At 64.1% G+C, this 55579-nt stretch carries 56 protein-coding genes, 1 tRNA gene and 2 pseudogenes (1 of these 59 cut by a window edge); 31 read left to right on the forward strand and 28 right to left on the reverse strand.

What is annotated here, in order from left to right; translation table 11 throughout:
• The 11 genes from sdhC to ABIC03_RS34465 all read left to right on the forward strand — a co-directional run.
• A protein-coding gene (gene sdhC / locus ABIC03_RS34415) for a succinate dehydrogenase, cytochrome b556 subunit (RefSeq protein WP_354064757.1) crosses the window boundary here: on the forward strand, nucleotides 1-42 show its 3' end. It extends 357 nt beyond the left edge of the window; only the last 42 of its 399 coding nucleotides appear in the window; its start codon lies beyond the left edge, outside the window; its stop codon occupies nucleotides 40-42.
• Complete coding sequence (gene sdhD / locus ABIC03_RS34420) at nucleotides 39-455, forward strand: succinate dehydrogenase, hydrophobic membrane anchor protein (RefSeq protein WP_275174734.1); 417 nt, start codon at nucleotides 39-41, stop codon at nucleotides 453-455. The genes sdhC and sdhD overlap by 4 nt, the downstream gene beginning before the upstream one ends.
• A 3-nt stretch (nucleotides 456-458) precedes the next feature.
• Entirely contained in the window at nucleotides 459-2294 is a 1836-nt protein-coding gene (gene sdhA, locus ABIC03_RS34425) for a succinate dehydrogenase flavoprotein subunit (RefSeq protein ID WP_354064760.1), read from the forward strand.
• 27 nt (nucleotides 2295-2321) lie between these two features.
• Nucleotides 2322-3104, forward strand: a complete 783-nt coding sequence (locus tag ABIC03_RS34430) for a succinate dehydrogenase iron-sulfur subunit (RefSeq protein WP_354064762.1) — start codon at nucleotides 2322-2324, stop codon at nucleotides 3102-3104.
• A 190-nt stretch (nucleotides 3105-3294) separates the two neighbouring features.
• A complete protein-coding gene (locus ABIC03_RS34435; RefSeq protein WP_354064764.1) occupies nucleotides 3295-5469 on the forward strand; it encodes a hybrid sensor histidine kinase/response regulator family protein in 2175 nt (724 codons plus the stop codon).
• Between the two features lie 52 nt (nucleotides 5470-5521).
• A complete protein-coding gene (locus tag ABIC03_RS34440; RefSeq protein ID WP_354064766.1) occupies nucleotides 5522-7477 on the forward strand; it encodes an ABC transporter ATP-binding protein/permease in 1956 nt (651 codons plus the stop codon).
• Nucleotides 7478-7639: 162 nt separating this feature from the next.
• A complete protein-coding gene (locus tag ABIC03_RS34445; protein WP_354064768.1) occupies nucleotides 7640-8464 on the forward strand; it encodes an FkbM family methyltransferase in 825 nt (274 codons plus the stop codon).
• Nucleotides 8465-8485: 21 nt separating this feature from the next.
• Nucleotides 8486-8872: a VOC family protein gene (locus ABIC03_RS34450; protein ID WP_354064770.1), complete on the forward strand. Its 387-nt coding sequence runs from the start codon at nucleotides 8486-8488 to the stop codon at nucleotides 8870-8872.
• 72 nt (nucleotides 8873-8944) lie between these two features.
• Nucleotides 8945-9430 carry a pyridoxamine 5'-phosphate oxidase family protein gene (locus ABIC03_RS34455; RefSeq protein ID WP_275174740.1) on the forward strand — a complete coding sequence of 162 codons (486 nt, stop codon included), beginning with the start codon at nucleotides 8945-8947 and terminating at the stop codon, nucleotides 9428-9430.
• Nucleotides 9430-9672, forward strand: coding sequence for a hypothetical protein (locus ABIC03_RS34460; RefSeq protein ID WP_007604217.1), 243 nt, complete (start codon nucleotides 9430-9432; stop codon nucleotides 9670-9672). The genes ABIC03_RS34455 and ABIC03_RS34460 overlap by 1 nt, the downstream gene beginning before the upstream one ends.
• A 186-nt stretch (nucleotides 9673-9858) precedes the next feature.
• Nucleotides 9859-12090: an OmpA family protein gene (locus tag ABIC03_RS34465; RefSeq protein WP_354064773.1), complete on the forward strand. Its 2232-nt coding sequence runs from the start codon at nucleotides 9859-9861 to the stop codon at nucleotides 12088-12090.
• 168 nt (nucleotides 12091-12258) lie between these two features.
• On the opposite strand, the gene argG is transcribed toward ABIC03_RS34465, so the two are convergent.
• The 6 genes from argG to ABIC03_RS34495 all read right to left on the reverse strand — a co-directional run bounded on the left by argG (nucleotide 12259) and on the right by ABIC03_RS34495 (nucleotide 18238).
• Nucleotides 12259-13596 carry an argininosuccinate synthase gene (gene argG, locus ABIC03_RS34470; RefSeq protein ID WP_354064775.1) on the reverse strand — a complete coding sequence of 446 codons (1338 nt, stop codon included), beginning with the start codon at nucleotides 13594-13596 and terminating at the stop codon, nucleotides 12259-12261.
• 93 nt (nucleotides 13597-13689) lie between these two features.
• A complete protein-coding gene (locus ABIC03_RS34475) occupies nucleotides 13690-14466 on the reverse strand; it encodes a phosphatase PAP2 family protein (protein WP_275169131.1) in 777 nt (258 codons plus the stop codon).
• 157 nt (nucleotides 14467-14623) lie between these two features.
• Nucleotides 14624-15118, reverse strand: a complete 495-nt coding sequence (locus ABIC03_RS34480; protein WP_275169157.1) for a hypothetical protein — start codon at nucleotides 15116-15118, stop codon at nucleotides 14624-14626.
• A 123-nt stretch (nucleotides 15119-15241) separates the two neighbouring features.
• Complete coding sequence (gene rlmN / locus ABIC03_RS34485) at nucleotides 15242-16435, reverse strand: dual-specificity RNA methyltransferase RlmN (protein ID WP_354064777.1); 1194 nt, start codon at nucleotides 16433-16435, stop codon at nucleotides 15242-15244.
• A 183-nt stretch (nucleotides 16436-16618) separates the two neighbouring features.
• A complete protein-coding gene (locus tag ABIC03_RS34490) occupies nucleotides 16619-17281 on the reverse strand; it encodes an invasion associated locus B family protein (protein WP_275169127.1) in 663 nt (220 codons plus the stop codon).
• Between the two features lie 117 nt (nucleotides 17282-17398).
• On the reverse strand, nucleotides 17399-18238 hold the full coding sequence (locus ABIC03_RS34495) for an SDR family oxidoreductase (protein WP_354064780.1): 840 nt from the start codon (nucleotides 18236-18238) through the stop codon (nucleotides 17399-17401).
• A gap of 233 nt (nucleotides 18239-18471) precedes the next feature.
• Here ABIC03_RS34495 and ABIC03_RS34500 point away from each other — a divergent pair, with 233 nt between their 5' ends.
• Nucleotides 18472-19446, forward strand: a complete 975-nt coding sequence (locus tag ABIC03_RS34500) for an NADPH:quinone oxidoreductase family protein (protein ID WP_275169124.1) — start codon at nucleotides 18472-18474, stop codon at nucleotides 19444-19446.
• A gap of 157 nt (nucleotides 19447-19603) precedes the next feature.
• On the opposite strand, the gene ABIC03_RS34505 is transcribed toward ABIC03_RS34500, so the two are convergent.
• The gene (locus ABIC03_RS34505; RefSeq protein WP_354064782.1) at nucleotides 19604-19993 is read right to left on the reverse strand and encodes a YkvA family protein; all 390 of its coding nucleotides are present in this window, start codon (nucleotides 19991-19993) and stop codon (nucleotides 19604-19606) included.
• Nucleotides 19994-20085: 92 nt separating this feature from the next.
• Nucleotides 20086-20388: a 4a-hydroxytetrahydrobiopterin dehydratase gene (locus ABIC03_RS34510; protein ID WP_354064784.1), complete on the reverse strand. Its 303-nt coding sequence runs from the start codon at nucleotides 20386-20388 to the stop codon at nucleotides 20086-20088.
• Nucleotides 20389-20540: 152 nt separating this feature from the next.
• Between ABIC03_RS34510 and ABIC03_RS34515 the strand changes: the two genes are divergently transcribed.
• Together ABIC03_RS34515 and ABIC03_RS34520 are read left to right on the forward strand one after the other, a co-directional pair.
• The gene (locus ABIC03_RS34515) at nucleotides 20541-21986 is read left to right on the forward strand and encodes a TAXI family TRAP transporter solute-binding subunit (RefSeq protein ID WP_354064786.1); all 1446 of its coding nucleotides are present in this window, start codon (nucleotides 20541-20543) and stop codon (nucleotides 21984-21986) included.
• 87 nt (nucleotides 21987-22073) lie between these two features.
• On the forward strand, nucleotides 22074-23615 hold the full coding sequence (locus tag ABIC03_RS34520; protein WP_354064788.1) for an alkaline phosphatase D family protein: 1542 nt from the start codon (nucleotides 22074-22076) through the stop codon (nucleotides 23613-23615).
• A 10-nt stretch (nucleotides 23616-23625) separates the two neighbouring features.
• Here the strand turns inward: ABIC03_RS34520 and ABIC03_RS34525 are convergent, their stop codons facing one another.
• A complete protein-coding gene (locus tag ABIC03_RS34525) occupies nucleotides 23626-24027 on the reverse strand; it encodes a response regulator (protein ID WP_275169116.1) in 402 nt (133 codons plus the stop codon).
• Nucleotides 24028-24183: 156 nt separating this feature from the next.
• Here ABIC03_RS34525 and ABIC03_RS34530 point away from each other — a divergent pair, with 156 nt between their 5' ends.
• The 6 genes from ABIC03_RS34530 (at nucleotide 24184) to ABIC03_RS34555 (ending at nucleotide 30926) form a co-directional block, all read left to right on the forward strand.
• Nucleotides 24184-24948 carry a Crp/Fnr family transcriptional regulator gene (locus ABIC03_RS34530; RefSeq protein WP_275169114.1) on the forward strand — a complete coding sequence of 255 codons (765 nt, stop codon included), beginning with the start codon at nucleotides 24184-24186 and terminating at the stop codon, nucleotides 24946-24948.
• A gap of 79 nt (nucleotides 24949-25027) precedes the next feature.
• Entirely contained in the window at nucleotides 25028-25744 is a 717-nt protein-coding gene (locus ABIC03_RS34535; protein ID WP_275169112.1) for a prolipoprotein diacylglyceryl transferase family protein, read from the forward strand.
• A complete protein-coding gene (locus tag ABIC03_RS34540) occupies nucleotides 25725-27155 on the forward strand; it encodes a radical SAM protein (RefSeq protein WP_354064792.1) in 1431 nt (476 codons plus the stop codon). Before ABIC03_RS34535 ends, ABIC03_RS34540 begins: the two co-directional genes overlap by 20 nt.
• A complete protein-coding gene (locus ABIC03_RS34545) occupies nucleotides 27152-27421 on the forward strand; it encodes a hypothetical protein (RefSeq protein ID WP_275169109.1) in 270 nt (89 codons plus the stop codon). The genes ABIC03_RS34540 and ABIC03_RS34545 overlap by 4 nt, the downstream gene beginning before the upstream one ends.
• Before the next feature lie 256 nt (nucleotides 27422-27677).
• Complete coding sequence (gene typA, locus ABIC03_RS34550) at nucleotides 27678-29504, forward strand: translational GTPase TypA (RefSeq protein WP_275169108.1); 1827 nt, start codon at nucleotides 27678-27680, stop codon at nucleotides 29502-29504.
• 174 nt (nucleotides 29505-29678) lie between these two features.
• Nucleotides 29679-30926, forward strand: coding sequence for a flavin monoamine oxidase family protein (locus ABIC03_RS34555; protein WP_354064795.1), 1248 nt, complete (start codon nucleotides 29679-29681; stop codon nucleotides 30924-30926).
• Nucleotides 30927-31018: 92 nt separating this feature from the next.
• Here the strand turns inward: ABIC03_RS34555 and ABIC03_RS34560 are convergent, their stop codons facing one another.
• Genes ABIC03_RS34560 through ABIC03_RS34575 form a run of 4 tightly spaced genes read right to left on the reverse strand, consistent with a single transcriptional unit; the run spans nucleotide 31019 to nucleotide 34117 of the window.
• Nucleotides 31019-31426: a thiol-disulfide oxidoreductase DCC family protein gene (locus ABIC03_RS34560; RefSeq protein WP_354064797.1), complete on the reverse strand. Its 408-nt coding sequence runs from the start codon at nucleotides 31424-31426 to the stop codon at nucleotides 31019-31021.
• A complete protein-coding gene (locus ABIC03_RS34565) occupies nucleotides 31426-32745 on the reverse strand; it encodes an SDR family oxidoreductase (RefSeq protein ID WP_354064799.1) in 1320 nt (439 codons plus the stop codon). The genes ABIC03_RS34560 and ABIC03_RS34565 overlap by 1 nt, the downstream gene beginning before the upstream one ends.
• Before the next feature lie 8 nt (nucleotides 32746-32753).
• Entirely contained in the window at nucleotides 32754-33221 is a 468-nt protein-coding gene (locus tag ABIC03_RS34570) for a DUF2269 family protein (protein WP_354064801.1), read from the reverse strand.
• Entirely contained in the window at nucleotides 33218-34117 is a 900-nt protein-coding gene (locus ABIC03_RS34575) for an alpha/beta hydrolase family protein (RefSeq protein WP_354064803.1), read from the reverse strand. The genes ABIC03_RS34570 and ABIC03_RS34575 overlap by 4 nt, the downstream gene beginning before the upstream one ends.
• Before the next feature lie 262 nt (nucleotides 34118-34379).
• On the opposite strand from ABIC03_RS34575, the gene ABIC03_RS34580 reads away from it, so the two are divergent.
• Both ABIC03_RS34580 and ppa read left to right on the forward strand, forming a co-directional pair.
• On the forward strand, nucleotides 34380-34889 hold the full coding sequence (locus ABIC03_RS34580; RefSeq protein ID WP_007598725.1) for a GNAT family N-acetyltransferase: 510 nt from the start codon (nucleotides 34380-34382) through the stop codon (nucleotides 34887-34889).
• A 178-nt stretch (nucleotides 34890-35067) separates the two neighbouring features.
• The gene (ppa, locus tag ABIC03_RS34585) at nucleotides 35068-35604 is read left to right on the forward strand and encodes an inorganic diphosphatase (RefSeq protein WP_275169098.1); all 537 of its coding nucleotides are present in this window, start codon (nucleotides 35068-35070) and stop codon (nucleotides 35602-35604) included.
• 36 nt (nucleotides 35605-35640) lie between these two features.
• On the opposite strand, the gene folD is transcribed toward ppa, so the two are convergent.
• Genes folD through ABIC03_RS34600 form a run of 3 tightly spaced genes read right to left on the reverse strand, consistent with a single transcriptional unit; the run spans nucleotide 35641 to nucleotide 37191 of the window.
• Nucleotides 35641-36525 (reverse strand): bifunctional methylenetetrahydrofolate dehydrogenase/methenyltetrahydrofolate cyclohydrolase FolD, encoded by an 885-nt coding sequence (folD, locus tag ABIC03_RS34590; protein ID WP_354064806.1) that lies wholly within the window; start codon nucleotides 36523-36525, stop codon nucleotides 35641-35643.
• Nucleotides 36526-36535: 10 nt separating this feature from the next.
• Nucleotides 36536-36880: a DUF167 domain-containing protein gene (locus tag ABIC03_RS34595; protein ID WP_354064808.1), complete on the reverse strand. Its 345-nt coding sequence runs from the start codon at nucleotides 36878-36880 to the stop codon at nucleotides 36536-36538.
• Between the two features lie 20 nt (nucleotides 36881-36900).
• Nucleotides 36901-37191: a YggT family protein gene (locus ABIC03_RS34600; protein ID WP_007598721.1), complete on the reverse strand. Its 291-nt coding sequence runs from the start codon at nucleotides 37189-37191 to the stop codon at nucleotides 36901-36903.
• A gap of 188 nt (nucleotides 37192-37379) precedes the next feature.
• On the opposite strand from ABIC03_RS34600, the gene ABIC03_RS34605 reads away from it, so the two are divergent.
• Nucleotides 37380-37455, forward strand: a tRNA-Ala gene (locus ABIC03_RS34605).
• A 111-nt stretch (nucleotides 37456-37566) separates the two neighbouring features.
• Here ABIC03_RS34605 and ABIC03_RS34610 read toward each other — a convergent pair.
• The 7 genes and pseudogenes from ABIC03_RS34610 to ABIC03_RS34640 all read right to left on the reverse strand — a co-directional run bounded on the left by ABIC03_RS34610 (nucleotide 37567) and on the right by ABIC03_RS34640 (nucleotide 45442).
• On the reverse strand, nucleotides 37567-38379 hold the full coding sequence (locus tag ABIC03_RS34610; protein WP_354064811.1) for an enoyl-CoA hydratase: 813 nt from the start codon (nucleotides 38377-38379) through the stop codon (nucleotides 37567-37569).
• A gap of 110 nt (nucleotides 38380-38489) precedes the next feature.
• Complete coding sequence (locus ABIC03_RS34615) at nucleotides 38490-39284, reverse strand: glutamine amidotransferase (protein ID WP_354064813.1); 795 nt, start codon at nucleotides 39282-39284, stop codon at nucleotides 38490-38492.
• Between the two features lie 127 nt (nucleotides 39285-39411).
• The gene (locus tag ABIC03_RS34620) at nucleotides 39412-40191 is read right to left on the reverse strand and encodes an SDR family NAD(P)-dependent oxidoreductase (protein ID WP_354064815.1); all 780 of its coding nucleotides are present in this window, start codon (nucleotides 40189-40191) and stop codon (nucleotides 39412-39414) included.
• A 228-nt stretch (nucleotides 40192-40419) separates the two neighbouring features.
• Nucleotides 40420-40907, reverse strand: a pseudogene (locus tag ABIC03_RS34625) (tellurite resistance TerB family protein).
• Between the two features lie 305 nt (nucleotides 40908-41212).
• Entirely contained in the window at nucleotides 41213-42622 is a 1410-nt protein-coding gene (locus ABIC03_RS34630; protein ID WP_354064817.1) for an adenylate/guanylate cyclase domain-containing protein, read from the reverse strand.
• Nucleotides 42623-42672: 50 nt separating this feature from the next.
• Nucleotides 42673-44040, reverse strand: a complete 1368-nt coding sequence (locus ABIC03_RS34635) for a cytochrome P450 (protein WP_354064819.1) — start codon at nucleotides 44038-44040, stop codon at nucleotides 42673-42675.
• Nucleotides 44041-44074: 34 nt separating this feature from the next.
• Entirely contained in the window at nucleotides 44075-45442 is a 1368-nt protein-coding gene (locus ABIC03_RS34640) for a hydrolase (protein WP_354064821.1), read from the reverse strand.
• A gap of 161 nt (nucleotides 45443-45603) precedes the next feature.
• Here ABIC03_RS34640 and ABIC03_RS34645 point away from each other — a divergent pair, with 161 nt between their 5' ends.
• On the forward strand, nucleotides 45604-47292 hold the full coding sequence (locus ABIC03_RS34645; RefSeq protein WP_354064823.1) for an MFS transporter: 1689 nt from the start codon (nucleotides 45604-45606) through the stop codon (nucleotides 47290-47292).
• A gap of 109 nt (nucleotides 47293-47401) precedes the next feature.
• Here ABIC03_RS34645 and ABIC03_RS34650 read toward each other — a convergent pair whose 3' ends face one another.
• Both ABIC03_RS34650 and ABIC03_RS34655 read right to left on the reverse strand, forming a co-directional pair.
• Nucleotides 47402-47614 carry a hypothetical protein gene (locus ABIC03_RS34650; protein WP_275169082.1) on the reverse strand — a complete coding sequence of 71 codons (213 nt, stop codon included), beginning with the start codon at nucleotides 47612-47614 and terminating at the stop codon, nucleotides 47402-47404.
• A gap of 196 nt (nucleotides 47615-47810) precedes the next feature.
• Nucleotides 47811-48122, reverse strand: a complete 312-nt coding sequence (locus ABIC03_RS34655; protein WP_275169081.1) for a hypothetical protein — start codon at nucleotides 48120-48122, stop codon at nucleotides 47811-47813.
• 253 nt (nucleotides 48123-48375) lie between these two features.
• Between ABIC03_RS34655 and ABIC03_RS34660 the strand changes: the two genes are divergently transcribed.
• A complete protein-coding gene (locus tag ABIC03_RS34660; protein WP_354064826.1) occupies nucleotides 48376-49422 on the forward strand; it encodes a polysaccharide deacetylase family protein in 1047 nt (348 codons plus the stop codon).
• Nucleotides 49423-49498: 76 nt separating this feature from the next.
• On the opposite strand, the gene ABIC03_RS34665 is transcribed toward ABIC03_RS34660, so the two are convergent.
• Entirely contained in the window at nucleotides 49499-49894 is a 396-nt protein-coding gene (locus ABIC03_RS34665) for a hypothetical protein (protein WP_354064828.1), read from the reverse strand.
• Nucleotides 49895-50327: 433 nt separating this feature from the next.
• On the opposite strand from ABIC03_RS34665, the gene ABIC03_RS34670 reads away from it, so the two are divergent.
• From ABIC03_RS34670 to ABIC03_RS34695, 6 genes and pseudogenes are all read left to right on the forward strand, one after another.
• The gene (locus tag ABIC03_RS34670; protein ID WP_354064830.1) at nucleotides 50328-51572 is read left to right on the forward strand and encodes a tyrosine-type recombinase/integrase; all 1245 of its coding nucleotides are present in this window, start codon (nucleotides 50328-50330) and stop codon (nucleotides 51570-51572) included.
• A gap of 241 nt (nucleotides 51573-51813) precedes the next feature.
• Nucleotides 51814-52005 (forward strand): helix-turn-helix transcriptional regulator, encoded by a 192-nt coding sequence (locus ABIC03_RS34675; RefSeq protein ID WP_354064832.1) that lies wholly within the window; start codon nucleotides 51814-51816, stop codon nucleotides 52003-52005.
• On the forward strand, nucleotides 52002-52262 hold the full coding sequence (locus ABIC03_RS34680) for a hypothetical protein (RefSeq protein WP_354064834.1): 261 nt from the start codon (nucleotides 52002-52004) through the stop codon (nucleotides 52260-52262). Before ABIC03_RS34675 ends, ABIC03_RS34680 begins: the two co-directional genes overlap by 4 nt.
• On the forward strand, nucleotides 52259-52531 hold the full coding sequence (locus ABIC03_RS34685; protein ID WP_354064836.1) for an HAD family hydrolase: 273 nt from the start codon (nucleotides 52259-52261) through the stop codon (nucleotides 52529-52531). The genes ABIC03_RS34680 and ABIC03_RS34685 overlap by 4 nt, the downstream gene beginning before the upstream one ends.
• 300 nt (nucleotides 52532-52831) lie before the next feature.
• Nucleotides 52832-53953 (forward strand): hypothetical protein, encoded by a 1122-nt coding sequence (locus ABIC03_RS34690; RefSeq protein WP_354064838.1) that lies wholly within the window; start codon nucleotides 52832-52834, stop codon nucleotides 53951-53953.
• Between the two features lie 275 nt (nucleotides 53954-54228).
• A pseudogene (locus tag ABIC03_RS34695) lies at nucleotides 54229-54354 on the forward strand (IS1595 family transposase); the annotation flags it as partial.
• Between the two features lie 278 nt (nucleotides 54355-54632).
• Here ABIC03_RS34695 and ABIC03_RS34700 read toward each other — a convergent pair.
• Nucleotides 54633-55328, reverse strand: coding sequence for a Fic family protein (locus ABIC03_RS34700; RefSeq protein ID WP_354064840.1), 696 nt, complete (start codon nucleotides 55326-55328; stop codon nucleotides 54633-54635).
• Nucleotides 55328-55522 carry a hypothetical protein gene (locus tag ABIC03_RS34705; RefSeq protein WP_354064842.1) on the reverse strand — a complete coding sequence of 65 codons (195 nt, stop codon included), beginning with the start codon at nucleotides 55520-55522 and terminating at the stop codon, nucleotides 55328-55330. The genes ABIC03_RS34700 and ABIC03_RS34705 overlap by 1 nt, the downstream gene beginning before the upstream one ends.
• Nucleotides 55523-55579: the final 57 nt, after the last annotated feature.

Genomic DNA, 55579 nt, shown 5'->3' on the forward strand with positions numbered 1-55579 from the left:
CTCGTCTGGATCATCGCCTACGCGATCGGAGGCGGACGATGAGTTTCGACGAATCCCACGGCTCTCCGAAGGGCTCCTCCATGCGCACCCCGCTCGGCCGCGTCCGCAATCTCGGCGCGGCACATTCGGGCACGTCCGATTTCTGGCGCCAGCGCATCACCGGCGTCGCCATGACGCTGCTGATGATCCCTGTGATCGTGATTGTGATGATGCTGCTCGGTCGCAACCAGGCCGGCGCCGCACAGATCCTCGGCTCGCTGCCGATCGCGGTGATCCTGCTGCTCTTCATCTTCGCCAGCGCCTGGCACATGAAGATCGGCATGCAGGTCGTGATCGAGGACTACATCCATAACGAGAAGCTGAAGCTCATCTCGATCATGCTCAACAACTTCTTCTCGTTCGCCGTGGCGCTGGCCTCGACCTACGCGATCCTGAAACTTTCCTCCGGAGTGTAAGCCATGGCCACAGACACCAATGGCAAGGCCAACGGCGCTCCCGCCACCAACGGCAAAGCCTATCCGATCGAAGACCACACCTATGACGTCGTCGTGGTCGGCGCCGGCGGCGCGGGCCTGCGCGCCGTGGTCGGCTGCAGCGAAGCCGGTCTTCGGACCGCCTGCATCACAAAGGTGTTTCCGACCCGCTCGCACACGGTCGCGGCGCAGGGCGGCATCTCGGCGTCCCTCGGCAACATGCACAAGGACGATTGGCGCTGGCACATGTACGACACCGTGAAGGGGTCGGACTGGCTGGGCGACCAGGACGCGATCGAATACATGGTGCGTAACGCGCCCGAGGCTGTCTACGAGCTCGAGCATTGGGGCGTGCCGTTCTCGCGCACCGAAGACGGCAAGATCTACCAGCGCCCGTTCGGCGGCATGACGCTGGACTACGGCAAGGGCCAGGCGCAGCGCACCTGCGCCGCCGCCGACCGCACCGGCCACGCCATGCTGCACACGATGTACGGCCAGTCGCTGCGCCACGCGGCCGAGTTCTTCATCGAGTTCTTTGCCATCGACCTGATCATGGACGACCAGGGCACCTGCCGCGGCGTCATCGCGCTCAAGCTCGACGACGGCACGCTGCACCGCTTCCGCGCCCAGACCGTGATTCTGGCGACCGGCGGCTATGGCCGCGCCTATGCGTCCTGCACCTCGGCGCACACCTGCACCGGCGATGGCGGCGGCATGGTGCTGCGCGCCGGCCTGCCGATGCAGGACATGGAGTTCGTGCAGTTCCACCCGACCGGCATCTACGGCTCGGGTTGTCTCGTCACCGAAGGCGCGCGCGGCGAAGGCGGCTATCTCGTCAACTCCGAGGGCGAGCGCTTCATGGAGCGCTATGCGCCCTCCGCGAAGGATCTGGCCTCGCGTGACGTCGTCTCGCGCGCGATGACCATCGAGATCCGGGAGGGGCGCGGCGTCGGCAAGAAGAAAGACCACATCTTCCTTCATCTCGACCATCTCGATCCCGCCGTGCTGGCCGAGCGCCTGCCGGGCATCTCGGAATCCGCAAAGATCTTCGCCAATGTCGACGTGACGCGCGAGCCGATCCCGATCGTGCCGACCGTGCACTACAACATGGGCGGCATCCCCACGAACTATCACGGCGAAGTCCTGACCAAGAAGGACGGCGACGACAACGCCATCATCCCCGGCCTGATGGCGATCGGCGAAGCCGCCTGCGTCTCCGTGCACGGCGCCAACCGCCTCGGCTCCAACTCGCTGATCGACCTCGTCGTGTTCGGCCGCGCCGCGGCGTTGCGCCTCGCCGAGAAGCTCACGCCGAACGCCAGCCAGCCGGAGTTGCCGGCGAACTCGTCCGATCTGGCGCTCGGCCGGCTCGACCACTACCGCTACGCCTCCGGCGGCACGCCGACAGCCAAGCTGCGCGAAGGCATGCAGCACGTGATGCAGAATAATTGCGCGGTGTTCCGCACCGGCGACATCCTGAGCGAAGGCCAGAACCTGATCGAGAAGGTCCACAGCGGCATCAGCGACATCGCGGTGTCCGACCGCTCGCTGGTGTGGAATTCCGACCTGATCGAGACGCTCGAATTCGACAATCTGATCTCGCAGGCGGTGGTGACGATGAACTCGGCCGCCAACCGCACCGAGAGCCGTGGTGCGCATGCCCGCGAGGACTTCTCTGACCGCGACGACAAGAACTGGATGAAGCACACGCTGGCCTGGCTGGAAGATTCCGGCAAGGTCAAGATCGAGTACCGCCCGGTTCACGACTACACCATGACCAACGACGTCCAGTACATCCCGCCCAAAGCACGCGTGTACTGATCGAACAGCAGCGAAGGCTCTATCGAAATGGTTGAATTCGCACTTCCGAAGAACTCCAAGATTTCAGGCGGCAAGACCTGGCCGAAGCCCGCGGGCGCGACCGAAACCCGCGAATTCCGCGTCTATCGCTGGAATCCGGACGACGGGAAGAATCCGAGCGTCGACACCTATCACGTCGACACCCATGATTGCGGTCCGATGGTGCTGGACGGCCTGATCTGGATCAAGAACAACATCGATCCGTCGCTGACCTTCCGCCGCTCCTGCCGCGAAGGCGTCTGCGGCTCCTGCGCCATGAACATCGACGGCCAGAACACGCTCGCCTGCACCCGCTCGATGCACGACGTGAAGGACGGCGCGGTGAAGATCAATCCGCTGCCGCACCAGCCTGTCGTCAAGGACCTCATCCCCGATCTCACCAATTTCTATGCGCAGTACGCCTCGATCGAGCCGTGGCTGAAGACGACCTCGCCGACGCCGCAAAAGGAATGGAAGCAAAGCCACGAGGACCGCGAGAAGCTCGACGGCCTCTACGAGTGCATCCTCTGCGCCTGCTGCTCGACCTCGTGCCCGAGCTATTGGTGGAACAGCGAGCGCTATCTCGGACCTGCCGCGCTGCTCCAGGCCAACCGCTGGGTGTCTGATTCGCGGGATGAGGCCACCGGCGAGCGGCTCGACGATCTCGAGGATCCGTTCCGCCTCTACCGCTGCCACACCATCATGAACTGCGCGAAAGCCTGCCCGAAGGGCCTCAACCCGGCGGAAGCCATCGCCGAGCTCAAGCTCAAGATGGTCGAGCGCCAGATCTAGGCGTCATTTATGCTGCAATCCCCGGCCGCAACGGCCGGGGCATGCTACGACGGGCCCGTGTTCGAGTAGATTTCATCTCCGCTCCCTGCGCGCGCGAATCGGCGGATTGCAACCACCGGTTCCCGCCACAAGCTGCTTCCTTCCTGGCGGGAAATTCAAGTAAGCTCTCCGGCGTGGGACCGGAGCGACCGTGCAGGGCGCGCAACGCAATTCGCTGAAACTGTTGCAGTGGATGATGGGCGCATCCCTGGCGCTCCCGATTGCGCTGTTCGCGATTGCCTCCTCGATCTCCTACACCTCGACACACGACATCGGCGACCGCGAGATCGAGCGCACCCTCGATGTCGCGCATGAGCACGCACTCAAGGTGTTCGAGACGATCGACCGCAGCCTCGCCGAGCTCAACGAGGTGGTGCGCGGCCTTGCCGACGATACCATCCGCTCGCGCGAGCCGGCCCTGCACCGCCGCCTGAAGCGGCTGACCGATTCGCTGCCGCAGCTCAAATCGGCGTGGATCTTCGATGCGGACGGAAAGTCACTGGTCAACAGCCTTGCCTCGCCGCCGCCGGAGCAGAGCTTTGCGGATCGCGACTATTTCTATGCCCATGTCGACCAGACCATCGGCACGTTCATCGGCGCCTCGCTGACGCCGCGCGCGCCCTATCAGGGTGCGCGCTTCTTCGGGGTCAGCCGCCGCCGCGACTCCGACGACGGCGGCTTCATCGGCGTGATCCAGGCCTCCGTCCTGCCGGAATATTTCGAGAGCTTCTATGCCAGGATCGGCACCGATCCCGGCAGCTTCTTCGCGATGGGACGCACCGACGGGGTGCTGCTGGCGCATCTGCCGCGGCTCGATCGCGACCTTCGGCTCGAACCCACCGGGCCGGTCCGCCAGAACATCGCAGCCCACCCGGAGCATGGCCTCATCACCGTCGCGTGGCCGTCGGACGGGATCGAGCGCCGCATCGGTTACCGACGCGTCGCCGAATATCCGATCTATGTCAGCGCGGGGCTCGAGACCTCGGCGATCCGCGCGCGCTGGTTCGCCACCATGGGCCAGCATCTGGTGTTCGGCATTCCCGCCACCGCGCTCCTCTTCCTGCTGCTGGCACTGGCGATCCGGCGCACCCAGCATCTGCAGGCCGAGGCCGCGGCGCGGCGCGAAGCCGAGGAGGCGCTCAAGCACAGCCAGCGCCTGGAGGCGCTTGGGCAGCTCACCGGCGGCGTCGCGCACGACTTCAACAACCTCCTGACCGTGATTCGTGCCTCCGTCGACCTGTTGAACCGGCCGCAACTGAGCGAGGAGCGGCGCCAGCGCTACATCACCGCCATCGCGGACGCGGTCGCACGCGCGGCCAAGCTGACATCGCAGCTGCTCGCCTTTGCGCGGCGCCAGACCTTGAAGCCGGAGGTGTTCGACGTCGGCGCGCGGATGCAATCGCTGCACGACATGCTCGCGACGCTGCTCGGACCCGCGATCGAAATCGCGATGCGGCTGCCGGCCGAGCCCTGCCTCGTCAATGCCGATGCGAGCCAGTTCGAGACAGCGTTGATCAACATGGCGACCAATGCGCGCGATGCCATGCACGGCAAGGGCAAGATCGTTCTCAACGTCGCGGCCGCGACGACGATTGCGGACACGCGGGCTGCCGCCGCGGGCAGTCATGACCTTGCAGGCAACCATGATCTTCCAAATCATCTGGGCTTTGTCGGCATTGCCGTCAGCGACACCGGCATCGGCATTCCCGCTGCGCGGCTCGAGCGCATCTTCGAACCGTTCTTCACCACCAAGCAGGTCGGCCACGGCACCGGTCTCGGCCTGTCGCAGGTGTTCGGCTTCGCCCGGCAATCCGGTGGCGAGGTGACTGTCACGAGTGAGGTGGGGCACGGCAGCACATTCTCGCTCTATCTGCCGCGCGTGCCGCCGGACCTGCTGCCGCAGCGGCAGGCCCCGAACACGGCCCCGGCGGTCGCCGGCAGCGGCATGTCCGTGCTGCTGGTCGAGGACAATATCGAGCTTGCCAATTTCGCCGCCGACGGCCTCACCGAGCTCGGCTACAGCATCACGCTGGTCGACAATGCAACCGATGCGCTCGCCGAGCTGGTCATGGACGCCGATCGCTTCGATATCGTTTTCTCGGACATCGTGATGCCCGATATGACCGGGCTCGACCTGGCGCAGGCGATCCGCGACCGCGGCATCGGCGTGCCGGTCGTGCTGACCACCGGCTATAGCGAGGCGCTGTCCCAGGACGGCAATTTCGAATTCGAGCTCGTGCAAAAGCCCTATGCGATCGATCAGCTGTCGCGCGTGCTGCACCGGGTCGCACGGCTCCGCCGGGTGCGCGACGGCGCAGCCGAATGAGCGGCGCTTGGAACCCACGGGAACCTTTTGATTTATCTTGCGTTATCCGGTCATGCAAAAGCCGGCCGCAAAGCGCGAAAAGAGCAAGAAGCCGCCCATCGTCGAAATCGTCGGCGAGGCCGGGGAGGAAGTGGCTCCGCCGCCGCCTGAGCTGGTCGAGCCCGATCCGGAGCTGTCGCCGGAAGAGGCCGAACAGGCCCGCAAGGACTATCTCCTCACCCGCTTCTGGATCAGCGCGCGCGGCTTCTGGGGCCGCAACGGCGACCGGCTGGCGTGGCTTTATTCCATCGGCCTCGGCGTACTGATCGTCCTGACTGTCGGCTTTCAATACGGCATCAATGTCTGGAATCGGGCGATCTTCGACGCGATCGAGAAGCGCGAGGCGTCCACCGTCTTCCATCTCACCGCGGTGTTCTTCCCGCTCGCCATCGGCAGCATCGTGCTCGGCGTGGCGCAAGTGTTCGCGCGCATGGGCATCCAGCGGCGCTGGCGAGCCTGGCTGACGGCAAGCGTGCTGACGCGCTGGCTCGGCAACGGTCGCTACTACCAGCTCAATCTCGTCAGCGGGGACCACAAGAATCCGGAATACCGGATCGCGGAGGATCTGCGCGTCGCAACCGATTCGCCGGTGGATTTTCTCGCCGGCGTGACGTCCGCGCTGCTGTCGGCCGCGACCTTCATCGTCGTGCTCTGGACCATCGGCGGGGCACTCACCGTCACGCTTGCGGGATCGTCGGTGACGATTCCCGGCTTCCTGGTGATCGCCGCGATGCTTTATGCCGCAATTGCATCGGGCTCGATCCTGGTGATCGGCCGCCAATTCGTGCAGGTCTCCGAGGACAAGAACCAGGCCGAGGCCGATTTCCGCTACACGCTGACGCGCGTGCGCGAGAACGGCGAGAGCATCGCGCTGCTCGGCGGCGAGGACGAAGAGCGCGACGGCATCGACCGCAATTTCACCAATGTACTGCGGCAATGGGCGCGGCTCGCGGGTCAGCACATGCGCACCACGCTGGTGTCGCAGGGATCGAGCCTCGTTGCGCCGGTCGTGCCGCTGCTGCTTTGCGCGCCAAAATTCCTCGACGGCAGCATGACGCTGGGGCAGGTGATGCAGGCGGCTTCCGCCTTCACCATCGTGCAGAGCGCGTTCGGCTGGCTGGTCGACAATTATCCGCGGCTCGCCGACTGGAATGCCTGCGCGCGCCGCATCGCCTCGCTGATGATGTCGCTCGACGGCCTTGAGCGCGCCGAGCAGGGCGATGGCCTCGGCCGTATCAAGCGCGGCGAGACCAGCAACAACGCCATGCTGGAGCTGACGGACCTCTCCGTCACGCTTGACGACGGCACGGCCGTGGTCGGCGAGACCGAGGTGGTGGTTGAGCCTGGCGAGCGGCTGCTGGTTGCCGGCGAATCCGGCACCGGCAAGAGCACGCTGGTGCGCGCCATCGCCGGGCTCTGGCCATGGGGCGGCGGCAGCGTCAATTTCCGTCCCGACCGGCGGCTGTTCATGCTGCCTCAGCGACCCTACGTGCCCTCCGGCTCCCTGCGCCGTGCGGTCGCCTATCCCGGCGCGGAAGACGACTGGACCGTGGAGGAGATCGGCGAGGCCCTGCACAAGGTCGGTCTCGACCATCTCAAGGAGAAGATCGAGGAAGAAGCACCGTGGGACCAGACCCTGTCCGGTGGCGAGAAGCAGCGCCTCGCCTTCGCGCGGCTCTTGCTGCACAACCCCGACATCATCGTGCTGGATGAGGCGACCTCGGCGCTCGACGAGAAGAGCCAGGACAAGATGATGAAGATGGTCACCGACGAGCTGCCGAAGGCCACCATCGTCAGCGTCGCGCATCGTGTCGAGTTGGAAGCCTTCCACAGCCGCAAGATCGTGCTGGAGCGCCGCAAGGGCGGCGCAAAACTCGTCAGCGACATCGACCTGATCCCGCGCAAGGGCAAGCGCAAGCTGCTGGGCCGCTTCCTGCGCCAGCGCAAGGCGCCGAAAAAGGCGGCGTGACCTGTAGCCCGCATGGAGCGCAGCGCAATCCGGGAAAGTCTGTCCGCGCGGCAAGACCCCCGGATTACGCTGCGCTCCATCCGGGCTACATTCTTCTCCCGTAGCGTTGGAGTCCCCGGCAAAACCGGCTATGCATGCGCCGCTTGCAATGAGGACTCCCGCTTGACGACCGACAATGCCCCTCCGTCCGCGCCATTCGGCGCGTTTGCGCCGAACGCGGCGCAGGCCGCGATCATTCGCCTCGCGACACAATCGGGGCTGAAGCGCGGCGCGTTCCGGCCGTGGATGTCGCGGCTGGTGAACCTGCTGCGCGGTGGTCCCGTCGACGTCCAGTACCAGGGCGCATCGTTTCGCTTCTATCACCAGGGCAGCGCGACCGAGCGCGGCGCGCTGTTCAATCCCGACTATAATCTCGACGAGCTCGACTTCCTGCGCCAGCACACTCCGGACGGCGGCGTGTTTGTCGACGTCGGCGCCAATGTCGGCACATTCGCGCTGGTGATGGCGCGACAGGTCGGCCCATCGGGCAAAGTGGTCGCCATCGAGCCGCATCCGATGACGTTTGGACGGCTCTCGTTCAACCAGGCCGCATCGAAAGCGACGCAGGTGCGTCTGGTGCAGGCGGCCGCCGGCGACAGCGACGGCGAGCTGATGATCGAGAGCGGCGGCGGCAATCTCGGCGCCACCCACGTCGTCACCGGCACAGCCAGCGCGGAGGCGATCAAAGTGCCCTCGCTGCGGTTGACGCGCATTCTCGACGAGGCCGGCGTCACCAGGGTGGACGCGTTGAAGATCGACGTCGAGGGCTTCGAGGATCGCGTGCTGATCGGCTTCTTCCGCGACGCGCCGCAATCGCTATGGCCGCGCGCGGTGGTGATCGAGCATCTGTCACATAAGGAATGGCGGGAAGATTGTATCGCTGACATGGTCGCGCGCGGTTTTGTGGTTGCGCGCAAGACGCGGAGCAATACGTTCCTGTCGCGCTGACGACGAACGACGGAGGTTACGATGATCGACCATATGGGCTTCCCGGTCTCCGACTATGAGCGCGCCAAGGCGTTCTACGCCAAGGCATTGGCGCCGCTCGGCTACAGCCTGATCATGGAGGTCACGCAGGAGCAGACCGGACACGATCCGGCCGCCGGCTTCGGCGCCGACGGCAAGCCGGATTTCTGGATCGGCGGCGAGGGCGCGCTGAACAAGCCGGTGCATGTCGCGATCCTGGCAAAGGACCGCGCCACGGTGGACGCGTTCTACAAGGCGGCGATGGCGGCGGGCGGGCGCGACAACGGGCCGCCCGGCATCCGTGCGCACTATCACCCGACCTACTACGGCGCCTTCGTGCTCGACCCTGACGGCCACAACATCGAGGCGGTTTGCCACGCGCCGGAATAGATAAGTTCCATCCTTCGGCCGGAACCTCGTTCCGCGCGAGCCGTTGTCGTCCCTTGCAAGAAGGAGCACGACATGGCCAACGACAATGCCCGCGACGTCGACCGCGTATGGGATCTGATGAAGTCGATCGGATTTGCGATGCTGGTGACGCGCGATGGCGACAAGCTCCGGGCGCGGCCGATGAGCGCCTATCTCGATCGCAACGCGGACACGATCTATTTCCTCACCGACGCGCGGCGGCACAAGGACGAGGAGATCGCGCGCAATCCGTCCATCAACCTGTCGTTCGCGGATGCGGGCAGCCAGAAATACGTGTCGCTGACGGGCACCGCCGTCGTCTCCAACGACCGTGCGAAGATCAAGGAGCTGTTCTCGACGCCCGCCAAAGCGTGGTGGGATTCTGCGGAAGATCCCAACATCCGCGTGCTCAAGGTCACGCCTGACGATGCCGAGTTTTGGGACTCGCCGGGCACCGTGATCTCCTATGTGAAGATGGCGGCCGCGGCAGTGACGAACACGCGGCCCGATCTCGGCGACAACCGCAAGGTCTCCATGTAATGCCGATCGAGCCGCCCGAGATTCCGCCGTCAACGCCGGGCACGCCGACCGAGCCGCCGCCGGGGATTCCGCCGGGCAATCCGCAGCCTGAAATCGCGCCGCCGGTGCGCGAGCCCGGCTCGCCAGCACCGCCCGACGAATTGCCGGGCCGCATGCCTGAAGAGATTCCATCACGCGGACCGAACGGCCCGCTCACGCCGAATCCCGCGACGGACGCAAGTCCGCCGCGGGATCGCGCATGAGGCGACGCATCACATCCGAGGCAATTGCAACCTGCGTCTGAATGCGCAATGAACGTCACCATAGTGAGGTGATTTGCGTGCAGAAATAAATCGGGCCGCGTCCACTTCGTCCGCCACAATCCGGCCTAACGCGTAGCTGTTCATCCCAACACTTCGTCAAAGAACCTTCCGGGGAAGTTCACCATCATGACCAACCTTCGTTTCGTGCTGCTTGCCACCACGGCTCTGACCGCGATGCAATTCGCAAGCTCCGCATCGCATGCGCAAAGCGCGCCGCCGCTCGTCGTCGCGCAGGCGCAGCCACAAGAGACCGGCCCTGACGGAAAACCGAAGCAGCCGCCGAAGGGACCGCCAGCGGCCGCGCCGCCTGCGGCGCCCGCGCGCCCGGCCGCACCGCCGCCCGCAGCTGCACCGCCCCATCCGCCCGCGGCACCCCCTCCGGCTGCCGCACCGCCGCGTCCAGCGGCACCGCCGCCGCCTCCGCCGCCACCTGCAGCCCGTCCGGCACCGCCGCCGCCCCCGCCGCCACCTGCGGCCCGTCCGGCACCGCCGCCGCCCCCACCACCGCCTGCCGCCCCGAAGCAGCCTGCGCCGCCCCCGGCTGCGGCTCCGCAACAGCATGCGCCCCCTCCGGCACCGCCTGCCGCGCGCCCGGCTCCCACGCCGCCAGCACCGCCGCCCGCCGCAGCTCCGCAGCAGCACGCACCAACACCGCCGCCCGCGGCTCGCCCGACGACTCCGCCGCCGCCGGCAGCAACTCCTCAGGGCCGTCCCGCGCCGGCGCCCACGGCGACACCGTCACCTGCGCCTGCGGCACCAACGGCGAGACCGGGCGCGCCCGCGCCGGCTGCCACCCCTGCACCTACGAACACACCTTCACCGACGGCGACCCCTTCACCAACAGCGACTCCTGCGCCGACCGCGACGCCGGCTCCGGGCAGCCCGCCCGCCGGACGCCCCGGTACGCCCCCGCCCGGTCGTCCCGGCGCGCCTCCGGCCGCGGGATCACCAACACCGGCTCCGGGTGCCACGCCCGCTCCAACGACGACACCGGCGCCAGGGGCTACCCCGACGCCGCCCGCCGGGCGTCCCGGTCCCGCACCGGGCGCAACGCCCGCGCCCGGCGCAACCCCCGCTCCGACAGCGACACCAGCTCCCGGCGGCGCTGGCACACCGCCGCCTGGGCGCCAGGGTGGAGCTCCTCCTGCTGGCGCACCCGCTGCCGGAGCTCCGCCGACCCAGCCGCAGGCAGGTGCCCCGCCCCAGCCGCCGGCTCCCCCCGCCGGCGCTGCGGCCCCGAGCACCGTCCCGGGCTCCGCGGCCGCAACGCCTCCGCCCAACAGGGCGCAATACGCGCCGCCGACGGTTGCGCCGGCCTTCCGAACCGCGCCGACGGTCGCAGCACCGCTGCCGCCAGCACCGCGTCCGCCGCAGCGTGACCTCACGCCGCTCGCGATCGGTGCTGGCGTGGTGGCCGGCGCCGTGATTGGAGCCACCATCGCCGACCTCCACAATCAGCGGCGCGAATCCGTCGAAGGCGGTCGCACCGTCTACACCGAGCCGGACCGCATCATCATCCGCGATCCCGGTGGGCAGACCTACGTCCGCGGCAACGATCTCTATCGTTTCCGCTATGGCGCCCGCGACATCCGCACCGAGACTGTCGGAGCCGATACCCGCACCGTGGTGATCCGTCCCGACGGCAGCGAGATCATTACTGTTGTCGGTCCGGACGGTCGGCTGCTGCGGCGAATTCGCAGGGATTCTCGCGGCCGCGAGCTCATCATCATCGACAACAGCTATCGCGATCCGCAGTCGGTCGGCGGCTTCTATGTCGACGCGCCGCCGCCGGTCGTGAACATTCCCTACGACCGCTATATCGTCGATGCCCAGGAGGCGTCGCCTGACGTGATCTACCAGACCATGCGGGCACCGCCGGTGCAGCGGATCGATCGGCGTTATACGCTCGACGAAATCCGCTACAGCCCCAATGTTCGCATGCAGATGCCCAGCATCGACGTCAACTCGATCACCTTCGAGACGGGTTCGTGGACGATCCCACCGGATCAGGCGGCGAAGCTGCAAGTGATCGCCGACGGTCTCAATCAGGCGATCCAAGCCAACCCGCGTGCGGTGTTCCTGATCGAGGGACACACTGACGCGGTCGGCAACGACGTCGACAATTTGTCATTGTCGGATCGTCGCGCGCAGTCCGCGGCCGAATTGCTGACACAGCAATTCAGTGTGCCGGCTGAGAACCTGACCTCGCAGGGCTATGGCGAGCAGTACCTGAAGGAGCAGACGCAAGGGCCGAGCGCGATCAACCGTCGCGTCACCGTCCGCAACATCACGCCGCTGCTCAACGGCGGCCAGGCCTCGCTGCCGCCGCCCCCGCCCGGCACCGCGCCGCCGCGGTAACGGCACGCACAAACGCAAAATGGTCGGGAGCAATCCCGGCCATTTTTGTTTTCGTCATTGCGAGGAGCGAAGCGACGAAGCAATCCAGACTATCGCTGCGGGAAGACTCTGGATTGCTTCGCTTCGCTTCGCTCGCAATGACGAATGAGGCAGCAATCCCCGAGAGCCTCAGCCCTTGTCGTTCTCCAGCCGGAAGATCTGCGAGCCTTCGCTGCCCGACAACAGGCCCGTGTCGCTGTAGAGCTTCAGCTTGGCGCGGGTGTCGTTGATGTCGAGGTTGCGCATGGTGAGCTGACCGATGCGATCGGCCGGCGTGAACGCCGCGTCCTCGACCTTCTCCATGCTGAGCCGCTCCGGCGCATAGGTGAGATTCGGGCTTTCCGTGTTGAGGATCGAGTAGTCGTTGCCACGGCGCAGCTCGAGCGATACTTCGCCGGTGACGGCGCGGGCGACCCAGCGCTGCGCGGTCTCGCGCAACATCAGGGCCTGCGAATCGAACCAGCGGCCCTGATAGAGCAGGCGACCGAGACGCATGCCGCTGATGCGGTACTGTTCGATGGTGTCCTCGTTGTGGATGCCGGTGACGAGGCGCTCATAGGCGATGTGCAGCAGCGCCATGCCGGGCGCTTCATAGATGCCGCGGCTCTTGGCCTCGATGATGCGGTTCTCGATCTGGTCGCTCATGCCGAGGCCGTGGCGGCCGCCGATGGCGTTGGCTTCGAGGAACAGCGCGACGGGATCGCTGAAGGTCTGGCCGTTCAGCGCGACCGGCTGGCCTTCCTCGAAACGCACCACGACCTTCTCTGCCTTGACGCTGCAGTCGTCACGCCAGAACGGCACGCCCATGATCGGGTTGACGATCTTAATGCCGCTGTCGAGGCTTTCGAGATCCTTGGCCTCGTGCGTCGCGCCGAGCAGATTGCTGTCGGTCGAATAGGCCTTCTCGGCACTCATCTTGTAGGCAAAGCCCTGCGCCGTCATGAACGCCGACATCTCGGCGCGGCCACCGAGCTCATCGATGAACTGCTGGTCGAGCCAGGGCTTGTAGATGCGCAGGCCCGGATTGGTCAGCAGGCCGTAGCGATAGAAGCGCTCGATGTCGTTGCCCTTGAAGGTCGAGCCGTCGCCCCAGATGTTGACGCCGTCCTCCTTCATCGCCGCGACCAGCATCGTGCCGGTGACGGCGCGCCCCAATGGCGTGGTGTTGAAATAGGTGATGCCGCCGGTGGAGATATGGAAGGCGCCGGACTGGATCGCGGCGATGCCTTCATGGACGAGCTGCGTGCGGCAATCGACCAGCAGCGCTTTCTCCGCCCCGAACTCCATCGCCTTGCGCGGAATCTCATTGTAGTCGGCTTCGTCGGGCTGACCGAGATTGGCGGTATAGGCGTAGCAGCGCGCGCCCTTCTGCTTCATCCAGAGCAGCGCCGCGCTGGTATCGAGGCCGCCCGAAAAAGCGATGCCGACTTTCTCACCCTTGGGCAGGCTTTTCAGGATCGTGGTCATGGGGCTTCCAATCGGTCTCGAAGGGCTGATGTCGTTTCACGGCTTGACCGCGCGAATATCAAATTTCGCGGGGCTCGGCACCCCTTTAATGGCTCAAACGGACGGCTCGGCACTCGTCTTGCGGCCGAACAGGCGCTGGCGAAGCCGGTAGGCGGGCATGTTCAGCCGGGTCAGGGCGGCATCGACCGCCTCGTCCGAAAACCGGGTCCGCGGCCAGCGGTAGATCAGCGCGTAGGCAAACCAGATCACGACGAAGGTGACGAGGCCGGCGATCGACACGTCGGTGAAGAAGTGGCCGCCAAAGGCCATCCGCAGCCCGCTGGTCACGAGGCCGAACACCACGGCTCCGGCATAAGCGAGCGGCCGCCACGGCGGCGGTGCCAGTGCGGCGGGCGCCAGCGTCCAGAACGCGGTCGCGCCCTCACCCGAAAAGAACGAGCAGTTGCGCGCGCAGCCACCGCGCGGATCCCACCACGGCACGAATTGCTGATCGCCGGCAAACTGCGTCACGACCACCGGGCGCGGCCGGCCCCAATAGGTCTTGAAGGCGAGATTGGTGAGGATGCCGGCCGACATGATGATCGTGACCAGCAAGAAGACGATCGCGCGCCCGGATACCATCAGCGGGCGGTCGGGCCGGACCATCTTGACCACAAGCGCGACCAGCGCAGGCAGCACGAACGCCCACGCAACCCACATCGCGGCATCGCGCGCGAAGCTCGCCCAATCGTTCAGCTTGAGCGGAAACGTCTTCGTCGCGGGGTCGAAGAACAGCGCGGCGAGCTTGAGATCGAGCTCGGGATAGAGGCCGAAAACGACGCCGATCACGAGCCACAGCGCCAGGGCGATGAAGAGTCCAGTCCGGTTCATGGCGCGCGGTTTAGCCGAGTGGGGAGGGGATGAAAACCCTTGGGACCGTCATTCCGGGGCGGTGCGCAGCACCGAACCCGGAATCTCGAGATTCCCCGGTGCGCAATTGCGCACCTGTGGTCTGGTCCTTCGGACCATCCCGGAATGACGGCGCAAGCTACCGCGCATCCGGTCTTGAATTCGACGGCAGTGGCGGAGGCGGATTGCGCGGCAGCGGCGGATTGCGCCAAGCGCCGGCATTGCGGCCGGCGATCAGCCAGTAGACGACACCGGCGACAATGCCCGCGCCGGTCATGATCTCCAGGTGCCGCCGCACGATGCCTTCGAATTGCAGCGTGTCGGAATGAAACGGGACCAGGCCGAGATAGCAGGCGAGCCCCACGACGCCGCCGCCCACGGCATAGGCGAGCGCGCTGCGGATGTAGAGCGCCTCGGTGATCGCGACGATCACCGCCGCCGGCACCAGCGCAAAACCGGAGACGAAGATGAAGCCGAACCCGAGCACGATATCGATCGTGCCCTGGTCGACGGGACCGGCGCCGAGATCGGCGAACTCCGGAAACAACAGCGCGACAACGACGATCATGCCGCCGATGAAGCAGGCGGCCAGAAAGCCGATGAAGATGACGATGAGGCGGCCGATCAGGGACATGACGTCACCCTCGCCGTCATTGCGAGCGTAGCGAAGCAATCCAGTCTGCCTCTGCGGAAAGACTCTGGATTGCTTCGCTGCGCTCGCAATGACGAGGATGCGAGAGCACGTGCGCGCATCAGCTCAGTCCGTCATCGCCATGGCGCGTAGCGTCTGGCGTTCCCTGGCGGAGAGTTTTTCGGTTTCCGACTTGAGCTGGCCGCAGGCGGCGAGGATGTCGCGGCCGCGCGGCGTGCGCACCGGCGAGGAGTAGCCGGCGTTGAAGACGTACTCCGAGAATTTTTCGATCTGGTCCCAGTCCGAGCATTCATAGGCGGTGCCGGGCCAGGGGTTGAACGGGATAAGATTGATCTTGGCGTGAATGCCCTTGAGCATCTTCACCAGCAGCTTGGCATCGTCGAGCGAATCGTTGACGCCCTTGAGCATCACATATTCGAAGGTAATGCGCCGCGCGTTCGAGGCGCCGGGATAGTCGCGGCAGGCCTGCAGCAATTCCTTGATCGGATATTTGCGGTTGAGCGGCACCAGCTCGTTGCGCAGCTCGTCGCGCACCGCATGCAGCGAGATCGCGAGCATCACGCCGATCTCCTCGCCCGCGCGCACAATGTTCGGCACCACGCCCGAGGTCGACAGCGTGATGCGGCGGCGGGAGATGCCGATGCCTTCGTTGTCGCCGACGATGAGCAGCGCGTCGCGCACCGCGTCGAAATTGTAGAGCGGCTCGCCCATACCCATCATCACGATGTTGGTGACGCGACGCGTGCCGTCTTCGCGATCGGCCCAGTCGTTCAGACGATCGCGTGCGACCATCACCTGACCCACGATCTCGCCGGCGGTAAGGTTGCGCACCAGCCGCTGCGTGCCGGTGTGACAGAAGGAGCAGTTCAGCGTGCAGCCGACCTGAGAGGACACACACAGCGTGCCGCGATCGGTTTCGGGGATGTAGACGCACTCGACTTCATGCGCGCGCTCGACATTGTCGCCGCTCGGCAGCCGCAGCAGCCATTTGCGGGTGCCGTCGTTGGAGATCTGCTCGGCCACGACTTCGGGCCGGTCGACGGTGAAATGTTGCGCGAGTTCGGCGCGAATGCCCTTCGAGACCGAGGTCATCTCTTCGAAATTCTGGGCGCCGCGGAAATACATCCAGTGCCACAGCTGCTGCACGCGCATCTTGCGTTGCGCCGGTGCAACGCCGATCTCGCCGAGGCGATCGGCAAGCTCGGTGCGCGACAGGCCAATCAGCGAGGGTTTCGCCGGCGGCACATAGGTTTCGAGCGGAGTCTTCTCCACCAGTGTTGCGTTGTGCGGCTCGGTCATCGGTTGCCTGAGATTGCTGCTGCTGTCTCGTCATGCCCGGGCTTGTCCCGGGCATCCACGTTCTTGTCCGCCCGTAGCCAGCGCGTAGATGGCCGGGACAAGCCCGGCCATGACGGCTGTACCTTTGGAATAGCCCCTATATAGCAACCGGAACCGCCGATTGCGACCTTATCGACCGCAGCCTTAACGCCTGCAATCCTGGGAGATCCGGTCAAGCGCCTGGGCGAGGCCCTTCAGCGAAAAAGTGTCGGTCGTCTCGGTCCCCTTAGACGAGACGCCCTTGACCACGAGATCGGCGGATTTGCGCATGGCCTCGACCATCCGCTCTTCCTCGGCCGCGTTCTTGATCCAGAGACCGTCACCCTGCGAGTACATGGCGAAAGCGGCGCCGCCGACCTCGACCGAGGATTCAGAGCCCGGCTTCAGCGCGTAGCCGATCATGACCGAGACTTCGTTGTTGACCTTCTCCGCCGGGCGGGTGGAGACGAAGGCATAGGCAGGATCGCGCGGCCGATTCGGCGGGTTGGTCTTCGACGACGACGGCTTGGCCAGGGCGAAGCAGACCTTTTTGCCATTGGGCGCGGCCGAATAGGCGCCCCAGGTGCCGAACTGACCGATCAGGGTTGGCTCGGCGCCGCCCGCAACCGCCGCGTGCGGGGCCGTCGGCTTGCTCTCGGGCTTTGCAGCCGTCTTTCCGGTCGTATTGGCCGCCGGCGCAGCCGATTTCGGCGCGGCCTCTTTCGGTGCAGTTTTGGGCGCAGGTTGCGCCGTCTGCGCCCGCGCGGAATCGGTGATTCCACAGGCCGCCACGCCCGTCATCAAAGCTAAAATCAGCACCCGCCACATGCTGGAGTGGTTCCCTCAATATTGTGACTGGAAGATGGCCCGGCCGCGCGTTGTCCCCGAGCAGGGATAGCCGGGAAAGTCCAATTTGGGAAGGCAGTTAGCGAAGGGCCGCGGCGACTAGGTCCTGGATCGTGCCGCGCGCTGCTCCGCCCATTGCGCATCGGTCCAGCGCAACAGATCCTCGGCGCCGGAGCTGCGCAAATGCGCGCCACCGTCGATCACCACCATCTCCCCGTTGATGTAGCCGGCACGGTCGGAGACCAGGAAGCTGGCGAGGTCGGCAAGCTCGCCGTGCTCGCCGGCGCGTCCCATCGGGTTGCGCGCGGCCCACCCTTCGTCGCGACCCTCGGGGCGGAGCTGACCCGAGGCGCCCGCGGTCGGGAACGGTCCCGGCGCGATCGCGACGGTGCGGATGCCCTTCGGGCCCCATTCCACGGCGAGACTTTTGGTCATCGCCAGCACGGCCGACTTCGCCATCGCCGACGGCACGGTGAAGGCGCGGCCGGTGATGGTCGAGGTCGAGAGGATCGAGAGCACGACGCCGTCATGCTTGCCGTCGATCCAGCGCTTGCCGGCGGCAAGCGTACAATACATCGCGCCATGCAGCGTCGGCGCGAGGATCGCATCCGCGGCGCGGAATGAGAGATGCTCGCTCTGCGCAATGAAAGTTGCAGCCGCATTGTTGACGAGAATATCAAGCGGCGCCTCGCGCCAGATGGCGTCCATCATCGCTTCGACGGCGGTGCCATCGCGGATATCGCAGGCGATCGTCGTGACCTTGCCGCCGGTCTCTTTGCGCATCTCGCTCGCCGCCGCCTCGAGCCGATCGAGCTTGCGGCCGCAGATCACGAGCTCGGCGCCGAGCGCGAGGAAGCGGTGCGCCATCGCAGCACCGAGACCCGAACCGCCACCGGTGACGAGGATTCGCTTGTCCTTGAGCAGGCCTGTTTCAAACATGGTTTGAATCCTACCTTTCTTTCTTCCCGTCATTGCAAGCGCAGCGAAGCAATCCAGGCTATTTCCGCGGCACGGATTCTGGATTGCTTCGCTGCGCCCGCAATGACGAGAGGATAGGGCCGAATGCAATTTCAGACAAAGAAACCGGATTGTGGGACCGCGCTAAATCCGGCAGAAACAGCCAAACTATAATTCTGCCTCGAAACGCCAAGTGCTCTCAAGAAGGTGCCGCCATGAAAGCCATCCTCTGCTCGCAATATTGCCAGCCCGACGATCTCGTTCTGGCCGACGTGCCGGATCCGGTGGCCGGTCCCGGCGAAGCCGTGATCGCGATCAAGGCTGCGGCGCTGAACTTCTTCGACATCCTGATGATCCAGGGCAAGTACCAGATCAAGCCGCCGTTCCCGTTCTCGCCGGCCGCCGAAGTCGCGGGCATGATCGAGAGCATCGGTCCCGGCGTGACCGATCTGAAGGTCGGCGATCGCGTCGTCGCCTCCTGCGGCCACAACGGCGCGCGCGAAAAGATCGCGCTGCCGGCCGCATCGATCGTGAAGATCCCCGACCATCTCGATTATGATCGCGCGGCCGGCATCATCATCATCTACGGCACCGCGCTGCATGCGCTGGAAGATCGCGCGAGCCCGAAGCCGGGCGAGACGCTCGCGGTGCTCGGCGCCGCCGGCGGCACCGGACTTGCCGCGTGCGAGCTCGGCAAGCTGATGGGCCTGAAGGTGATCGCCTGCGCCTCGTCGGACGAGAAGCTCGAATTCGCGAAGGCGCATGGCGCAGAACTCACGCTCAACTACGGCAAGGAAGATTTGAAGGAAGGCTTGCGCAAGCTCACCGGCGGCAAGGGCGTCGACATCATCTTCGATCCCGTGGGCGGCACCTATGCCGAGCAGGCGCTGCGCTCGATTGCCTGGGAAGGCCGCTTCCTCGTGATCGGATTCGCCGCCGGCGACATCCCGAAGATGCCGCTGAACCTCGCGCTGCTGAAGGGCTGCGACATCCGCGGCGTGTTCTGGGGCGCATGGACGCGGCTCAACCCGGAAAAAAACCGCGCCAATCTCGAGAAGCTGGTGAAGTGGACAGCGGAAGGAAAGATCTCCTCGCATGTCGATCGCGTCTTCCCGCTGGCGCAGACGGCGGATGCGCTGAAAGTGCTCGCGGGACGTCAGGCCATGGGCAAGGTGATTTTGCATCCGTGAGGGTGCTGGCGACAGAGCAAGGTCGCCGCTACGCACTCAACTGTCGTCGCCCGGCTTGACCGGGCGATCCAGTACTCCGTAACGAGTGTTGTTGAATCGATAAGCCGCGGCGTACTGGATTCCCCGCCTTCGCGGGGAATGACAGCGGAGTGTATGGCTACTGCGTGGCTTCCACATCCACCTCATCCACCCCGCGCTTCAGCGCGGCGCGGGCGGCTTCGCGGTGCTCATTCGTGATGTGGCTGGCGACCATACGGATGGCGGTGGCGAGCACGGCGGCGTCATCGGTGAAGCCGAGGATCGGCATCACGTCGGGAACGAAGTCGAACGGCAGGATGAAATAGGCGATCGCCCCGAGCAGCGACGCCTGGACATGGCGCGGCGTCTGGCGGTCGAAGGCGCAGTAATAGGCGGCGAGCAGATCCTCCGCGAACGGCAGATGCGCGGCGACACGCTTCAGCTTGCGCCAGAAGCGGCGGCGCACGTTCTCACGATCTTCCGCGAGCCGATCGGCCGGCTCGAAACCGACGCTGTGTTCGGCAGCCATGTTCGACAAACTCCCCGTTCCAGCCAGGGGTGGCAGATCGCCGCATCCCGTGCTGATCACAAGATGGGGACGCGGCCGGTCCCCGCAAGACGTCAGCCTGGTGTCAGCTTGGCGATGGCGTTCATCGCCCTGGCGAGCTCGATGTCGAGCGCGGTGATGCCGCCGGCGTCATGGGTCGACAGCACCACCTCCACCGTCTTGTAGACATTGCGCCATTCGGGGTGGTGGTCCATCTTCTCGGCGACCAGTGCCGCGCGGGTCATGAAGCCGAACGCCTCGTTGAAATCCTTGAAGACAAAGGTTTTCCCGATCGCCTCGCGTCCCTGAACCTCGGTCCAACCAGGTAGTCCGCCCAGCGCCTGTCCGCGCGCCTCCGCCGAGAGCCGTTCTGCCATTGCCGCCTCCGTCCTTCAGGGGAACTTTACCCTAACACCCGCCGACGCCCCGGGTTCATACGGGATCAGACCCCATCCGCTAACCATGACGGAGATGTAACCCTGCCGGACAAGAAATTTGCTACACTTGCGGGCGTAAATCGCCGGCCAAGATGAAACTGAGCCTCAAGCGACTGTTCGGGAGATCGATGACCGGGGGATTGGACCTGGCCGAAGCGCCCACCCCGCCCTCGCCGCGATCATCGGCGCGGAAGACGGCGCTCGTGACTCTCGCGCTGGTGCTCGCGATCGTTGGCGCGCTCGCTGGCGGCTACTATTTTGCCATGCGGTCGGAGACGCTGAAGATCGCGGTCGGCCCCGCCAACAGCGATGATGTCAAGGTCGTGCAGGCACTGACCCAGGCCTTCGCGCAGCACAAGAGTTCCGTGCGGTTGCGTCCGATCCAGACCGACGGCGCCACCGCCAGCGCCAATCTGCTGGCGGAGGGCAAAGCCGACCTCGCCATCGTGCGCGGCGATCTCGACGTGCCGAAAAACGCGCAAGCCGTTGCGACCCTGCGCAAGAACGTCGTGGTGCTGTGGTCCGTACCCGGCAAGGGCAAGAAGAAGGGCGCGAAGATCACCAAGATCGCGCAGCTCGCCGGACATCGGGTCGGCGTGGTTGGCCGTACCCAGGCCAACGTCAATTTGCTCAAGGTGATCCTGCAGCAATACGGCGTCGATCCCGCCAAGGTCGAGATCGTGCAATTCCCGGCCAATGAAGTTGCCGAGGCGATCAAGTCCCAGAAGGTCGATGCCTATCTCGCGGCCGGTCCCGTCAACAGCAAGATCACTTCGGACGCGATCGCCACTTCCGCCAAGGAGTTCGGCACGCCGACTTTCCTCGCGATCGATTCCGCGGATGCGATCGCGCAGAACCATCCGGTCTATGAAGCGGCCGAGATTCCCGCGGGCACTTACGGCGGCTCGCCCGATCGTCCCGATGACGAGGTCAAGACCATCAGCTTCTCGCACCACATCGTGGCGCGCAAAGCCGTCTCCGAGACCACCATCGCGGCGTTCACGCGCCAGCTTTTCGCCGTGCGCCAGCAATTGGTGACGGAATTCCCGCTGGCGGCGAAGATCGAAACGCCCGACACCGACAAGGATGCGGTGATTCCCGTGCATCCGGGCGCTGCCGCTTTCGTCGACGGCGAAGAAAAGACCTTCCTCGACAAGTACAGCGATTACATCTGGTGGACCCTGATGGCGCTCTCGGCCATGGGCTCGATCGGCGCCTGGTTTGCGGGCTATCTGAAGAAGGACGAGCGCGACAACAACAGCCATCTGCGCGAGCGGCTGCTCGACATGATCACCGCCGCGCGAAAGAGCGAGACGACCGAAGATCTCGATCAGATGCAGACCGAGGCGGACGAGATCCTGCGCGACACGCTGCGCTGCTACGACCACGGCGCGATCGAGGAAGGTGCGCTCACCGCCTTCAACATCGCACTCGACCAGTTCCATGCGGCGGTTGCCGACCGCAAGGCCGTGCTGTTCAGCCTGCCGCAGAACCTGCAGCGGGCCGGCGCGCAATTCCGGGCCGCCGGCAGCGCGTAATCGCTGCGTCACATTGTCTCCATATAGCGTTGGGCTTCACCGTGGCGGCCGCTGGACGGTCGCCTCACGCGATACCGAGACCATCCCATGAACATCAAATTCTCCCGCCGCCGTTTCCTGACGACCAGTGCCGGCGCGCTCGGCGCGGTCGCAATGCCCCATCTCTCCCGCGCGGCCGACCGGCCGGTGGTGACCCATGGCGTGCAGTCGGGCGACGTCACCGTCGACGGCGGCGTGATTTGGGCGCGCACCGATCGGCCTGCGCAGATGCTGGTCGAAGTGGCGACGACGGAGTCGTTCAAGGAGGCCCGCGCACTGCCGCCGATCGCGGCGCTGCCCGAGAGCGACTTCACCGCGAAGATGCTGATCGAAAACCTGCCTAGCGGACAGGATATCTTTTATCGCGTCCGCTTCCGCGATCTCTCGCATACCGCGGTGGAGGGCGAGCCGGTGACCGGCCGCTTCCGCACCGCGCCCGCCGACCGCCGCGACGTCAGCTTCGTCTGGGGCGGCGACGTCGCAGGACAAGGCTGGGGCATCAACCCCGATGACGGCGGCATGTTCACCTTCTCGGCGATGCGCAAGCACCGTCCGGATTTCTTCCTGCATTCCGGCGACACCATCTATGCCGACGGCCCTATCCAGTCCGAGGTGAAGCTCGCGGACGGCAAGACCTGGAAGAACGTCACGATTCCCGAGAAGGCCAAGGTCGCCGAGACGCTGGACGAGTACCGCGCCGCGCACAAATACAATTTCACCGACGACAATCTTCGCGCCTTCAATGCCGAAGTGCCGATTTTCGTGCAGTGGGACGACCATGAGGTGACCAACAACTGGTCGCTGTCGAAGGAGCTGCCGGCGACCTACAAGGAGCGCGACATCACGCTGCTTGCGGCCCGCGCAGGCCGTGCCTTCCACGAGATGTATCCGATGCGCGAGAGCATCGTCGAGCCCGGCCGCGTCTATCGCCAGATCTCCTATGGTCCTCATCTCGACGTGTTCGTGCTCGACGAACGCAGCTATCGCGGCCCGAACGGCCCTAACCTCGAAACCGCTTACGGCCCGGCCAGCTATTTCCTCGGCCCCAACCAGATCGCCTGGCTCAAGCGCGGTCTGTTAAATTCGCGCGCGACCTGGAAGGTGATCGCCTCCGACATGCCGCTCAGCCTCGTCGTGTCGGACACGCCGAAGGGTGGATCGGAAGCCATTGCGCAGGGCGACGGCCCGGTGCGCGGCCGCGAGCTCGAGATCGCCGACATTCTGCGTTTCATCAAGATGGCGCCGGTCAGCAACACCGTATGGCTGACGGCGGATGTGCATTACGCCGCCGCGCACTATTACGATCCCAACAAGGCGCAATTCCAGGATTTCGAGCCGTTCTGGGAGTTCGTGTCGGGCCCGCTTCACGCGGGCACATTCGGTCCGAACGCGCTCGACAATACGTTTGGGCCCGAGGTGCGTTTCGTCAAGGCGCCGGGGAAAGACAACCAGAACCTGCCGCCGTCCGCCGGCATGCAGTTCTTCGGTCACGTCAAGATCGACGGCGCTTCCGGCCAGATGACGGTGACCTTGCGCGACCGCGCCGACGTGGCTCTGTGGTCGACCACGCTCGATCCGAAGCCGGCCTGACGCCGTATCGCTAGTCTGCCGCGCGTACGTGGAGCGCCGCCTCAAGCGCGTCGCTCGAACACGGCTTCTGCAGACGCGGCTGCGTGGCGAATTCCGGCGGGATGCGCGCGTCAGCGCCGTAGCCGGTGACGAAGACGAACGGAATTTTCAGGGCCGCGAGCCGTCCGGCGACCGCAAAGCTGGTCTCGCGACTCAATCCGACGTCGAGCAAGGCGAATTCGGGGGTGCGCGCCGCGATTGCGGCCAGCGCCTGCGCCACTGAACCTACCGTGCGCACGCTCTTCACGCCAAATCCGAGCAGGCGATCCTCGAAGTCGATCGCGATGATCGGATCGTCTTCGACGATGAGAACATCGGCGGGACAGTTTGAACCATCGGAAGCGGCGGGTGCCATCATCGTAACTTGCAGCATGAGGTTTCTCTGACTGGGTACCGGGTCACGACGCCTGCACCCAGCGCGGAGGGTTCCCGGAACGAAACCATCACATCACAGTTGTCAGGTCTGTCCACTTGTGCACACAGGACCTCGACGGAACTCGCTAATGTGGAGGCGGATGGAGAGTTTAAGATGGACGCGCGGACCAGTAACGCCACCGAGATCGACAGCCGGCCAACCAACAACCTGCTGCGGCGCTTGAGCGCGGCCGACTTCGCCCTGCTTGCGCCACATGTCATGCTCGAAAGCGCTGCAGCGAATGAGCTGCTCTACAACCCCGGCGACGACGTTCAGGTCGTCCATTTCCCCTGCGGACCGTCGCTAGCGACCTTCCTCGTTCCCAATGAGGACGGCCGCGACGTCGAGACCATCCTGGTCGGCCGCGAAGGCGCGGTGGGCGGCATCGTCAGCGAGGGCTATCTGCCGGCCTATACCCGGATCTGCGTGAAATTCGGCGGGCCGTTTGCGCGCATTCACGTCGGCAAGCTGGAGGCCGCCAAGCAGCGCTCGCCCTCGTTGCGCCATGTCTTCGCTCGCTACGCCGACTGCATGCTGGCGCAGATCTTCCAGTCCACCGCCTGCAACGCCATTCACTCGATCGAGCAGCGCACCGCCAAATGGATGCTGGCGGCGATGGAGCGGACCGGCGACGAGAGCAGCGTGCCGCTGACTCACGAACAGCTCGCGACGCTGCTCGGCGTCGGCCGCAGCTATGCCAGCCGCGTGCTCCAATCGTTCAAGGCGGAAGGTGTGCTCGACACGCGACGCGGATCGATCCTGGTCCGCAACCGCGAGGGCCTGCGCCTGCGCGCCTGCATGTGCAACGAGGCCGTGAAGATGCACTTCGAGGAGGTGCTGCGCGGGGTCTATCCGACCGAAGAGCGGCAAGCCGGCTAGCCCCCTGCCTCGCTCCTCTTCGGGGATAAGAAGCGGCCGCACTATCCCGCCGGGCGGGAACCTGGGCTAATGTCCCCGCATGAGCGGGGCTTTCCTTCACACTCTCTTCGACATCGCAGCGTGGCTGGTGGCGGCAGTCGCCCTCTACTGGCTGTCGCGACAGGGCCTGCGGTTTCCGGCGCAATCGTTCGAGATGTCCTACCTCGCCGCTTTGGTGTTCGGTGCGGGCCTCGGCGCCTATCTGTTCGGCTCCGCCAATCTGTGGCTGTCGGGCCAGAGCGGCATTGCGCGCTCGGTCGAGGGGGCGCTGGCCGGTGGCATCGTGGCGATCGAACTCTACAAATGGTCCGCAGGGATCGCGGTACGAACCGGCGCCCGGTTTGCGCTGCCGCTGGCGATCGGCATCGCGATCGGCCGGCTCGGCTGCTATTTCGCGGGCCTCGACGATTTCACCTACGGCACGCCGACGGCATGGCCCTGGGCCCATGATTTCGGCGACGGCGTCCTTCGCCATCCCGTGCAGCTCTACGAAAGCGTCGCGATGGGCGTATTCGCGCTGCTCTACGTGGTGGCGATCTTGAACCGGAGCGCGTTTGTGATCACCAATGGTTTCTACCTCGTCCTCGTCTACTATGGCGCACAGCGCTTCCTGTGGGAATTCCTCAAGCCCTACGGCACGCTGATCGGCCCCTTCACGCTGTTTCACCTGCTGTCGCTGTCCATCCTGCTCTACGCCGTCGTCATGCTGGCGACGGCGCCCAAAGCGAGACCCATGCATGAACGCGCCGTTGCGTAAGTCGCGCCCCTATATCTTCTGGGGCCAGACCCAATCTCTCTGCGAGACCTGCCTGAAGCTGGTGCCGGCCAGGATCCAGATCCTCGACAACGAGGTCTGGTACGAAAAGCGCTGCAAGGAGCATGGCGTCCAGTCCACGCTTGTGTCGACGGACGCAGCCTATTGGCGCCTGTGCAAGGATTTCATCAAGCCCGGGGACCGGCCGCTCGCCTTTCAACGGCATACCGAATTTGGCTGCCCCTATGATTGCGGCCTGTGCCCCGACCACGAGCAGCATTCCTGCCTGGCCCTGATCGAGATCACCGAGCATTGCAATCTAACCTGCCCGGTGTGCTTTGCCGATTCCTCGCCGGCGCGGACCAGCTTCACGCCGCTGGCCAAGATCGAGCGAATGCTGGACGCGCTGGTCGCGAGCGAGGGCGAGCCTGACCTGGTGCAGATCTCCGGCGGCGAGCCGACGCTACATCCGGATTTCTTCGCGATCCTCGATGCGGTGCGCGCGCGCCCGATCCGCCATGTCATGATCAATACCAACGGCCTGCGCATCGCCCGCGAAAAGGATTTCGTGGCGCGGCTCGCCGAGAACAAGCGCGGGCTCGAGGTCTATCTCCAGTTCGACTCGCTCGAACGCGACGCGTTGATCAATCTGCGCGGCGCGGATTTGCGCAAGATCCGCCAGCAGGCGCTGGAAAATCTCGAGCATTACGGCGTGTCGACCACGCTGGTGGCAACCATCAAGCGGGGCGTCAACGATGCCGAGATCGGCGACATCGTCCGCCATGCGCTCACGTGGAAGTGCGTTCGCGGCGTCACGTTGCAGCCGGTGCAGGACGCCGGCCGCAACGAGAATTTCGACAAGAACACCGATCGCATCATGCTGTCGGAGATTCGCAAGCGCGTGGTCGAAACCGGCGTGTTCGGCGACAAGGACATGATCCCGCTGCCCTGCAACCCCGAAAGCATCTCGATCGGTTACGGCCTGCGCAACGGCGAGAAAGTGCTGCCGCTGACCTCCCTGATCCCGCAGGAACAACTCGTCGCATTGTTGCCCAATACGATAAGCCCGGAGAAGCATCCGGCGCTGAGGGAGAAATTCATCGATTTGTTTTCGCTGTCCTCGGGACCGCTGAACACCAGCGAGCGCGTCTGCGAATTGCTGTGCTGCCTGCCGAGCTTCGAGGTACCGCAGGGCATCACGTACGAGAACGTATTCCGCGTCACCATCGTGCAGTTTCTCGACCGCTTCAATTTCTGCGTCGGCAACGTCAAGCGCAGCTGCATCCATTTCGTCACCGAGAACGGCGCGATCATCCCGTTCGACACCTACAATCTGTTCTACCGGAACGGAAAGATCGACGGCATCCGCGCCGAACTGGCGGCGCAGTCAACCGAAGGAGTCCTGCAGGCATGAGCATCAGCGACCCGCCGCCGCCAGCCCCTCCGGGACCGCCTCCTGCCCCGACGAACAAGCGCAGCGGCTGCCTGACCGCGGTCATGGCGATCTTCGGGATCCTCCTGCTGCTGCCCGGTGCCTGCGCAATCCTGTTCGGCGGCATTTCGATATCCGACAGCGGCCGGATCGGCTCCGACGTCGCCCCGCTGGTGTTCCTGGGCCTAGTCGTGGGGCTGGGCGGGGTCGCCCTGATCTGGGCCGCCATCAAGGGCCGGCGCGGCTGAGCCCGGCTTTTCGCCTAACCCCCGGGAATCCCCGGACAAAATTCAATCAACCAATGGCCAAAGAACACATTGTTTTTTGGCCGTTTTTGCCTATATTGCGCCGCAACGCGTAGGGTGCCCGGTCGATATGCCGGGCTTTCCCTTTTGGGCGGAAAGCGCCCCGTTTCCAGTCTTCAAGCGTTGTTTCGAGAAGAGGTCCCGGTCTGACCGGCGAGATCGCGCTTAACCCATTGTCCGACCGCAAAGAAGCCCACTCATGAACCTTCGCAACATCGCCATCATCGCCCACGTCGACCACGGCAAGACGACCCTGGTCGACCGCCTCCTCCAGCAATCCGGCACCTATCGCGAGAACCAGAAGGTGACCGAGCGCGCCATGGACTCCAACGATCTGGAGCGCGAGCGCGGCATCACCATCCTGGCCAAAGCGGCCTCGGTGCAGTGGAAGGACACCCGCATCAACATCGTCGACACCCCCGGCCACGCCGATTTCGGCGGTGAGGTCGAGCGCATCCTCAACATGGTGGACGGCGCGCTGGTGCTGGTCGACGCCGCCGAAGGCCCGTTGCCGCAGACCAAATTCGTGGTCTCCAAAGCGCTCAAGGTCGGTTTGAAGCCGATCGTCGTGATCAACAAGGTTGACCGTCCCGACGCGCGGGCGACCGAAGTCATCAACGAGGTGTTCGACCTGTTCGCGGCGCTCGACGCCAGCGAGGAGCAGCTCGACTTCCCGATCCTCTACGGGTCGGCCAAGCAAGGCTGGATGGCCGATAGCCCGGACGGATCCCAGGAAGCCGGCATGCAGCCGCTGTTCGACCTGATCGTGCGCCATGTCGCGCCGCCGACGGTCGAGGAAGGCCCGTTCCGCATGATCGGCACCATTCTGGAAGCCAACCCCTATCTCGGCCGCATCATCACCGGCCGGATCTCCTCAGGCTCGATCAAGCCGAACCAGGCCGTGAAGGTGCTGGGCGCCGACGGCAAGACCATCGAAACCGGCCGCATCACCAAGATCCTCGCCTTCCGCGGCATTGAGCGCACTCCTCTCGACGAAGCCGAGGCAGGCGATATCGTCGCGATCGCCGGCCTGACCAAGGGCACCGTCGCCGACACCTTCTGCGATCCGTCGGTCGACACCCCGCTGGTGGCGCAGCCGATCGACCCGCCGACCGTGTCGATGTCCTTCATCGTCAACAACTCGCCGCTCGCGGGCACCGAAGGCGACAAGGTGACCAGCCGCATGATCCGCGACCGCCTGCTGCGCGAGTCCGAAGGAAACGTCGCGCTGCGGGTCGTCGAAGCCTCCGACAAGGACGCGATGGAAGTCTCAGGCCGCGGCGAATTGCAGCTCGCGATCTTGATCGAGACCATGCGCCGCGAGGGCTTCGAGCTCTCGGTGTCGCGTCCGCGCGTCGTATTTCAGAAGGACGAGGCCACCGGCGCCACTCTGGAGCCGATCGAGGAAGTCGTCATCGACGTCGACGAGGAGCATTCCGGCGTCGTCGTGCAGAAGATGAGCGAGCGCAAGTCCGAGCTGATCGAGATGAAGCCGTCCGGCGGCAACCGCCTGCGGCTGGTGTTCTACGCGCCGACCCGCGGCCTGATCGGCTACCAGGGCGAACTGCTCACCGACACGCGCGGTACCGCGATCATGAACCGTCTGTTCCACAGCTACGCGCCGTACAAGGGCGAGATCCAGGGCCGCCGCAACGGCGTGCTGATCTCCAACGACCAGGGCGAAGCGGTGGCTTACGCGATGTTCAAGCTGGAAGATCGCGGCCCGATGATGATCGAGCCGGGCTGGAAGGTCTACAAGGGCATGATCGTCGGCGAGCATACCCGCGACAACGACCTCGAAATCAACGTGCTCAAGGGCAAGCAGCTCACCAACATCCGAACCACGTCGAAGGATGAAGCGGTGCGCCTGACCCCGCCGATCCGCATGACGCTGGAAAAGGCGCTGGCCTATATCGAGGACGACGAGTTGGTGGAGATCACGCCGAAGTCGATCCGCCTGCGCAAGCGGCACCTCGACCCGAACGAGCGCAAGCGCGCGGAAAAGTCCAAGGAAGCGGTGGCTTAAGGCCGCCGCTCTCAACGCTGTCATGCCCCGGCTCGACCGGGGCATCCAGTGCGCCGCGGCTTATCGGTTCAATAACAAATGTCTCTGGAATACTGGATCACCCGCCTGCGCGGGTGATGACAGCTGTGCTTGCGGCGGCTTCAGCACTCTTTGCGAACGTGCTAGAGCCCGCCCATGAGCTCCCTTCCCTCCTCCGTCGACGTCGCGATCATCGGTGCGGGCGCCGCCGGCCTCGGCGCGGCGCATGCGCTGGCAGGATCCGGCCTCTCCGTGGTCGTGCTCGAGGCGCGCGACCGGCTCGGCGGCCGAGCCTGGACGGTGCAGGCCTCGCCCGAAGTCACCTTCGACGTCGGCTGCGGCTGGCTGCACTCGGCGGACAACAACTCCTTTGTCGCGATTGCGAAACAGCTCGGTTTCGAGGTCAACAAGGACCTGCCGCCCTGGCGCGAGCGCGCCTATGGCAACGCGTTTCCGAAAGCCGAGCGCGATGATTTCATGCACGCGATGGACGCCTTCTATCAGCGGCTGTGGAAGACCGCCCAGAAGGGCCAGGATGTCCCCGCGAGCTTGAGCCTGGAGCCGGGCAATCGCTGGAATCCCATGATCGACGCGATCTCGACCTACATCAACGGTTGCGAACTGAAGGACATGTCGACGCTGGACTGGGATGCCTATGAGGACAGTGACCTCAACTGGCGCGTCCGCCGCGGCTATGGCGCTCTGATCGCGGCCTATGGCGCGCCCTGCCCGGTGGCGCTGAACTGCAACGTCGCGCTGATCGATCATTCCGGCCAGCGCATCCGCATCGAGACATCGCAGGGCACGCTGACCGCGGACAAGGTGATCGTCACCGTGCCGACCAATCTCATCGCCGGCGAAGCCATCCGGTTCTCGCCTGGCTTGCGCGCCAAGGTCGACGCCGCAGCCGGCCTGCCGCTCGGCGTCGACGACAAGGTGACGCTGGCGCTCGAGGATGCCGAGGCCTTCCCGAAGGAAGGAAACCTGCGCGGCGCCACCATGCGCACCGACATGGGCACCTATCATATCCGCCCGTTCGGCCAGCCCTGCATCGAAGGCTTTTTTGGCGGCAGCTTTGCGCGCGAACTGGAAGATGCCGGCGAAGGCGCTATTGCCGCGCAGGGCATCGACGAGATCGCAGGCTTTCTCGGCAACGACATCAGGCGAAAGCTGAAGCCGCTCTACGAGTCGCGCTGGGCGCACGATCCCTTCGCAAGAGGCTCCTATTCGCACGCGCTGCCGGGCCACGCCGGTGACCGCGCCGTGCTGGCGGCACCGGTGGATGGACGGTTGTTCTTTGCGGGAGAAGCGACTTCGCCAAACTTTTTCTCAACGGCGCATGGGGCGAGGGATTCAGGGGAGCGCGCGGCGAGGGAGGTGTTGGGAGTTCTGGGCAGACCATAACCACACACGCCGTCGTTGCGAGCGTAGCGACGCAATCCAGAATCTTTCCGCAGCCGCAGTCTGGATTGCGTCGCTACGCTCGCAATGACGAATTACTCGATCACCCGTGCTCGCAAATCGGCGTCAGGCACGAAGCACGCGTCATACTTCCCGAAAATGCGATAGCGATTGCGCGCAATGAGGCTGTACACCGGGTCGCGCAACGCTTTCGGCACGCCGAATAATGCACCCGCCCAGCCCCAGCCGGGGAGCCGCGACAGCACCGTCAGCGCAGCGTCCGACTTCATGAACATCGCGCCGCCGTGGACTACGGCATTGGTGTCGGGATCATCCGGATCGATACCGAACGTGCGCGCGAGCCGGGCGCCATAGTCCGACTGGATCGGCGTGAAGCGAAATCGCTTCGCCGTGTCGCGCGCGGCGACGAATCGGACCCAGCGCGAGCAGAAGATGCAGACCCCATCGAACAGGATCACGTCATCATCAGGCCATTTTGGCATCAGCGATTATCCAGCATGAGGAACGCGACAAGCATTAGCACGATGGCCGGCCCCGTCTTCACCAGTGCGCCGAGCGGCTCGATCCAGAGGTCCGGCGTCAGGATCGCGGCACCGAACATATAGCCGAGCGAAGCCAGGATGCCCGCAACGAGTCCGATCGCAGCGGTGCGACGGAAGGCGATCAGCACGCCAATGCTCATGTCCATCAGGCTGGTCCCGATGGTGATGGGATTGACCAGCGCCGACGGAAAGTTGTGCGCACTCAGGATCTCGGCGGCGGCATGATAGGACACGAACAGCGCGATGAAGCCGGAGACAGACCAGAACGCAACCAGGCTGGCGAAGATCAGCGTCTTCACCAAAAACAGCCGCGCGAACCATTTGTCCTGGATCGTCGCGGGGTGGCGCCCGACCGTCTGAGCCAACGATTTCGGCACGATGCCCGTGGCGGCGATCCACGCCGAGGGATCACCGCTCACGCCGCGGCGCAGCTCGGCGATGGCCGTGGAGCGCATCGGCGGCGTCCAGCCGAGATAGTTGGCGACATCGCCGCCTTTCGCGCCGAGATCGAGCACGAAGGACGGCGTCGCGACGCGCAACCAGCCGGCCGTGCCGAACGCGATACGAAACTGCTTGATGACGCCGGCCATCGTGATCGGTTCGATCTGCATCAGGTCCCAGTTCACGGCCTTCACCGATGCGTCGTCGATATCGCGCGCGGCAAGCCAAGCGATGGTGGCCGGGATATCCTGGACCGCAACGGGCTGGAACGGTGTCGCCATCTCCTTCTCCGGCAAGTCGAGCGGAAGCGCCGCAAGCGCGCGGAGCATCGCGCTGCCGCCATAGGCTGACGGCGCGACCACGAAGCCAGGCCGCAGGATGGCGTGGGGAACGCCGGAAGCCGCGATCAAACGTTCGGCCTCGCGCTTTGTGGCTGCGAACGCGGTTCGATCCTCGCCGGCAGTCCCGGGAATCGAGATGTGCACCAGGCGGATCGCACGACCGCTACCACCGATCGCCTGAAGCAATCGTGCGACGAGATCGCGATGCACCGCGTTGGTGTCGCTGCCGGGACCGTCCTGGAGCACACCGAGGCAGTTCACGACGACATCAACGGCGTGTTCGCTGACGAGGTGCGTCAGCGCGACTACGTCGAGCGAGAGGATCGGCCGCTCGATGTCCAGGGCGCTCATCTTCTGGGCGGGCGACAGGCTGCGCGCCACGCCGACGACGCGAAATCCCCGTGCGCGAAGATCGTCGGTGACGTGGCGGCCGATCAGGCCAGAGGCACCGAGCACGAGAATGGTTCGCTGGCTCATGACCTTCCTCAAAACGGTTTTGCGATCATCAGCCAGAGGATCAGCATCGTGGCGCCGAAGCCGGGGAAACCGAACACGAACCAGCGGCGGAACAGGACGAAATAGCGCTTCGGAAGCGCGCCACGCTGCTCGGCGGCCTTCCGCGCGAGATCGCGCATCTCGATCTGCATGAAGATCACGGGAACCCAGAACAAGCCGGCAATTGCATAGAGCGCAAGCGAGGCGAGCAGCCAGCGCTCGGCGATCGACGTTGCCGAGAGCATCATCAGCAAACCGCCCGTGATCGGCTGGAGGATCACGGCGGATAACGTGAAGATCGCGTCCGCGATCACGACTGCCGAAGCGGTCCGCGCGATGAACGCCACGTCGTTCGTGCGATGCGCCATCAGCATGAAGAAAGCGATACCGGTTCCAGTGCCGAGAATGACGATAGCGCCGAGCACGTGCAGATATTTGATGAGGAAATACAGCGTCATGGCTTCCTGGTCACCACAGGCTTGAGCACGTTCAGCCCGCGCGCAAGTTCTGCACTCGCGGCTTTGACGCCGGCCTCACCCTCGATCATCCAGTGCCCCTCGCTGCCCACGGCCGGCAGCGCACGGAAGTCGACCTTGCCGCCGCTGCGCCGAAACGCGTCGACCAACGCAAGCGAAAATGCCGGTGCAAAGAAGCTGTCATTGGCGGCAACGAGCCACGTGACGGGGATGCGCGCGGCCTTGCCGAATTCAGCCGCCGCCGCGAGAAGCGTGTGGGGCGCGCAGATCCGGTTCGGCTCGTCATTGGCATGGCCGCCGCGGCCCGGCGCAAAGGCGATGATGGCGGAGATCGCCTTCGGATCGGCATTGGCGAGCGCCAGCGCGCCCCAACCGCCGGCGGAATGGCCGATCACGATCGCGGCGTCCTTGCGGATAAAATCCTGCTTTCGCAAATCCTCCAACGCGAGCGAGATTTCGTCGGCCGTTGCGCGGCCCGAGCGCACATAGTCCGCCTCGTCGCAGCCACCCTGGTCCTCGACATAGCGGCCCCCGGTCGCGCCATGGCCGAGCCGTTCCGGCACCAGCACGGCGAAACCGCGCGCAATGAGGAACGCAGTGAGTGCGCGGTATTCCGGCTGCGGCGTTTGCGCGCGCCGCAAGCCATTTTGTGTCGAAGCATGCGCGATCACCGCAAGCCGGAACGGGCCGGCACCCGGCGGGCGAAACAGCAGGGCATGGGCGGCGATGTCGGTATCTGGCGACGGCACGCGCCATTGCTGCCGGCGAAACGGATCGCCCTCCGCTCCGGACGAACCAAACGTGACCTGAGCGCACACGGGCGGCGCAGTCAGCAAGGCCAACAGAGGCAGAAGCACGAGGAGTTTGAGGAGCCGCATGAATTGCCGGAGGCGAGAACAGCAACGGCCAGACTAGTAGGAACGAATCAATATCGGCAGACTTTCTGCGTTGCGATTGCCGTTCATTCGTTGCCGCAAAGCAGTTTTGCACCGACGCATGGCACTCCGGTGCCACTCGAATCGGCGTCTTGTCTTTTTTCGGTACAACATGGTTCAAATACTGATGCAGAAAGTCCACACGTTAACCGATAATTAACGATAGGTCTTGCCGCCGGCGCGGCGACTTGGTTTGATCACGTCCATGAGCACAACCCTGATCGAGGTCCGGCCGGCCAAAGCCGCAGATGCAACTGCGGTGGCGTCCACCCATGACGAAGCCTGGCGCTCCGCCTATCAGGGCATCATTCCCGGCGCCGAACTGGAAAAGCTGATCAACCGCCGCGGTCCGCAATGGTGGGACAGCGCGATCCGCAAGGGCAGCCGCGTCAGCGTGCTGGTGTTCGGCGACAAGATCGCAGGCTACGCCAATTACGGCCGCAACCGCGCCCGCAGCCTGCATTTCGATGGCGAGGTCTACGAGCTCTATCTGCGTCCCGAATTCCAGGGCCTGGGCTTCGGCCGCCGCCTGTTCACCGCGGCCCGCCGCGACCTGATGCAGAGCGGCCTGAAGAGCATGGTGGTGTGGGCGCTCTCGGACAACGATCCGGCCACCGAGTTCTACCGTGCCTTGGGCGGCCGCATGGTAGCACGTTCCTCGGAGCGTTTCGGGCCGAAGTCGCTCGACAAGGTTGCCTTCGCTTGGACCAATTGAGCTGCTGAAGTCCCAGCCGGCAGCGTTTCCCTTCCGTCGATACCGTTGCCTTTTGAGCCGGTGATCGCCGGATTCATTATTTCACAAAAACGCGATGGATCAGCGGGCCAAGCCCGCGTATGACAGCGCCAAAATCGCTGCCGGGTGCGATTTAACCTCGGCAACAACGGAGCTTTGAATGCGTATCGATGCGGTCTCGATCGGGAAAAACGTACCCAACGACGTCAACGTCATCATCGAAGTCCCCGTGGGCGGCGAACCGATCAAATACGAGATGGACAAGGAAGCCGGCACGCTGGTGGTCGACCGCTTCCTCTACACCCCGATGCGTTACCCCGGTAACTACGGCTTCATCCCGCACACGCTGTCCGACGACGGCGACCCCTGCGACGTCCTCATCATCAACACCCGCGCCATCATCCCAGGCGCGGTCATGAGCGTGCGCCCGGTCGGCGTGCTGTTCATGGAAGACGAAGCCGGCGGCGACGAGAAGATTCTTGCGGTGCCGTCGTCGAAGCTGACCCAGCGTTACGACAAGGTGAAGTCGTATTCCGACTTGCCGGACATCACGCTCCAGCAGATCCAGCACTTCTTCGAGCACTACAAGGATCTCGAACCCGGCAAGTGGGTGAAGATCCTGCGCTGGGGCGGCCCCGAGGATGCGCACAAGCTGATCCTCGAAGGCATCGATCGCGAGAAGAAGAAGAAGGCCTGAGCTCTGCTCCCTCGCCCCGCAAGCGGGGCGAGGGAACTACACCGCCGGCTTCGGCAGCCCTGCAATCGCGCAGGCCGCGCGCAACGTGTTCACGAGCAAGCACGCGACCGTCATCTGACCGACGCCGCCCGGCACCGGCGTGATCGCGCCGGCCACTGCAAGCGCTTCCTGATAGGCAACATCGCCGACGAGGCGCGTCTTGCCGTCGTCCTTCGGGATCCGGTTGATACCGACGTCGATCACGGTCGCCCCCGGCTTCAGCCAGTCGCCGCGCACCATCTCGGACTTTCCAACCGCGGCGTAGACGAGGTCTGCGCGCTTGACGAGCCCGGGCAGGTCGCGCGAGCGCGAATGCGCGATGGTCACCGTGGCGTTCTCGTTCAGCAACAGCTGCACCAGCGGGCGGCCGACGAGGTTGGAGCGGCCGATGACGATGGCGTTCATGCCTTCGAGCGAGGCATGCACGCTCTTGGTCAAAATGATGCAACCGAGAGGCGTGCAGGGCGACAGCGCCTCGAAACCGCCGGCGAGACGGCCGGCATTGCTCGGATGCAGCCCGTCGACATCCTTGGCGGGGTCGATGGCATTGACGACGGCCTCGGTGTTGAGACTCTTGGGCAGCGGCAATTGCACCAGAATACCGTGCACGGCGGGATCGCGGTTGAGTTTTGCGACCAGCGCCAGGAGATCTGCTTGCGAGACGTCGGCCGGCAGCTTGTGCTCGAACGAGGCCATGCCGGCGGCCTGGGTCTGGGTGTGTTTCGAGCGGACATAGACCTCGCTGGCCGGGTCGCTTCCGACCAGAACGACCGCAAGGCCCGGTACCAGGTTGTGCTCGCGCTTGACGCGTGCGACCTCGTCGGCGACGCGGGCGCGAAGTTCCGCGGCGATGACTTTTCCGTCGATAATCTTGGCGGTCATGTCAATTCCCTCAGTCTGTCGATTTGGCTGATGCGAGCAGACGCAGGGCTTCGCCGAGCCGCGCCGGATCGCCGTCGACCGCGATCTGCTTCAGCCGCGAGGTCGCTCCCGACAGGAGTTTTACGCTGGTCTTGGGCACGCCCAGCGATTTCGCCAGCAGCACCAGAACGGCCTTGTTGGCCTCGCCGCCATCGGCGATAGCGCGCACACGCACCTTGAGCACGCTGCGGCCATCGGAGAGCTGCTCGATCCCGTCGATGTCGTCGCGGCCGCCGCGGGGCGTTACCCGCAGCGCGATGCTGATTCCTGCGGCCCCGTAACGCCAAGGTTCCTTGATGACAAGGTTCTTTGGCAACCCAGGGCGCTCCAGCCTGCTTAGATCACGTTCGGGTAGATGTAATACAGGATCACCCGCTCGATGAACATGATGAGCAGGATCAGGATGATCGGCGAGATGTCGAGGCCGCCGAGGCTGGGCAGGAAATTGCGAATCGGCGCCAGGACCGGCTCCGTGATTCGGTACAGGAACTCCGCCACCGCCGAGACGAACTGGTTGCGGGTGTTCACGACGTTGAAGGCGATCAGCCAGGACAGGATCGCGGACGCGATCAGCAGCCAGACGTAGAGGTCGAGCACGATGATGACGATGTCGAGAACGGCACGCATGGCTTTTAAAAACTCTGGCTTCGGTCGGGATTGACGTCTTTTGCTAGATATCGGTTCCCCCCGGTCCAAACAAGGGAAGTCGGTGCCGGGATGGCTAAAACCGGGTTACACCCGTCCTTGACTTGACCTTGGCGGGGACTTAAATGGCGCCCGGTTGTCGGCCGCATTGACCAGAGCGGCCTACAAAAGGGGCCATAGCTCAGCTGGGAGAGCGCGTCGTTCGCAATGACGAGGTCGGCGGTTCGATCCCGCCTGGCTCCACCAGGCTTCGCGAGCTTCGGCTCGGCAAGCCCGGAAGGTCTCTCGCCGCGAAGTGAGCGAAGGCTGCCGCGGCGTAGCCCGAAGGGCGAAGCCGGGCTCCATCCGAAATCCCCCCTACTTCCCCGTAAACCTCGGCGGCCGCTTCTCCATGAAGCTCGCGACCCCCTCCCTGAAATCGCTGCCGTTCAGCGCCACCATCATGTCCCGATTGGCCGCGATCGTCGCCTCCGCCAACGTCTGGAACGGCACCTCGTAGAGCTGCCGCTTGATCACGGCCATCGCGCTCGGCGAGACGAAATCGGCGAGGTCGCGCGCATAGGCATAGGTCTCCTCGCGCAGCTTCTCTGGCGAGCAGAGCCGGTTGACCAGCCCGATCCGCAATGCCTCTTCGCTCGAAACGCGGCGCGCCGAGAGCAACAGATCCATTGCGTTGGCGTGGCCGACGATTCGCGGCAGCATCCAGCTGATGCCGTGCTCGGCGATCAATCCGCGCCGCGCGAAGGCGGTGGTGAACACGGTGTTGTCGGCGGCAAAGCGCAGGTCGCAATAGAGCGCGTGGACGAGGCCGATGCCGGCGGTTGCGCCGTTGAGCATGGCGATGACAGGCTTTCCGATCGACGGATAGAAGCCATAGCGCGTCTGCCAGTCGGGCCGCCGGTTCATGTCGAAGGGCGGAAGGTGCGACGCGCGCCTGACATCATCGGGGTCGAGCCCCTTCAATGCGTCCATGTCGGCACCGGCACAGAAGGCGCGGCCCGCACCGGTGATGACGATGACGCGGACATTGTCATCGGCGCTCGATGCTTCCATCGCATGGCGCACGTCGCGCTCCATGATGGGCGTCCACGCATTCATGCGGTCGGGACGGTTGAGCGTGATGGTCGCGACCTTGTCGCTGACGTCATAGAGAATGTGTTCATAGGCCATCGCGCTCTCCCTTTGTTTGCCGGCGCGCGTTCGCGCGCGCTCGTTGGCAGCGAGCTTAGCATATCAAGGGATGAGACAAGGGCTTGCGCCAAGGACCTGAGAAGGCGTGATCACTCGGCGGCTTGCGCCAGCACCGGCCGGCGCACCAGCCAGCCGTCGATGAAGTGATCGAGCCAGGCGCGTTCCGCGGTATCGTAGACGGCACGGTCCGCGAAATGGTGATGCCGCTGCCGCGCCCCGGGCGCGCTGAGGCCGTCATAGCCGCGCGTGGTCCAGCGATGCATCATCGCGTAGGTCACGTCAGGATGAAACTGCACGCCGAAAGCGTTGCCGGTGCGGAACGCCTGCACCGGAAAATCATCACCTTCCGCAAGCAGTTCAGCGCCAACCGGCAACTCGAAGCCTTCGCGATGCCAGTGATAGACCCGCGCCGGCCAGTGCGGGCAGAGCCCGTGTCCCGCGGGTGTCGGGCGGATCGGGTAGTAGCCGATCTGGGTCAGTGCATCCGCATGCGGCGCGACGCGAGCCCCTAACTGCTTCGCCAGCATCTGCGCGCCGAGGCAGATGCCGAGGAACGGCCGCTGTTCGCGGAGCGGAATTTCGATCCAGTCGATCTCGCGGCGGATGTAGTCGTCGGGATCGTTGGCGCTCATGGGACCGCCGAAGACCACAGCGCCGGCATGCCGGTCGAGGGTCTCGGGCAGCGGATCGCCGAAGCGGGGACGGCGGATGTCGAGGCGATGGCCGAGCGCGCGCAGCGCATTGCCGACGCGGCCGGGCGTCGATGATTCCTGATGCAGGATGATCAGAACCGGCAACCGGGTTTCGGAGGCGGCGACGTCCGGCGTCCTTCTGGGGAAGGGCACCAGTTCTGCGCCACCAAACCTGTTCGTCCGGAACGACATGGTCTCTGCGAGTGCTATCGGTTCAGACCGCCAGCATAACTAAGCGATCGTTAATTTCGTGTGAGTTTGCGCACACACACGCCCGATAGAAAGCAAGCTCCGGGCCAGTACGGACCGAAAGCTCTCTCTAGTGTCTTTGCCTCTGAAACCGGCTGGTAGCCGACAGGATGAAGCCGCGCGGGAAAAACCGCAGTGCAAATGGCACAATCTTGATGCCCAGACCAGGGAGCACTGCCCGCTTGTTGGCCATCAGGCCGCGATAGGCCTGCCGTGCGACCTCGGCGGCAGGAACATTGAGAAGGGCCGTATCATGCCCGGACCCCACGCCGGCGCGCGCCTGGAATTCGGTGGGCACCGGGCCCGGGCAAAGGACGGTGACGCGAACGCCGTGCGGTGCAAGCTCCGCGCGAAGGGCCTCGGTGAAGGAAATCACATAGGCCTTGGACGCGTAGTAGACGGCCATGCCGGGGCCGGGCAGAAAGCCGGCGACCGACCCGACGTTGAGAAGGCCACCCTTGTTCCTGATCAACTGATCGGCAAAGCGCAGCGACAGATCCGTCAGAGCCCGGACGTTGACATCCACGATGCCGAGCTGCTCGACCCGGTCACGCTCGATTGCGTCACCGAATACGCCGAAGCCGGCATTGTTGACGAGATGGTCGAGCTCGACGCCTTCGGCAGCGAGCGCGGCGGCGATCTTCTCGCCGACATCCGCATCCTCAAGATCGCAGGCGATCACGATCGGCTTCTTGCCGCCCTTGGCGGCGATCTCGTTCGCGAGCGCCTCGAGCCGGTCCGCGCGTCGCGCCGTCAGCGCAAGACGGTGTCCGTTCGCGGCGAACACACGCGCCAGCTCCGCGCCGATGCCCGCCGAGGCACCGGTGATCAACGTTACCCGCTCAGTCACGATCGAAGTCTCTTGATGTAAGTTTTTTGGCCCCGCAATGCTGGAACGAGAGCATAGCCCGAGCGCGACAGGCAAGCGGCGCGTGCAGCATGGCGGGTTGAGCGGGCGGCAGGGAGAGCGGGAAAGCCGTAGATTTACTGGGGAATCCGGAACGAGGGCAGCCAAGAGGCTACATTAAAGTTTTGTCATGTGTTCGCCACAACCGTCAATTGGTGGAGTCGGCAGGGATTACCCACCGACCGCGTCGTCCTTGACCTGGCCGCCGGCGCGGTCTGCGACCGCGTGCTTCAGGTCTATCCGGTCGCGCTGGGCGATCCCGAGCAGGTCGGAGGCGCGCCAGACGACATTGTCCTCGAATTCCGTGACCTGGCCATCGGCAAGACCAGCTCCCACATCATCTGGACGACCCGCTTGCGGCCCTCTTCGTCGAGCGAGCGCATCATGACGCTGGTGAAGTGATAAAGGTCGACCGCTTCGCCCTCGACTTCTGTCGCATCCGCGATCAGACGATCGGCAGTGCCGCGATCGAGCCCGAAGTGGCTTTCGATCAGGCTGTGCAATTTTCGCTGCTCGGCAGCCGTCGGCTGGCCGTCCAGCGAGATCACGTGAACCAGCAGCGCAGTCGCCGCCAGCCGGTAGTCGCTGTCATCAAATGCGCGGTCCTGGGCATGGGGAGCAACAATGTCGGCGATGAATTGGCGCAGGCCGTCGAGCATAAGGTCCTACCGAAATCGATGAAGCCGCGGAAGCGCGGCCGCTACCAGCATTATATGAGCAGGAAACTCAACCGGCGCAACGTGTGTCAGTTCCGCGCGCTGCATTACGTTTCGGCAATCTGGGAGCGCTTTCTGGAGGACGGCTAATCGTCTCTCCGACGTCGTCCTGGCGAAAGCCAGGACCCATTACCCCAAGGTGTAGTTTGGCGAAGACTGGTCGTCGTCCGGTACTCCGAACATCCGCAATCGATAGATTCCGCGGTATGGGTCCTAGCCTTCGCCAGAACGACGTCGGAAGCAACACCTCACGGTATCTCGTACACCACCATCTTGTCGGCGATGCCGCGCAGTGCGGCCTGCTTCTGGATCGGCATGATCTCGCGCTGCTTGAGGACTTCGGCGACCGCCGGCGCATCCAGCACCGGGCCGGTGATGTGGATCTCCTGCGCGGTCGAGAGGCTCTGCACGCGGGCGGCGATGTTGACGGTCTGGCCGAAATAATCCTGCCGCTCGTTGAGCATCACCGCGAGGCACGGACCTTCGTGGATGCCGATCTTGACGATGAGATCGGCAGTGCCGCGCTTTTTGTTGAGCTCGTCCATCGCCGCGCGCATCCGCAAACCCGCCGCGATCGCATGTTCGGGACGGACGAAGGTCGCCATCACGGCGTCGCCGATGGTCTTCACCACCGCGCCTTTCTCCGATGAGATGATCTCGAGCAGCGCGTGGAAATGCGCGCGCACGAGGTCGAAGGCGGCGAGATCGCCGACGCGCTCATAGAGCGCGGTCGATCCCTTCAGATCGGTGAACAGGAAGGTCAGCGAGGTGATTTGGAGCCGCTGGTCGAGACTGAGATTGTCGGCCTTGAACACATCGCGAAACGTCTGGTTCGACAGCATCCGCTTGGCGGTCAGGAACGGCTTGCGCTTGCCTATGAGATGATGGAGCGCCTCGGCCGCGATGAAGACCGACGGCAGCACGCGTACGCCGGCCTGGTTCTCCAGCGACAGCCGCAGCGGGCCCGGCCGCATGGTCGTGGTCCCCGTCGGCGCCTGCACCCTGTTGTACATGATGGCGAGCTGCTGACGGTCCTTGGTCGGCTCGCCCTGCACGTCGATGAAATGGGCCGCGTGCGTCACCGGTTCGAAGATGATGATGAAATCGTTCGGCAGTTGCAGCGACATGGTCGCCTTCTCGCCGGCCGGCAGCTCCATCGTATCCAGCGTCACCTCGTTGGCGAGCGTCGCAAACGATTCCTTGTTGAAGTCGACGCCGGAGCTCCAGAACACCTGCTTGAAGTACTCCCACACCGGAAGCGTATCGGGATCATGCGCCGCAATGCGCCGGACCCGTGAATTGACGGTGAAGGAGACCTCGACCTGATCATCGACGGAGGCCTTGTAGCCGCAGGCGCAAAGCGCGCAGTGATAATCGTCGGGCTTGAGCGCCTTAAGGGTCGAGTGCGCGCCCAACACGCCACCGCAGCCCGGGCACAGCACATTCCAGCCCAGATCGAACAGGCCGAGCCGCGCCGAATGCAGGAATGCCGAGATCGCGTGCTCTTCATCGAGGCCGTGCTGTTTCGCGAAATCGAGGACATTGACGCGGTTGAGCTCGTGATCCTCGCCGTCCTCGATCAGCCGCGAGATCGCGTCGACCACTTTCGCATCGGCGGTCTGCTTCAGAACGGAAAACTGGGCCTGGATATCGCTCATGGCGTAACTCTATCTGGTGTGGATCACGCCGTCAGCCAGGCGAACGCCTGTCATCGACGCGCGATGCGGAACAGCGGTGAACGGTCCGGCTGGGTCGTGACGACGCCCAGCGGGATGACAGGGCTGGTATCGGCAAGCTCGACACGGAACGCGCCGATCAGTCGGGCCAGCGCCAGCACGGATTCGGCTTGCGCGAATGGTGCGCCGATGCAGACGCGCGGACCCGCGCCAAAGGGCAGATAGGCAAACCGATCGGGCGCTTCCGTCGACATGAAGCGTTTCGGAATGAACGCATTCGGCTGATCCCACAGCTTCTCGTGCCGGTGCAGCAGCCATGGGGCGATCATGATGATGTCGCCCTTGCCGATGGCGACGCCGGCCGCGTTGTCCTTCTCGCGCGCGGCCCGGGCGATCAGGAAGGCCGGCGGATAAAGCCGCATGGTCTCCTCGATCGCGGCGCGGGTGAATTTCTGGCGATCGATGTCGGCCATGCTGTCGAGGTGTTCGCCACGGGTCTCGGAGGCGATCTCTTCCTGCGTGTCCGGGTCGAGCGCGAGCAGATAGAGCGCCCAGAACAGCGCGGTCGCCGTGGTCTCGTGACCCGCAAGGATCATGGTCGCGACTTCGTCGACCAGTTGTTCGTCCGAGAAGCCCTTGCCGGTTTCAGGGTCGCGCGCTTCGTCCATGAGATCGAAAAGGTCGCGCGGCGGCGCGCCGTCTTTCTTGCCCGTCTCACGCCGCTCGGCGATCAGCATCGCGACGAATTCGGTCCAGCGCTTGCGGAAGCGGGCACGGGCAAAATCCATCGGGCTCGGCCAGGACAGCGGCAGCACCATGTCGAGCAAGTACGGTCGCCCAAGCCGGGCTCCATACTCCATGACGAAGTTGCGCAAGGTCGGACCATGCCGGTCCATGCCGAACGAGAACATGGTGCGTCCGGCGATCTCCAGCGTCATCCGCTGCATGACCTCGCGCAAATCGACGGGCTCGCTCGTTCGCGCGTCGAGCTTCGCGATGGTCTCGTCGAGCACCGCCGTCATGTGCGGGACGAGATTTGCAGTCGCCCGCGGCGTAAACGCCGGCGCGAGGGTGCGGCGCTGAAACGTCCACGAATGGCCCTCCGCAATCAGAAGACCGTCGCCGAGCACGGGACGAAGCATGCGGATGCCCGCCGGGGTGCGCGAATAATTCTCGTAATTGCTGAGCAGGACATGCCGGATCGCATCCGGCCGGTTCAGGATGAAACTGTTGCGGAAGAAGAAGCGGCCCTCGATGACGTCTTCCTCGTAGGCGCGCTGCCCCCAGGTCGCGATCATGTTCCGCTTGATCACGGCAAGCCGGCCGAGGAACGACATGTCGTCGGGTGCACGCGGCGGGGTCGGAGGGACGATGGGCCGACGCACGCTGGCGATGTTCATGGCTCGCTCCCGCAGAGGTGACGCAGGCAATTAGCTAATAAGTCAGCTCGGCAATCGCAATCCTGTTCTCCGAGGCAGGCCAGGCGCGTGCCACAATTCGTTCTTCGCCGAATTGGGCTACGATGTTACGCCCGACCTCGCCGGCCGGAAGGCGCAGTGTTGCTGTCGAATCCGTGGGCACACCCGATTTGACGTCCGCCGGCTCCTTGCCGTCGAACAGCACCACGTCCCGCGGCAGGCCGAAATAGCCGCGCGGACGCGACATGATCACGACAGCCCCGGCGTCCTTGTCCGCGGGCCCGAGCGGACGTGCGGCGCGGAGATGCACCACGTCCGATGAGCGCGGGAAGGGCGAGCGGTAGATGTGGGTCGTCGGCGCATCCGGCGATGCGAGGGCGAATTCGAGCGACCAGGAAGGCTCGACCTGCGCCGGTCCCCAGCGGCCGTCCGCGCCGGTCTTCGCACTGTACACGGCGCTGCCCTTGCGCTCACCGGTTTCAGGATCGACGCGAAAGATATCGACGGTTGCACCGGCCACCGGCCGGTTGGTCGGCGTGCCGCCCGGTGTGCCCGTCACGAGGCCGCTCAGCCTGACGCTCTGCTCCGGCACGATCGCGATGCGCGCGGGCTCGCGGGCGGCGATGAACTTATAGATCTCGCGGAAAGCTCGGGGGTGAAATGCCACTTCGCGATGATCGAGTGCGCCGAGCACGAGGTTGGTGGCCCCCTTCAACTCCGGACCTTCGACGTTGACGCCGGTCGGCGTACCGGGCTTGCCGATGAAGCGGCCATCGGCCTGCGCGTATTTGTCCATGCCGTCGCTGCGCAAGGTGAGGAAGGCGACATCAGGCGTCACCTCGCTCTCGCCATCGTTCAGGCCGCGCAGGAACGCGCCGCGGCCGTTGAACTCGCTGTTGGGCTGGTCGTCGGTCGCAAACACGCCGTGATTGGGCGTGCCGCAGAGCACGGCGTGGCTGACATCGGCGGCGCCGCCGCTCTTGATGACGTTTCGGATCGCGTAGCCGCCGCGCGAACTGCCGACCAGCGCCACGCGGGATGCACCGGTCCGGCGCTTCAATTCAACGATGGCGGCGGCAAGCTCGCGGCGCTGGTCCTCGGTCGAGGAGCGGCCCGCCTGCTCGACCTTGTCGTCGCTTCGTGCATTGGGATCGGTGAAATTGATCGCGGCCATGCGGTCTCGCGCGATACCGTTGGATTCCATCCGCCACAAGGTCGTCATCCAGAGCGCGTCGTTATCGCCATTGCCGTGGACGAACAGGATCGGAGGCACCTCGCTCGGCGCAGCGGGTGCGGGTTGAGCCGATGCACCCGTCCGCAAGCTCGCAATTGCGAAGGGCAAGCTGCCGGCCCCTTGCAAGATCATCCGTCGCGACAGCTTCATATGTTCCTCCCCCGCCAAACCATCTCTTTGCACCGCTTATACCGGCCTAACCACTGGACAGCGAAGGACTTTCGCGGGCATCACTGAACTTGCCGGAATCGCCCAAAGACCACTCCAAGACAACGTCAAGACAACTTCTGCCAGCCCAGTTGGAAGGGGATATGACCGAGCAGACGAACCGTCAGAAAGTTGACGCCGACGGCATCATGGCGCCGCTGCGGTACACCGTGTTCAGGCGCATCTGGCTCGCCAGCCTGCTCTCCAATCTCGGCCTGCTGATCCAGGGCGTGGGCGCCGCCTGGGCAATGACGCAGATGGCGGCCTCGGCGGACAAGGTGGCGCTGGTGCAGACCGCCCTGATGCTGCCGATCATGCTGATCTCGATGCCGGCGGGCGCCATCGCCGACATGTATGACCGCCGTATCGTGACCCTGATCGCGCTCATGATCGCGCTGACTGGCGCGACCGCACTCACGATCCTGGCCTGGCTCAACTACATTTCCCCAGAGACGCTGCTCATCTTCTGCTTCGTGGTCGGCAGCGGCAACGCACTGTTCGGTCCGGCCTGGCAGTCCTCGGTCAGCGAGCAGGTGCCGCCCGATGCCCTGCCGTCGGCCGTCGCGCTGAACGGCATCAGCTACAATATCGCGCGCAGCTTCGGCCCGGCGGTCGGCGGTGTCATCGTCGCCGCGCTTGGCGCGGTGGCGGCGTTTGCCTGCAACGCGATCCTCTATTTGCCGCTGCTGGTGGTGCTGCTGCTCTGGCGGCGCAACACCGAGCCCTCGCGCCTGCCGCGGGAGAAGCTCAACCGCGCCATGGTGTCGGGCTTCCGCTACATCACCAATTCGCCACCGATCAAGATCGTGCTGTTGCGCACGCTGGTGATGGGCCTGATTGGCGGTGCCATCATGGCGCTGATGCCGCTGGTCGCACGCGACCTGCTGCATGGCGGCGCGCAGACCTACGGCATCATGCTCGGCGCTTTCGGCATGGGCGCCGTGGTCGGTGCGCTCAACATCCACGAATTGCGCAAGCGCATGAGCGGCGAAGCCGCAATCCGCGCCTGCACCATCTCGATGGCGTTTGCGATGGCCGCGCTCGCCGTGAGCACCGAACCAGTGCTGACCGCGGCTGCCCTGGTGCTCGCAGGCGCGGTCTGGATGGCCGCCATCGCGCTGTTCAATATCGGCGTGCAGCTCTCGGCACCGCGCTGGGTCGCCGGCCGCTCGCTCGCGGCGTTCCAGGCCTCGATTTCCGGCGGCATCGCGATCGGCGCCTGGGGCTGGGGCCATCTCACCGACTATGCCGGCGTCGAGGTCGCGCTGCTGACGGCCGCCGGCCTGATGCTGATCTCGCCGGTGCTGGGGATCTGGCTCACGATGCCGCGCGTCGGCGCCCGTAACGAAGACGCCGACTTGCTGGCCGATCCTGAAGTCAAGCTGTCGCTCACGGCGCGCAGCGGGCCGCTGGTGGTCGAGATCGAATACCGCGTCGCCCAAGAGAACGCGCGCGCCTTTCACAACGTGATGCAGGACGTGCAGCTCTCTCGGCAGCGCAACGGTGCCTATGGCTGGTCGATCGCGCGCGACATCGCCGATCCCGAATTGTGGACCGAGCGCTACCACTGTCCGACCTGGCTCGACTATTTGCGCCAGCGCAACCGCTCGACACAGTCCGAACGCGCGCTGCATCAGGAGGCGATCGATTTCCACGTCGGCCCCGATCCGGTGCGGATCCGCCGCATGCTCGAGCGTCCGTTCGGCTCGGTGCGCTGGAAAGAGGAGACGCCGGACCAGGCAGCAAGTGAGGTGCTGCCCGTGGTCGCCACCGCGGCGGGAAGCAGCACGTAGGGTTCTGCGAGAACATAGCCCGGATGGAGCGAAGCGCAATCCGGACGATTTCACCGCGTGGACAAAACCCGGATTTCGCGGCGCTCCATCCGGGCTACGACGCGACGTCTTACTGCCCGTGATCCGTCAGCACTTTGTCGCAGCCTTTGGTGAGCCGCGTACGGTTCTGCTTGAGGCAGGCGAGCACAGCCTGATCGCCATTGTTCATCACCGGGCGGCAGAAGCGCGTCACATCGCGCGCACAGGCGTCGTGACCGGGCTGCTGCGCTGACGCAGCCGATGCAAGCAGGATCAATGGAATGATGAAAAGAAATCTGGTCATCGCGTAATGCCTCTTACCCGGAAGATGTGCGGGCGAAGCTAGAGCGACGATCCCGAAGCCGCAACGGCTTTATTGAAAGGCGGGCTTGCGCCGCCGCGTGGCTCCGGCATTCACGCCGGGGCACATCGCGAGGGGAGCTAACTGACGCAACGACGCCATCGTTGCTGTTAGTGGCTGTCTCTTACTGACTGTCTCTTTACTGGCTGTCCTGGGCGTCAGCGACCTTGCGTGACGCGCCGCCTTTGGCGAGTTCCTTGTCCATCACGGTGCGGCAACCGGCGCTCAGATCCGAACGATGCTTCATCATGCACGCCGTGATCTTCGGAATGTTCGGGATTTCCGACGAGCACAGACGGAAGGCGTCGCCGGTGCACTGCTGCTGCGCTTCGGACGAGAAGGCGAAGCTCGAGCCGGTCGAGGCGATCGAGAGGAGGGCGGCAAAGCCCAGAGCCAGGCTGGTGTCGCGGATCTTGCTACTCAAGGACTTGGTGTTCAGAGACTTGGTCATTTGAAGCTCCCATTGGCACCGCTGGAAGCGGGCCCGTTGTTGATGGGATCGACAATGCTCCAGCAAAACAGTTTCCACTGTGATGACGGTCACGGGAGGCCCACCCTCTGTGACTTCGGTCACTTTGGCGCACCTCGCTGAAATTCCTCCCGATCGGCGGTCGTGTTGGTGTCACGTTAACCGATCCTTCGCATTAATGGCTCGTCGAGCGGGAAATTCCGCCGGTTTGGTTGCGTAATTGGAAAGAATGGCGATGCGTAATGCGTTGGGCCTGATGCTGGCCAGTGTAGTTGCGGCGGTCGTGATTGCCGCCGGCGGTTGGTTTTATTATTCCTCGCGCGCCGACCAGGCCGCTCCCAAGACGATTGCCGCCCGTGCCGCCGATCCATTGCCGGCACAGGCGAAGCTCGCCGCTAAGGATGACGTCGCGACCACGGCGGCGATTGCGGCCAAGCCGGCGGCACCCGCTCCGGCGCCCGTACCCGCGCCGATGCCGGTGCAGCAGAAATCGACCTGCGCCAATCCCAACGCGCTTGGCGTCTCCCGCGTGGTCGAGATCGACACCACTGGCGGTCCGGGCTTCGGCTTCGATCATTTCAAGCAGTTCGACTTCCTCACCGACAAGGAGGTCGTGCTGACCTTCGACGACGGTCCCTGGCCGGTCAACACGCCCGCGGTGCTGAAGGCGCTCGCGGATGAATGCACCAAAGGCTTGTTCTTCTCGGTCGGCAAGCATGCGACCTATCATCCCGAAATCCTGCGCCAGGTGCTGGCCCAGGGCCATACGGTCGGCACTCACACCTGGTCGCACGTCAATTTGAACGGCAAGAAGATGACGGAGCAAATGGCCAAGGACGAGGTCGAGAAGGGCTTTAGTGCAGTGAGATTCGCGCTCGGCACCAACCCCGCACCGTTCTTCCGCTTCCCGCAGCTTCAGCACAATCCAGCGATCGTGAGCTATTTCGGCACTCGCAACGTCGCAATGTTCTCGACCGACATCGACTCCTTCGACTTCAGGAAGGGCGCGACGCCGGAGAAGATCATCGAGACCGTGATGACCAGGCTCGACAAGCTCGGCAAGGGCATCATCCTGATGCACGACTTCCAGAAGCACACCGGCGAAGCCATGCCGGCACTGCTCGCGCGCCTCAAGGCCGGTGGCTACAAGGTCGTGCAGATGAAGGCCAAGACGACCTTCCAGACGCTGCCGGAATATGACGAGGCGCTGCTGAAGGACCTGAAGGTGCCGACCTCAAGCGCGCGTCCGATCGGAAGCGTGGTGCAGACGGTTTCACAATAACGCGTCCAGTTCCGATCCAAAACTCTTGCGTCATGGCCGGGCTTGTCCCGGCCATATGCTTTTTGAGAGCAGGCACTTACCAGTAGATGCCGTGACGATGCAGCTCGCTGATGATGCGGCCTTCGGTCCAGCTGCGCTTGTGCTTCGGCTTGTCTGCCTTGGCCGTCGTCTTCGCAGCGGGTTGGGCCGTCGTGGCGGGCGCTGAGGCCATCGTGGTTGTGGGTGTGGTCGTGGGTGCAGCGGCCGCCGGAGGCGCCGTGAGCGAAACCGCCGGCGGGCGATCGAGATATTTCGGAGCTTCGGTGGCAGGCGCTGCTTCGCTCACCTGCGTCGGCGCGGCAGCAAGCATCGGCGCCGTTTGCTGAACCGAAGCCGGCTCGCTCACCGCGGACAACGACAGGCTGCGCGGGCCTCCGGCCTGGGCAGATGCAGAGACCAGCACCATGGCGGCCACCAGAATGATCTTGCGCATATGAAATCTCCCCGTGTTTGGCGTGAGCCGGACACTAGGAGAGCCGATCGCGCGGCTATGTGATCACGATCACTCAGGCTGGCGTGCGATATTGAATCCTTCTCCATCTCGGTGATGCAATGCTGCGCTCACCGGACTCATCTGTGCAGTGCGCTCATGGTGACCGAATGCGCCGGTCAGAACGCCTGGCTTGCGAGGATCAAATGAGCTGGGGCGCTGGTGCCGCAAGAGGGATTCGAACCCCCGACCCCGTCATTACGAATTCCGAAATTGGGAATACGCGACACTGCCTGACAATGCGCCGGATTGATGAAAATAGCCTTGATTTCAGGACTTTGAAGTCTTTAACGATACGCCACGATGCGCCTTGATACGCTTCGCAGCGGCGCTATTTGTATTCCCAGATTGAGGGCTGGGAATACAGCGGGCGCCCATGGCAGATACGAATAATCGTCTCACTGATACGACCATCAAAAATGCAGCCAAGCGGGACGAGCGATACATGCTCTCCGATGGCCGCGGCCTATTCCTCGTGGTGCACCCGACAGGTTCGAAGACCTGGCTTTGCGCCACCCGGATCAGGGGGCGCACTACGCCGGTGAAGATTACATTGGGGAGCTATCCAGGGTTGGGGCTTGCCGCCGCTAGAAGGCGTCGGGACGCCGCGAGAACCGCCGCTGAAGAGGGCAAACGCCTTCCCGGCCCTCGTGCACCCCTGCGAGCCGAAGCCGCCCCGGAGGGCACGACGGTCGGACAGGCGTGGGACGAATACGTGACGGTGCGGCTTACCCCCGACTGCCGCGCATCGACCATCGCCGAGCACAAGCGCGTGTTCGATCAGCAGATCGGGCCTGCGCGCGGGACGGACGGCAGGGCGCTCCGTGACCGGGATATCAAATCCATCGTCAAGGGCGACCTGCTCCAAATTGTCGATGACGCCGGCGAGCGAGGCCCGGCCGCGCGCAACAAATGCGTTGCCGTCCTGACTAGCTTTCTCGGGAAATGGGCACACGAAGATCGGGGCTATATCGCCAATCCGCCAACGGCCGGGATCAGGCAGAAGCGCGCCTCAAAGGAACGGCGCAATCGCAACCGTCGGGTGCTGGCTGATCCGGAGATAACGACATTCTGGTCAGCCTGTGACGCGATCGATTCTGACGGGCAATCATCGATCCGCTTTGGCGCGATGTTCAAGCTTCTCCTGCTGACCGGGTGCCGCCGTAACGAGATCGCGGGCATTCCCGACAGCGAGATTGACCTCAACGCGAAGGTCTGGACGCTGCCCGGCGAGCGCACAAAGAACGGCCACCCGCTGAAGGTTCATTTGACCGGAACTGAGCTGGCCATCTTGAAGGGCATCCCGCGGATCGACGGCTGCGACTACGTCTTTGGAGAGGCCGGCGAGACCTGTGCCTTCAGTTTTTCCAAGGCCAAGGCCCGCCTGGACAAAGTGATGAAGCCTAAGCGCGCCTTCCGGTTGCATGATCTCCGCCGTACGTTCCGCACCGGCATAGGCCGGCTTGGCGTGCTGGAGGGGATCGCCGAGCGGTGCATCAACCATCTGCCAGACGAGCTTGTCGATACGTACGACACGGGTGAGTACGACGTCCCGATGGCTGAGGCTTGGGACAAGTGGGATAGGCATGTTCGAAAAATAGCCTCGGCTAAGCCGGCCTAAGCCGCCTTGACGCTCACGGAAACGTATGATTGATGGCAGGCAATTCGCGCGGCCCGCCCTCCTAGCGCCTGCGGCAAGCCTCAGTTTCAAGGGGCCTCTACAGCAGGATGCCGGATCATCCGGTAAGTGGCGACAGACCCGCGCGGCGCCTCCCGAGATGCCGCACGTCTCCCTCGGCACGGGATCAAGGCCATCGCACCTGCAAGGCAAGGGCAACTTCCATTTTGGAAGGCCTTTGGCCATGTCTACGACCTACCTGAAAACCCGACAGCTCCGCGAGCGACTGGGGTGCTGCCAAACCTTCATTGAAGAACACATTCGGCACGATCCGGAATTCCCCAAACCCTCCCGGCTGGGGCGCTTGCGCGTGTGGCCGATCGCCGCCGTAGAAGCCTATGAAGTCTCGATTGCCGGGAAGGCGGTGCAGCAATGAGCAAGCAACCATCGCTCACCACGGCCTTTCGAAACCACATCATCGATCTTCCGCCAAGCACCGAGACGACTACAGCCGATCATCAGGCGTGGGTCCGCGAGAACCTGCCGAAGCTCGGCACCTTTTTGCAGACACAGCACACGGCGGAGGCGTCCTGCCGCTGTGCTTCGCAAAGGCTGATCTCTGCCGGCTGGCTGGTCCGCGCGGGCACTCGCAATGTCTATCGGCGCACTGACAAGAAGGCGGTGCGCGCATGAGCCGCTTAGTCGATCTCGAAGATTGGGCGATGGAAGTCGCAACAACCGTCTATCGCGTCTGCCTTTACCGCCGGGTCTTTGGTCGGTATCCGCCGAACACACACTATGTGACCGCAGGGGAGCTAGCGGAGACCGAAACGAAACTTACAGAGCTCAGCGAGGCTGACTTCGCGGCGGCTATTGAGGGCGCGCAGGATGCAGCGTGGGAAGTGTATCAGCGGGTCTACCGCCGCCACTCCACTCCTCCGCGTTCCAGCCAGATCAACTAACTCCTACACCGCAGCGCGAAAGCTTCACTGGCTCCGCGCTGCGGCGTCGCCATTCACGTGTGGCCTGCACGTATATTACCGGACATTGCCCCATACCCACACCACTGTTGACCCAGGACTTGCCCCGGGGGCGAATCCCTGATAAGTTCCGCAATGAAAAAGGCAGCTCCTTTCGGAGCCTCTTTTTTCTGCACTTTGGCGTTGTGGGCATTCAGTCCACGTCGCGATGGAGCCCGAGACCCGGCGAACGCGGCGTCAAACCCGTTAGTAGTAGCCGTCTTGGTCAACTTGCCTGGACCGATGACCGATTTAAAACTCAGCCTCCGCGAAGTCATTGCAGCAAAGAAAGCAGAACTCGCTGAGAAGTCGGCGGAGCTTGATCGCGCGTGGGCAGAGCTCACAGAGCTGGAGCGGTTAGCTGCTAGTCTCAACCTTGTGGACAGTGTTGCCTCTTCGACGCCTCGCCCCCCTCCAAACTCCTTGCCTCTCCTGGATCACGTGCCGTCCGCCCCTGACACCCCGACCGGTTCGGCAACGTTTTTGTGGGCCACGAATACATTTGGGATGCTGTCTGACAGCTATCGGACGCACCCCAACTCGCCCTTTCACAAGCTGAAGCATAGGGTTCGGAACGGCTATATCCAGATCATCGATAAGCTCGTCGCCGACATTGGCGACAGGCGGCTTTCGAGCCTCGACGCCGACGAGATTATGCGCCTCTACAACAAGTGGGCCGAAGGCGGGAAGTACGCTTGGGGTCACGCCTTGGTCGGCAAGATGCGCCTCCTGTTCGGCTTCGGCATGAATGTGCTGAAAGACCATGAGTCGACGCGTCTCAGCGTGGTCATGAGCAAGATGCGCTTCAAAATTCCAGAAGCGCGAACTGAGCGGATGACGCTCGAACACGTCAATGCAATCCGAGACGCCGCACATCGCCACTTTGGCTGGCACTCGATCGCGCTCGCACAAGCCTTTCAATTCGAGCTCATGCTTAAGCAAAGCGATGTTGTGGGTGAATGGGTACCGGCGTCAGAGCCCGGGTTGTCAGACATCTTTAAGGGCAATGAAAAGTGGGTCCGGGGCATCCGATGGACCAACATCGATGAAAATCTCATTCTTCGGCACACAATCTTCGGCGGCCGACGACATGAGCCAAAAGAGATCGAAATCGATCTAAAAAAGGCTCCGCTGGTCATGGAGGAGCTCTCGCTTCTGCCCGCCTCGCATCCTCGAACCGGCCCCGTCATCATCAACGACGTGAACGGGTTGCCGTGGTCTCAGAATGAGTTTCGGCGGAAATGGCGCTTGGTCGCCAATGAGGCGGGCATTCCTTTGACAGTAAAGAATATGGACAGCGGCAAGGCTGAAGCGGCGATTCCTCGGACCGTGCCGAGCGGGCAGATCAGGAGCGAGGGTATATGAGCCGCAAACGAAAACCGGAGCCTTTCGGCTCCGGGGGTCTCGTCAATCAAGTGTGGCACCCCGTTGAGCCGGGGTCGAAAGGCAGGTGGTACATGAGAAGATAGGCGCTCACGCTGATCTTAGGGGCTATCGGTCACGTTACAGCGGGACCGGTAGTCTCTAGGACGGGACGGCTGGTGCCGCTTGCGAGCTTGGGTGCATCCCGACCGTCCACCGTCATTCCTTATCAGAATCAGTGGGTTCTGTCGAGCCAGCGCGCTGATATCGCTCGCCCTTGCAACCGCTGCAGCCACTTCAGCGTCACGTCTGGGACGATCTTCGCCAGCCGGAAAGCTCGCATCCGAGGCTACCTCTTGGCTATCGCGATCTTCGTGAAAGGGGCAAAAGGCCATAGCGCGCTCTAACTGAGCCGCGACCTGGGTCCCCAATAGAAGACGGCTGGCTCACTAAGTCCGCGAAGCTATGGTTTCTGAAGCCAACGGCCCGACCGCAACGCGCTGCACGCCCGTTTGTCGCGCATCGATCACAGCGAAGCCTATCGGACGGCGAGGCCTGCGCCGAAATAGCGGATTCGTTTTCCATCACCATATCGCAGGCCCGTAGTTGGCGGCTTATGCGAGCGAAATGGCTTGGCGCGAGAAGAACAGTCGGGTCAGCAAACGGCGAGCAGACCTCATGACTACGGGGTCGGCGCTGGCGCACCCGCTGTCGCGCCCGAGGAAGGGCTAGTGGCAGAGAGCGGCCAAACAATAGGGGTGCCCCCAATTGCTGCAGGAGCTGACTTCATTTGTTCGTCGAGCAAGCGAGATACCAGCGCATGCAGTACGGAAAGGTCCAAGCTACCGTTTGCGAATGAATCATGCGCCAGTTGCAGCGCATCACAATAATCTTGGCGGTTCTCACGGATAAGCTCCGGCAAGATCTTTTTACCGCTCAACAAGCCGCCTACGGCCACGCACAAGGTGAAGTAACAAGCGGCTCGCGCGGTCCGCCCGTTGCCGTTGATGAACGGATGAATGTTATTTATGCGCCAAAGAACATACGTCGCCAACACGACAGGATCAGATTCGGCCCAGTATCGATTTACGGTATTCACGAAATCGTCCATCAACGCCGCCACACGATAGTGCGAGGGCGGCTTATGGGCACCTACTGTCACTTCACACGGTCGATACTCGCCCGGGCTGGTGTGCAGACATGTGATGGCGTGAAAATTAAAAGCCTTGATGACGTGCTGGGACAAAAAAGGCTTCCCTATATCGAGGGAAGCCTGAACTATGGAACGAAGGAAATCGTACTGACGATTGCCATTGGAAACTTCGAGAGCCTTATAAACAGGATGGCTTTCGGTATTTACCAACTCATAAACAATCACTACGAACCCCTCTTTCCTCCCTGCTGAGCAAGAATTTCCTGCACCTCTGCGCGAGTAATATTGTTCGTTGTTTTCAGAGCGCCCATAACGAACGACAGGCGCTGCTCCTCTACTTCAGTGGTCGTTGGGGAATGCTCGGCAGACCTTTTCAGTGCCATCAGTAATGACGGGTCGGTTCTCAGGTTCTGTTGCATTTGTCCTCCAAATCGCGCGCGTAAGAGTACAACCGGAGGGGAGTCCTCACAAGACTC

Origin of the sequence: Bradyrhizobium sp. RT6a (assembly GCF_040547675.1) — a bacterium.
Lineage (GTDB): Bacteria > Pseudomonadota > Alphaproteobacteria > Rhizobiales > Xanthobacteraceae > Bradyrhizobium.

Bases quoted from the DNA above. Each gene is read 5' to 3' on its own strand.
- sdhD (WP_275174734.1), top strand. From the start codon at position 39: ATGAGTTTCGACGAATCCCACGGCTCTCCGAAGGGCTCCTCCATGCGC.
- sdhA (WP_354064760.1), top strand. From the start codon at position 459: ATGGCCACAGACACCAATGGCAAGGCCAACGGCGCTCCCGCCACCAAC.
- ABIC03_RS34430 (WP_354064762.1), top strand. From the start codon at position 2,322: ATGGTTGAATTCGCACTTCCGAAGAACTCCAAGATTTCAGGCGGCAAG.
- ABIC03_RS34440 (WP_354064766.1), top strand. From the start codon at position 5,522: ATGCAAAAGCCGGCCGCAAAGCGCGAAAAGAGCAAGAAGCCGCCCATC.
- ABIC03_RS34450 (WP_354064770.1), top strand. From the start codon at position 8,486: ATGATCGACCATATGGGCTTCCCGGTCTCCGACTATGAGCGCGCCAAG.
- ABIC03_RS34455 (WP_275174740.1), top strand. From the start codon at position 8,945: ATGGCCAACGACAATGCCCGCGACGTCGACCGCGTATGGGATCTGATG.
- ABIC03_RS34460 (WP_007604217.1), top strand. From the start codon at position 9,430: ATGCCGATCGAGCCGCCCGAGATTCCGCCGTCAACGCCGGGCACGCCG.
- ABIC03_RS34465 (WP_354064773.1), top strand. From the start codon at position 9,859: ATGACCAACCTTCGTTTCGTGCTGCTTGCCACCACGGCTCTGACCGCG.
- argG (WP_354064775.1), bottom strand. From the start codon at position 13,596: ATGACCACGATCCTGAAAAGCCTGCCCAAGGGTGAGAAAGTCGGCATC.
- ABIC03_RS34475 (WP_275169131.1), bottom strand. From the start codon at position 14,466: ATGAACCGGACTGGACTCTTCATCGCCCTGGCGCTGTGGCTCGTGATC.
- ABIC03_RS34480 (WP_275169157.1), bottom strand. From the start codon at position 15,118: ATGTCCCTGATCGGCCGCCTCATCGTCATCTTCATCGGCTTTCTGGCC.
- rlmN (WP_354064777.1), bottom strand. From the start codon at position 16,435: ATGACCGAGCCGCACAACGCAACACTGGTGGAGAAGACTCCGCTCGAA.
- ABIC03_RS34490 (WP_275169127.1), bottom strand. From the start codon at position 17,281: ATGTGGCGGGTGCTGATTTTAGCTTTGATGACGGGCGTGGCGGCCTGT.
- ABIC03_RS34495 (WP_354064780.1), bottom strand. From the start codon at position 18,238: ATGTTTGAAACAGGCCTGCTCAAGGACAAGCGAATCCTCGTCACCGGT.
- ABIC03_RS34500 (WP_275169124.1), top strand. From the start codon at position 18,472: ATGAAAGCCATCCTCTGCTCGCAATATTGCCAGCCCGACGATCTCGTT.
- ABIC03_RS34505 (WP_354064782.1), bottom strand. From the start codon at position 19,993: ATGGCTGCCGAACACAGCGTCGGTTTCGAGCCGGCCGATCGGCTCGCG.
- ABIC03_RS34510 (WP_354064784.1), bottom strand. From the start codon at position 20,388: ATGGCAGAACGGCTCTCGGCGGAGGCGCGCGGACAGGCGCTGGGCGGA.
- ABIC03_RS34515 (WP_354064786.1), top strand. From the start codon at position 20,541: ATGAAACTGAGCCTCAAGCGACTGTTCGGGAGATCGATGACCGGGGGA.
- ABIC03_RS34520 (WP_354064788.1), top strand. From the start codon at position 22,074: ATGAACATCAAATTCTCCCGCCGCCGTTTCCTGACGACCAGTGCCGGC.
- ABIC03_RS34525 (WP_275169116.1), bottom strand. From the start codon at position 24,027: ATGCTGCAAGTTACGATGATGGCACCCGCCGCTTCCGATGGTTCAAAC.
- ABIC03_RS34530 (WP_275169114.1), top strand. From the start codon at position 24,184: ATGGACGCGCGGACCAGTAACGCCACCGAGATCGACAGCCGGCCAACC.
- ABIC03_RS34535 (WP_275169112.1), top strand. From the start codon at position 25,028: ATGAGCGGGGCTTTCCTTCACACTCTCTTCGACATCGCAGCGTGGCTG.
- ABIC03_RS34540 (WP_354064792.1), top strand. From the start codon at position 25,725: ATGAACGCGCCGTTGCGTAAGTCGCGCCCCTATATCTTCTGGGGCCAG.
- ABIC03_RS34545 (WP_275169109.1), top strand. From the start codon at position 27,152: ATGAGCATCAGCGACCCGCCGCCGCCAGCCCCTCCGGGACCGCCTCCT.
- typA (WP_275169108.1), top strand. From the start codon at position 27,678: ATGAACCTTCGCAACATCGCCATCATCGCCCACGTCGACCACGGCAAG.
- ABIC03_RS34555 (WP_354064795.1), top strand. From the start codon at position 29,679: ATGAGCTCCCTTCCCTCCTCCGTCGACGTCGCGATCATCGGTGCGGGC.
- ABIC03_RS34560 (WP_354064797.1), bottom strand. From the start codon at position 31,426: ATGCCAAAATGGCCTGATGATGACGTGATCCTGTTCGATGGGGTCTGC.
- ABIC03_RS34565 (WP_354064799.1), bottom strand. From the start codon at position 32,745: ATGAGCCAGCGAACCATTCTCGTGCTCGGTGCCTCTGGCCTGATCGGC.
- ABIC03_RS34570 (WP_354064801.1), bottom strand. From the start codon at position 33,221: ATGACGCTGTATTTCCTCATCAAATATCTGCACGTGCTCGGCGCTATC.
- ABIC03_RS34575 (WP_354064803.1), bottom strand. From the start codon at position 34,117: ATGCGGCTCCTCAAACTCCTCGTGCTTCTGCCTCTGTTGGCCTTGCTG.
- ABIC03_RS34580 (WP_007598725.1), top strand. From the start codon at position 34,380: ATGAGCACAACCCTGATCGAGGTCCGGCCGGCCAAAGCCGCAGATGCA.
- ppa (WP_275169098.1), top strand. From the start codon at position 35,068: ATGCGTATCGATGCGGTCTCGATCGGGAAAAACGTACCCAACGACGTC.
- folD (WP_354064806.1), bottom strand. From the start codon at position 36,525: ATGACCGCCAAGATTATCGACGGAAAAGTCATCGCCGCGGAACTTCGC.
- ABIC03_RS34600 (WP_007598721.1), bottom strand. From the start codon at position 37,191: ATGCGTGCCGTTCTCGACATCGTCATCATCGTGCTCGACCTCTACGTC.
- ABIC03_RS34610 (WP_354064811.1), bottom strand. From the start codon at position 38,379: ATGGCCTATGAACACATTCTCTATGACGTCAGCGACAAGGTCGCGACC.
- ABIC03_RS34615 (WP_354064813.1), bottom strand. From the start codon at position 39,284: ATGTCGTTCCGGACGAACAGGTTTGGTGGCGCAGAACTGGTGCCCTTC.
- ABIC03_RS34630 (WP_354064817.1), bottom strand. From the start codon at position 42,622: ATGAGCGATATCCAGGCCCAGTTTTCCGTTCTGAAGCAGACCGCCGAT.
- ABIC03_RS34635 (WP_354064819.1), bottom strand. From the start codon at position 44,040: ATGAACATCGCCAGCGTGCGTCGGCCCATCGTCCCTCCGACCCCGCCG.
- ABIC03_RS34640 (WP_354064821.1), bottom strand. From the start codon at position 45,442: ATGAAGCTGTCGCGACGGATGATCTTGCAAGGGGCCGGCAGCTTGCCC.
- ABIC03_RS34645 (WP_354064823.1), top strand. From the start codon at position 45,604: ATGACCGAGCAGACGAACCGTCAGAAAGTTGACGCCGACGGCATCATG.
- ABIC03_RS34650 (WP_275169082.1), bottom strand. From the start codon at position 47,614: ATGACCAGATTTCTTTTCATCATTCCATTGATCCTGCTTGCATCGGCT.
- ABIC03_RS34655 (WP_275169081.1), bottom strand. From the start codon at position 48,122: ATGACCAAGTCTCTGAACACCAAGTCCTTGAGTAGCAAGATCCGCGAC.
- ABIC03_RS34660 (WP_354064826.1), top strand. From the start codon at position 48,376: ATGCGTAATGCGTTGGGCCTGATGCTGGCCAGTGTAGTTGCGGCGGTC.
- ABIC03_RS34665 (WP_354064828.1), bottom strand. From the start codon at position 49,894: ATGCGCAAGATCATTCTGGTGGCCGCCATGGTGCTGGTCTCTGCATCT.
- ABIC03_RS34670 (WP_354064830.1), top strand. From the start codon at position 50,328: ATGGCAGATACGAATAATCGTCTCACTGATACGACCATCAAAAATGCA.
- ABIC03_RS34675 (WP_354064832.1), top strand. From the start codon at position 51,814: ATGTCTACGACCTACCTGAAAACCCGACAGCTCCGCGAGCGACTGGGG.
- ABIC03_RS34680 (WP_354064834.1), top strand. From the start codon at position 52,002: ATGAGCAAGCAACCATCGCTCACCACGGCCTTTCGAAACCACATCATC.
- ABIC03_RS34685 (WP_354064836.1), top strand. From the start codon at position 52,259: ATGAGCCGCTTAGTCGATCTCGAAGATTGGGCGATGGAAGTCGCAACA.
- ABIC03_RS34690 (WP_354064838.1), top strand. From the start codon at position 52,832: ATGACCGATTTAAAACTCAGCCTCCGCGAAGTCATTGCAGCAAAGAAA.
- ABIC03_RS34705 (WP_354064842.1), bottom strand. From the start codon at position 55,522: ATGCAACAGAACCTGAGAACCGACCCGTCATTACTGATGGCACTGAAA.